Origin of the sequence: Bacillus sp. SH7-1, assembly GCF_008042405.1 — a bacterium.
Lineage (GTDB): Bacteria > Bacillota > Bacilli > Bacillales > Bacillaceae_G > Bacillus_A > Bacillus_A thuringiensis_N.
In genome coordinates this window covers 1-52414 of the sequence record NZ_QNUD01000001.1, presented here as the reverse complement: position 1 = coordinate 52414, position 52414 = coordinate 1, and the positions used below count along the sequence as shown (strand labels likewise).

Below are 52414 nucleotides of genomic sequence, written 5' to 3'. Positions count from 1 at the left end.
GGTTGTTCTTTTACTTCATACTTATATGCATTTCCTTCGGCATCATATGCCGCTAAATCTGTAAACGCATATTTCCATTCGCCCGCTGCGCTCACTTCTTTTGTATCAATTACTTTACCATTTTGTAGTAAGTCTACTTTGATCGTCGTTGGACGGCTTGTCGCATTTCCGTCTTTCCACGTCTTCGTTCCTTCTACTGTTGTTTGCGCTACTTTTGTATTCGTAATGTCATAACCTTTTACTTCTGATTTATATCCATCTACTGGTTGTTCTTTTACTTCATACTTATATGCACTCCATTCGCATCGTATGCTTCTAAATCTGCGAATATATATTTCCAACCTATTGCTGCTAATACGTCTTGTGTTTGGATTACATTTCCGTTTTGTAGTAAGTCTACTTTGATCATTGTTGGACGGCTTGTCGCATTTCCGTCTTTCCACACCTTTGTTCCTTCTACTGTCATTTTCGCTACTTTTGTATTTGTAATATTGTAGCCATTTACTTCTGATTTGTATCCCGCTACCGGTCGTTCTTTTACTGTATACGTATAGGCAACACCATTTGCATCATATTGCGCTAGGTCTACAAATGTATAATTCCAACCGTTCGCTGCTGTTACTTCTTTTGTTTGGATTACGTTCCCATTTTGTAGTAAATCTACTTGGATTGAGCTCGGACGATCTGTTGCATTGTTGTCATTCCATGTTTTCGTTCCTGAAACAGATGTTTTTGCATCTTTTGTATTTGTAATGTCATAACCGTTTACTTCTGTTTTATATCCATCCACCGGTTGTTCTTTTACTTCATACTTATATGCATTTCCTTCGGCATCATATGCTGCTAAGTCTTTGAATCCATATTTCCAGCCTGTTGCTTCACTTACTTCTTCCGTCGCAACTACTTGACCATTTTGTAGTAAGTCTACCTTGATTGTTGTCGGACGATTTGTTGCGTTTCCGTCCTTCCACGTTTTTGTTCCTTCTACCGTTGTTTGACCTACTTTTGTATTTGTAATGTCATAACCGTTTATTTCTGATTTGTATCCCGCTACTGGTCGTTCTTTTACTGTATACGTATAGGCAGCACCATTCACATCATATGATTCTACATTTGTAAATGTATATTTCCAATCATTTTCCGCTGTTACTTCTTTTGTTTGGATTACATTTCCGTTTTGTAGTAAATCTACTTGAATTGAGCTTGGACGATCTGTTGCATTACCGTCTTTCCACTTCTTCGTTCCTTCTACTGTCATCTTCGCTACTTTTGTATTTGTAATGTCATAACCTTTTACTTCTGATTTGTATCCCGCTACCGGTTGTTCTTTTACTGTATACGTATAAGCAACACCATTTGCATCGTATTGTGCTAAATCTGCAAATGTATACTTCCAACTGTTTGCTGCTGTTACTTCTTTTGTTTGAATTACGTTTCCATTTTGCAATAAGTCTACTTGGATTGAGCTTGGACGATCTGTTGCATTGTTATCATTCCAAGTTTTCGTTCCTGAAACAGATGTTTTTGCATCTTTTGTATTTGTAATGTTATAGCCATTTATTTCCGTTTTGTATCCCGCTACTGGCTTTTCTTTTACTGTATACGTATAAGCATTACCATCATTATCATATGCAGGTAAATCTGCAAACGTATAATTCCAGTTATTCGCTGCTGTTACATCTTGTGTTTTGATTGAATTTCCATTTTGCAGTAACTCTACTTGGATTGAGCTTGGGCGATCTGTTGCATTGTTGTCATTCCATGTTTTCGTTCCTGAAACAGATGTCATTTTCACCTTATTCGGAATAGTAAGCTTTACGCCTTTGTCAGCATTTGCATCAATCGTAAAAGGTACTTTTACTTGAGGATCGAAATCCAAATAGTTTGGACCTGCAATCTCCTGTACATAGTAATTACCTGGGTCTAAATCTTTGACCTCTACCATGCCTTGTCCATCTGTTTTATACGTACCACCAATTTGCTGACCTGATTCTGTATATAAGTTAAATGAAACATTTGGTACAAGTTTTGTCTCATCTCCGGCAATGTGCTTCACGATTCTTAGCGTTCCTTTAGGAGGTAAATCCCCTTGCGCACCGCCGCCCTGATCTATATTGTTAACTCTAGCACTACCCGATGTTGATATAGGATTTTCATTTGTAATCTTGTAATCAACCGCATATTGATTATCAAAATATGGTTGACTCTTTCCATCTGCAGTAATGGTAGATGTATAAGAGAAAGCAAAAGTAATACCACTTGCCTTTTCCTTATTCATCACAACTTTAAATTCGTTATCATTAATAAAAGTAACCGTACCATAACCTTGATTTTGGAATTCCTGTGGTGTCATTGGAGCTGCAAATCCTCCAATACGGAAACTATCCTGATTAAGTGTTTGTCCCGGTTGCAATGTATCTGTCAAAACAATATCTGAATCTACATTTTGCTTTGCTCCATTTATATTTAACCACCAATTTACTACACTAGTATCTTCAGGCTTAATACTTCCCCCTTTAGAGTGAAATGTTCCAGGGCTACTCCCCCCATTATTAATTTGACCAGCAATCGTTACTTTTTGAGCCTCTAAATTAGTACCTAGATTCGTATCGATTGTTTTCTTCTCTCCCGGTGCTACATCTTGAGTCGCTTCAACTTGAAAATAAAAATGTCCTTTAACATTTAGAAGTTTTTCAACTACATCACTAAATGTACATACCACGTTAGTTGTATTTATTTGACAAGTACCAAAATTTTGTCCTTGCTCGTTGTTTAATGGAATTGTTCCTTTGTATCCTTTCAATTCCGGTGGCAAAGCTAATGTTAATGTATCTCCTGTTTTCATATCCAATCCAGGTTTTTCACTAAAATTAACACGGATTCTCGTTGTTTCGCCAACACCTAGTTCCGTTTTATCAAATGCAAAACTATCTACTAGTCCTGTTTTATTTAACTCCTGTGCATTTGCTATTATGGATGTAAAACTCTGACCTATAGTAAATATAAAAATCATGAAAATCGAAAAAATCGAAGTTACTCTCTTGATCATGTCATTCTCCTATCAGTTATAATTAGATGGCTCTAATATGAATATGCAATGACAATGATTTTATAGGCTGATGATATTCCATTTCTTTTAATCGTTATACACTTAAAACTTGAAAACAAATTTCTATAAATAATTCTCTTGTTCTCTATTAAGTTTCAGTTTTTTAATATAACATTACTTTCACTAAGTTTATTATTTACAAGTTAAACAATTTTCGATATAATTGTAACTGGTGAAGTTGCGTTTTTCATCACTCCTATAAAATCCCGAGATTTTATATCATATCTACCATCTTATTTTGAGCATACATTTCTGATTAATAATGTTTTTAATTCAACGCTATTAGTTTATTGATATTACTTTTCATTGGTTTTTATATTCGCAATATCAGTATATTCAGTTTTTTAGCGCTCTATTTAATGATTCACAACATTATTTAACAGAATCTATTCCCCCTCCTATAGGCATTCTTTCATGCTCCCATCCGTAATATAGGGCTTTTTTAATGCCAAAGATAGTTTTAGTAATTTTTGTAATCGATTTTGTAATTAAAGAAACCAAACGTAAATTAATACCCCTCTTGAGATAAAATCCTTATTTTATACTCCCTCCTATATACACCAAAATATTGTCCTTAAATAATTGTTCTAAACCACTACCTAATTCTTGATTCATTTAGTAAAAATATAAACCACAAATAATTTTGTTTATTCATATGTCACTTGGAAATCATTTCTCAGATTTGTAATTAGATAGTCTTATAATTTTCAAAAAGATCACCAAAAACGTTCACCAATTTTGGTCTACTTATAAATCCGCATGAATAATAAACTCCATGGCTAAATCTGGTTATACCGAATCTTCAATGAAATTCTCAGTTTGTTGACTAGATTCATAATTATTTGTATGAACTCAAATTTATCATTGCTAGATTGAAAAAACAGTCTCAATTCTCTCTACAAATATTTGTAATAAGTATGTTATTAATTAAGATGTCATAAAAACAACAGAATACTTATCCTCTATTTTTTACCAAATAATTACATTTAATTCACCTCGCTATCTATTTATAATTTTCAATATTATATATAAAATAAAACAAAGAAATAGTAGTAAACTTAAATATTATTCATCCGTAAATTAGACTGAATCTTCAGTCTTTTTGTTCGAATGGGGGATATTTTCGGCTACTCTTTCTTTGTATTATGAGTTTAGCACTAAATATAAAGTATCACAAGACAAAAAATCACAAAATTCTCGCAAATTCGACATTTTTTCACAAACTAATATTTCCACTAACTAGTAGAGATCACCATATCTCTCCATCAACTTAAAAATTTTATGACGCACTTAAAATAAAATTGTACATTTTCACCTTGAGAATTCAATCTTTTTATATTTGGGTTGTTTTTTAGCTTGATGTTGATGGAAGGTGAATCCAATTAAACTAATTTCCCTCTTTCCTAGATTTAGGGAAATAACTTCTTGTCGAAAACTCTTCAACATAACCAGAAATACATAGTATCACATCAAAGAATATAAATCTATATTGATTTTTTTTTAATAATTTATATATAATTGTAATAAGTATAAAATGAAATTCGCTATCAATTAGGAGCGAGAATGATAAATATAAGAATGACAAAACATCCCTGCTTCGAAATGAATACAGTAATGCCAACTAAATATGACCAGGTTAAGTAATTTGAATCATAATTAGATTACATAATCGATTTTTGGTATGGGTAAGAAGCGTAGGTTTTCCTTTCCTCATAAATTAACTGTATAGCTTCCGTACTCCATTTTTCTATTTAATAGCTTAAATTGCATAACAATTGAGGGATGCTTCACTAAATTCTTAATATTTTTGGCGAATTTGTAACAGAACCTTTAGTTACAAGCAATATTTTTTAAATACAATATTTTATCATCTAAGGAGGAAACAGTATGAAAGGCTTAAAGTTTATTTATAAAACTCCCTTTATATTAACAATGAGTGTAGTGTTGATGGGATGTAACACAGCAAAACAAGAAGCCCCGCAAAAACAATCTACGAAGAAAAATACGCAGTGGTCATATGAGGGGAATACTGGTCCAGAGCACTGGGGAGAATTGAAACCAGAATACAAAATGTGTTTAAATGGGCAAGAACAATCTCCAATAGATATCAAAACAGAGCAAATAAAATCAACAGTTGATAATAATCCTTTGCAAATAAACTATCAACCAATATCATTTTCTATTAAAAATAATGGGCATAGTATTGAGGGAAAAGCAAATAGTCCTGATGATTATCTTATGCTAGGAGGAAATCGTTACACATTAAAACAATTCCATTTTCATACACCAAGTGAGCACCAATTTGAAGGAAAATATGCAGATATGGAATTACACCTAGTCCATCAAAATGATCAAGGTCAGTTAGCAGTAATAGGTATTATGATAAAAGAAGGACAAAAAAACGAAGGTTTTGCAGCAATGTGGGAAAATCTCCCGTACAGAAAAAATATAAAAGACGATGTGCAACATACCATTGATATAAAACAGATTCTTCCTTCAGATCATTCATCATTCCGTTACATGGGGTCTTTGACAACACCTCCTTGTACTGAAAATGTCCAATGGATTGTGTTGAAACAGACAATAGAGATGTCCAAAAAACAAATTGAAGCGTTCCATAAATTATTCCCAACGAATAGCCGACCAGTTCAACCAATTAATGGACGCGAAGTATCATAAAAATCAGTAATACAAACCAATGTCCTAATCTATATTACTGATTTTTGTATGTTTGTTATAAGAGACTCATAGCAAAGTTTATGGAAACCAGACAATTTAAATAACCATTGTCTGGCTCAATGAAATTATAATTTTTTTGCACCAGTATAGAAATAAGTTGTTGCCCCTTTAGGACAGCAGCTTTTTCATTATGCTACGTCCTCTTTTTGTTCCTTAAAGAAGAAAAAGATAACATACTAGATATATTTTATATATAAATCATTAGCGGAAATTTTAAAAACAATAAAAACCCTATAATTATTATATAATAATTATAGGATTAATATTTGATGAACATTATAATTCTTAGTACATGTCTTGCTAAAATACCTTAAAAAAATTTTATTTTTACAAAAGAAAACAACCTATATAAAAACAGGTTGTTTTCTTTTAAGGGTAAAACAAAGAAAGAATGGCAAAAAAGACACAAACTTATAAAGCACAAAAAGTAGATCGATTAGATAGAACTAAAAATTCTGATATCATAACAGTTAGGGTTTCTGTTTACTCTTTCTTTGTTGTTATCAATATAGCATCCAAAAGACATATATCAACAAAAGGTAACATAATTGTTACTTTATTCGGTATTTAATCATAATTCTTTACAAACCATATCATAGTAATGAAAAAAAAAGCGACGTACTTTTTCATTGCCTTCAGTATAAACAGTGATATTATTTTTGTCATTATACTACATCTTCTTTTTGTCCCTTTTGTAACGCATTATTTTTGTAACCGTAACTGAAGTAGACTACAAGTTTAATTACAAAACAAGTTTCAACGACAATCCATCTTTTTGCTGAACGTTGTAACGCAAAGAAAACAACCTGTATAAAAACAGATTGTTTTCTTATGTAGGGTAAAACAAAGAAAGAGTGGAAAAAAATGCACAAACTTCTTCGACACATGAAGTACATCGGTAGAGAAAACTAAAAATTCTGATTTCTTACTAGATAAGGGTTTTTATTTTCTCTTTCTTTGTTGTTATGAATATAACATTAAAATCGACATATATCAACAAAAAGTAACAAAGTTGTTACCTTTTCGGCATTTAATAGGGTTCAGCCGAGATACGTGAAAAAATAGGTCACGGTTTTACTTTTATTTCCAATCACGACCTGTTGAGCTTATAGAGAGATGGTTTCTTCTATTTGGCGAGAGTTTTTTATAAATAAATTACATAATTTCCAAAACGTATTATATATCTAGTCATATAGGAACTTAGCGTTTCTAAATCTTGGCGCGAAAAGCGATAACCTTCTCTTTTTAGTTGCCATAAAATCGTAATTTGCTGGGCACATAAAAAGAAAATAACAATTTCCTCTCATAGCAAAATTGTTATCTGTTAATAGTAATATAGAGGATTATTTCCGAACACTTATCGGAAATGCATAGCGTATAGTAGTTGATATACCTATATTTTTATGTAATTATGCATATCCAAATGCAGGGAAACGATATATAGGTGTTATTATGTTATATTACAAATGTTTTTTATTTAGATAACTTCACTTTAACTATAATTATTATGTGTTACTAATAAATATGAAGTTATTTTTTATATTTTACAGATGAAGTAATTTTATTAATATAATTATTTACATCTAAAAATACTTATATAAATTATAATGGATTTCTATGTTACTATTTTGTAACTTATATACTTAAGAGCTTAATGTTTTAATAAAAGTATAAATGGTATAACTACTAAGGAAGGAGAAGATGGCACGTATAAAAGTTCAGTACAGACTAAAGTAACATTATGTCATTCCGATTATCTTAATAACCGGAATATCAGAAGAATTTTAGGATCAGTAAGTGTTACATTTGTAAAAAATAGCAATCTTATTTTTCACAAAAATTCACCAGTATGCTAGACACTACAGTCGTGTGTACTTAGGTACTAAAGTTATTGCTTTACCAAATGTAGTGAAATCACATGTGTTATCAATCTCTTGCAATGATACATGTAACAAAGGTATCTATCAGAAATCGTTCTCAATTTTATTTGCAGAATATTAAAAGTTTAAAAAACATATTTAATAGGGGGCATAGAAATGAAATTGAAAGTTTTAGCAACAACAGGACTAGCTTTAACATTAGGACTAACAAGTATAGGAACTATTGTAACACCTACTTATGCAGCAGTAGCCGAAAATCCTAATCCTGATATTGAAAATAATAAGAGTATATATGATTCTAATAACCTGTTGAAGTTTGCAACATTTAGTACTACAGGTTTCGAAAAAACTTCAGAACAGAAAACTTTGAAAGCAATTGACTATGTAATAAATGATAATAGCGCTAATCCAGATGCCTCAACAAGAAAAGCACCTACTAAGACACATTCTACAACAGATTCACTAACAATAAATGCAAGTGCTGAGATTAGTGTCGGAGCGGAAATGTCAGCATCTGCTTCAATTCCAGGAATTGCATCTGTTACTTCAAAAATTACAACAGGACTTAAAGTAAGTACAGGGGTGAACAAGTTTTCATCCGAGACTAGAACATTGTCTTATGGAGGCGATGACATCGTAGCAAAACCATATCAGACTTTACGTGTTGACTATTATCTTGAGGAATTAAAGACTTCAGGCATCATGAATACTGGTACTAAGGTAACTGAAATTGGGGACAATTTGCAAATATGGTATTTAGGAGTGCTTGATGGGCCTGATTTCATTGAGAAGTATGAGCCAGGACATTTAACTGGTGAAGCGGTCTATAATGCATTTAAACGTATGGAAGAGAAAAATAAAAACACTCCTATGACAATCGGACAAAAAAACACTGGAGAATATTGGTTAAAGATACCTAAAGGCAAGTTGTCAGATTACTTTTTCATAGATGATGTAGCAAAAACTGTATCTACAGTTGGAGCACAGGTAAAGTTTGATGGAATAGCTGGAACAGGATTAACTTGGACAACATCAGTTATTAATCCTGCAACACAACAAAAAACTCCTATTGCCGAAGGACAAGTTCAACAACCATAATGAATTGGCCACGAATTGTGGCCTTTTTTATTATGATTGTTGTATCATGAAAAAATTCAAATGCTACAGTTGCATGAAACATAGACTATTACACAAATAGTGCTTTATCTGAAGGAATATAGTCGGAAAACGATAAAAAAATAGAAATATAAAGGAGACCAGATGCAATGAGTAATATAGTGGTTACTTTACAAAATGTGCATAAAAAAATTGGATCTAATGAAATTATTCGCGGTCTTTCATTTGAAGTAAGAAAAGGCGAAGTATATGGCTTTCTCGGTCCGAATGGAAGCGGGAAAACAACGACAATTCGCATGATGACAGGACTTATTTCTCTTACAAAAGGTGACATTGCGATTTGTGGTCATAGCATTCGAACAGATAGAGAAAAAGCTCTTTCATATATTGGAGCCATTGTAGAAAACCCGGAATTATATGAATATATGACGGGCATGCAAAACTTAAAACATTTCGCTAATATGGCAATAAATCCAATCAATGCCGAGAGGATTGCTGAAATTGTAAAGCTTGTCGATTTAAAGCAGGCTATTCATAAAAAGGTAAAAACATATTCACTCGGAATGAAACAACGTCTGGGGATTGCACAGGCATTGCTTCACAAGCCGAAAATTTTAATTTTAGATGAACCGACAAACGGTTTAGACCCAGCTGGCATTCGACAACTACGTGATTATTTGCAGCACTTAGCAAAAGATGAAGATATAGCAATTATTGTATCAAGTCATTTGTTAAGTGAAGTAGAATTGATGTGCGATCGTGTTGTCATTATTCAAAATGGCCAATTCGTACAGGAGTATAATTTACGAGAAGGAAAAGAACAGGGGGAATTTGTCGTTTCATTTGAAGTCTCTCAACCTGAAATTGCTTATAAAGTAATTAAGGGAGACCAGAAAGATGGAAAAATACTCGTTAGTACAACGAAAGAACAAATTCCTGCATTAGTAAAACAACTTGTATTAGCAGATATACGAGTATATGGAGTCACTGTACAAAACACATCCCTTGAAGATGAATTTTTAGCAATAACAGGAGGTACAAAATCATTATGATAAAGTTAATTCAAAATGAATTTTTGAAGTTGCATGCGCAGAAAACGATATATATATTAATGGGTGTACTAGTTTTACTCGAAGGTGTTATAGCGATTATTTTAAAGAGTTTGTTGTCCTCTAATATCCCACCTGGAGCAAACACTCCTTTAGGTTTTGCATCATTCCTTCTACCTACAATTATTATGTTTACAACAATATTTGGGATTACAATTGCGTCACGGACGATTACAGAAGAGTTTCAAAAAGGGACGATTAAACAATTGTTAATTCGTCCGAAAAAACGCGTCTCTATTTTATTTGCAAAATATATTACTGTGCTCTTATCAATGGTAATTATCATCATTATCTCAACAGTTACAGCTTCTTTAATTGGAGAAATAATGATGAGAGGTGGGAAAACAGAGCTTACGCCATCTATTTTTACAATAAAATTACTATATATGTTGCCAGCAACATTTTTCTATGCAACACTTTCCTTTTTCCTAGCAAACGTATTTCGTAAATCTGTACTATCTTTAATTATTTCAATGTTCCTTTTCTTTATAGAAGGCCCCATCCTATATCTTATTATGTTATACGCACAAGGTATTGCTAAATATATTGTACTATTCCATTTGAATTTAAATATGTATGATAGTCGTGAAATTATAAATGAAGGCGCTACACCATTATTTTCTAATTTTACGTTAACAACATCTTCTTTATTTGTCTTAGCATCTTTTGCAGTATTGCTTATCGCATCTAGTGTAATGTTTCAAAAACGAGATGTATTATAAACGTAAAATCTCAATTCAGGTGCAGCACCAATACTATAAATCTATAAATCCCCTTATATTCACCTTAAACTAAAAAGAACTTGTAGGAATTCCTACAAGTTCTTTTTGTTTTTTCGTTTAAATAACCTACAATAAACCTTAAAAAGAAACTAAATATCTTAATTTTATTATACTAGTAATTGAATTTGAAAAATATCTGAATCCTTTGGACCTAGAACACTCATTTTATCTTTAAACGTTTACCGATATTTAACTATAAAACTTCCGTTTAAGGGGTTACCTCAAATCCTTAAATTGATGGGCTTGTGGCGGGACCATACATCATTCAATATAGAGGCTAATGTTTTTTATTAGTTCTTAATCGATTTTTCCGGAAGAAAGTTCATTAAAATGTTCGTATACTTCTTCCTTGTTAGGGCAAAATAGCTTCAATTCCTTCCAATTTCAAATTCGAGTTATCAACTGAATTCCAAGCAAAACTGCTAATCCAAATAGGAGTCTACTATTCTCCGTGTTATTCTTTATATATTTCCATCAGACCCAAATAGACTAGTATATCTCCAATAGAGACACATTAACTTAAGTTATAATATTTTTTACATAAAAAGAAATGTTGTTTTTCATGTATACCTATTAAATGAATACTTTGTATTAAATTTGGATTATGAGCGATTGGATCAGGAAAACGTATGTGTCCAGCAACATCATCTTCGATTTTAAAAAGTATTTTTTCTAAATTCTTCGTTTCATTATCTAGCTCTTTAATTAATCTTTCGAATGAAATTTTCCCCTCTATTCCTTTAGGTGGCAGCAAAATAAAAGGTGCTTTCATTGGTTTGTTGTGTTTCTCTTTATATTCAGTATATATGTCCGTACTATGCGTTTTGTAAGGTAATTTTTTTCTTGTTGTAGCAATTGGTCTAGACAGTGGTAAATATAACTTATTTAATTGTCGAAATCGCCTGACCATTAAGTATAAATGATAATATGTTTCCCCAAAAGACCACTTATCTTTATAAGGCCGCTCCCATACTTTGTTTTTAAAATGCTGTATTTCATTAGAGAATTCTTCTCTTTGTTGATAAATTTTGTTAAAGTGATTAGTCATGTAAATGCTCTGCATGATTCCCCCTATATATGTTAGTTAAAGTTTCTATAATTTGCGAATAGCACACTAAATTAATATTATATTTAGTAAAGCTTTCTTCGCTTAACAAACACCAACTATAATTTTCAATAACCCCACGTACATAATGAAATAATTCACCTTCAATTTCTGTGTAATCCTTAATAAAATAATTACTCACTAAAGGTGAATGGATATTGTTTTTAATATCAAATAAACTAATCCCTTTACATTTCACATAACTTTCTTTAAAAGTCCATGAATCCGTAAAAAAATTGATTTGTTCTCTTTGTGATAAGGTTAATAAGTGTTTTAGTTCTTCTTGAGTAAAGAAGAATTGAGCTAACTCATGATTGCACCGCTTATATTCCTCAATATCAGCCCCTACGGCAGCATTATTACTGTAAGTACACATAACCCATTCATTACAATTTGAAATACTAAAGAAGCCTTTTGATAATAGAGGTTTCCCTCGCATATTATAGGTTATACTCAACGGATATTTCATTCTTTGTTTTTTGAGCAGCACATACTGTATAAGTAAATCGCTGTACATAATATGAAGCCTTTTTTTAGGGTGTGTAGTTTTTTTTAATCTCTGTATAGCTCGTTTGGTGAGAATTCTTTTTGATATAAGATTACTTTGGTTTTTATTTATCTTACAGAAGAAAATATCCATAATTAATTCTGAAATTTTGATAATAAAATTGAGGCATTATGCCCACCAAATGCAAATGAATTATTTAAAATTTTACCACCATTATAATTAGATACCTTTTCTAAAAGAAGATTAACTTCTATATCCTCTCCCACACTATCTCTTGATACATTAATAGTGGGAATTAATTTCCCTTTCTTAATCATCATACAACATAATGCTGTTTCAATTGCTCCAGCTGCTCCTAAAGCATGTCCATGAATAGATTTAGTCGAGGATACTAAAGGATTTTGATTAAATAGCTTCTTTATAGCCTTTGATTCAGTTAAGTCATTTAGTTTGGTAGATGTACCATGAGCATTTATATACTCTATCTCATTGGAACTGCATTTAGCATCAATCAATGCATTTTCCATACATCTTGTAACACCATTAAGGTCAGGCGCCAATAATGAGGTAGCATCTGATGAGCTTCCATAACCTTCTATTTCACAATAGATATGAACCCCACGCTCCTTTGCATGATTAAGTTCTTCAAGAATAAGAAAGGCCGCCCCTTCACTCATTACAAATCCTGATCTATCTTTTGAAAAAGGGACACTAGCTTTATCTAAGAATTTAGAGTTTGTCAAGGTTCTTAACTTTCTAAAAGGTTCTATAACTTGTGGAATAACACATGCTTCTGCTCCACCGGCTAATATTATTTTTTTGCTACCATTTTGAATTTTTTTAAATGCTTCTCCTATCGCTACTGTTCCTGAAGCACAGGCAATTGAGTAAGCAAGAGACTCACCTTTTATACCTAAATCAATACTAATATTTGCTGCTATCATATTAATTAGATTTCTTGGTATTACAAGCATTGTCATTTGATCTACACCTTTCAAAGCTGCAGTTCCAAACTCATCTGCGAGGGCACGAATGCCCCCAACAGAACTTCCAACAAACACAGAAACGTTTTCATTATTTTCATCATTAATTAATAAATCTGCATCTTTAACGGCTTCTCTTGATGCAATTACCGCCATTTGAGTACAACGATCCATATACCGCTTATCCTTTGTAGTAAGTGATTCATTAAAAATGTCATCTACTTCTCCAACAAAGTTTGTATTTTTATATTTAGAAGGATTAATACCGCTTTCAAGATTAACAATACTTTCCCAGGAACTCTCTCTGGTAATACCATTTGGTGAAACAATACCTATTCCTGTTACTACGACTCTATTCATAAACTCGTCTGCCTCCATTGTCATTTTAAATGCATTTCATTTTTGATCTTATTCTTATTAAGAAGAAGGTAAATACGGCAATTATCATTCCGTTACTTGCAAATATAATATTTAGGTTATCAGTAACTTTAACAAAGTTGACAAAGTCAAACATAATTTGATCTAAAAACACTCTTACACTTATTCTTGATAGAAGGTATGATCCAATAATTGTTAGGACCGCAATAGGAAAACTAAAGGCAAAATGCATTCTCATTAGTTCTTTTAATGAATAACCTTCTAATTTTAATGTCTTAATTGACTTGATACTATTTTGATAACTGAACTCAAGAAGTGAGTAAAGTAATGCAACTTGTAGAACTATAGCAAGCCCTAAAATAAGTGTGATCTGTTTGTTTATAACTTCTAAGATATTTTTTCCGGAAGTTATTATCTCGTTCCTAGTCAACGTAGCTTCTATCCCACTATCGTTAGCATTATCATATGGTTTTGATAGAGCTACTGCAGGTACTGAATATGTTTTTTGGTTGAATATTTCTCTGTTATTGGAAACTAAATATATAGTACTCACTGTAGTAACATTGTTGACTTTATTAATTTTAAATGAGTAATCTTTTTGATTAGTTACATCTTTTAGTAGTAACTTATCTCCTGCTTTTTTCCCATATTTATCAGAGAATGCTTGAGTAATTATTACATCTCCATCTTCCAGTTTGAGATTATAATTATAATACTTAGAATCAGAACCGATTACATAAACATTTTGTGTAATACCTTCTTCATCATATAAGTTATATAGTTTAAACTCTTCACCTTTGATATCATATTGATTAGGTGGATTTAAAAACAAAATTTCTTCAAAAGTATTCTCTGATGCTAAGTCATCGACATACTTAGTTACAGAGTCTTTCAATAAAAACGAAAAATTAATCAGTAAACCTACAAAGAAAATCAGTACTATAAACAAAGCCATTTCCTTTTTATTTCTATTTATCCGCTTTAACCGATACCGGTAAGTAAAAGGAATGAAATTCATAATTTTGCTACTTCTTTTTCTTATAGAGTTAACTTTATTTTTCTTCTTTTTAAATTTTATATAAAACTGATAAACTAAAACAAAGTTAATCACTAAAACAATAGCTAACGAGAAAACTAAACATTCTGTCAATAATGTGTAATCAATTTTTAGAATTGGATAATTATATATTTGGCTATTCATTTGCATAATCGTTTCAATCAAAAATATACCTATTGTACCACCGATTAACCATGCAATTAAAATTGTTAAGCTCGTTTCAGTTATATAATGTTTAAAAAGAACCCATTTGTTAAAGCCTAGCTTATTAAATGTCGCTAGGTTATTTGATTCTTTCTTGGATACTTCAAAATGATAAACACTTAAAAGAACCCCAACTATTAGATATAGTAAGCATGTTAAAAGCAACGCTAGATCCCTTGGCGCTTTTGCATCACCTATTACTTGTTGTATCCTCGTGTTGTTTTGAGAGTTATTAATATAAGTTGGTTTCACGATTTTCGAAACCTCTTGAATATCTAGATTGCTAGTATAAGCATAATATGAAGAGAACTTATTACCGAATAGCCTTTTAAAAGTTTCTTCATTTACAAATGCTATACCAAAAACTTCAGAATTAGCTTGCAACACTAGATTACTATTTTTGGTTGTAATATAATCAGGTGATATTGCAGTTCCAACTATTTTTAATTTTTCTCCATTAAAGGTCAATTCATCATTGAGTGCTAATTTATTTGCTTTTAAATAGTTATTGTCAATTAGAATCTCTTTATCGTTTTGAATATCACGACCACTGGTCACTTGATATTTATTAATTTTTTTTCTTGACTGGAATATTCGAACTGTACTGCCACCTTCCCTCACTTCCCCATTTTTTATTTGTTCGAAGGAAATATCCTCAAATTTCTCGTCAATATCGTCATTGGTTATTAATATACCGTCCTCTACGTTATATTCGCTGTTGAATTTTTCAACCGATTGTAGAACGCTACTAGTACCAACAAAAAAGCTTATAAAGATACCAGTTGTAGCAAAAATAACAAGAAATATAACTAGAAGCTTTAATTTATAAGTATTTAATCTCCTTATTGTACGTTTTCTAAATTTTTTCTTAATATATTGATTTACCATTCTAAATTCTCCGCTAATTCAATATCTTCATTTACTACATCATTAACCTTTTTCCCATCATGGATAGTGATAGTGCGATTAGAAATTTTTATAATTTGTTCATTATGGGTGATAAGAACAATTGTAGTTTGATGACTTTTTTGTAGCTTTTGCAACACTGTTAGGACCTCCTTAGATGAATTACCATCAAGCGCTCCTGTAGGTTCATCACAAAACAGTATTTTTGCTCTTTTCACTAAAGCCCTTAATATAGCAGCTTTTTGTTGTTGACCTCCTGAACATTGATTAGGGAATAAATTAATTGCTTTACGAATATCCCACTCATCAATAAGATTTTCAATTTCCTCAGTGACATCATGTTCTAAATAGATATTCTCATGTAAAGTTAGATCATCAATTAAGTTATATTCTTGAAAAACAAAAGCAATATCATTTTTTCTAAAAACATTTACTTCTTTTTTAGTGAGATTGCCTATACTTCTTTTGTTTACCTGAATATCGCCTGAAGTAACACTCTCTAGCCCAGATAAGCATTTGAGAAGCGTAGTTTTACCCGATCCTGATTTCCCAATAATTGTACATAGTTCACCCTTATTTATGCCTAAATCAATTCCTCTTAACACTTTTAATTCATTTTGTTTATTTGCATTAAAGACTTTTATAACATTAGTAGCTTTAATCATTTGTACCTCCACTTTTATGTTTAATTGTAATAAAATACGAATAATATGTATCATCTGCTGGTGCAATTTCACTCACTTCAAATCCACATGTATCTAATAGAGGAAGGAACAGATTCCACTGCTCCGCTTGAGCAAAATCAATAAGCATATTATTTAATACAACTTCAGCTTGGAGAATACTATTACAAATATCATATTTAAAGCGAGATATAAGATTCCAATCCTTATTATGCTTAGCAATAAGCTCTTGATAAACTTCAAAATTAGGATAATACTGACAAATTATTATAGAACCATCCCTATGCAAAATTTCTTTTAGTTTCTTGAAGAGGTCTTCTTTTTCGTCTTGAGTAAGATAAAATAGCATATAACTCATATTGATCATGTCAAACTTGCTATCAAAAGAAAGATTTATAATGTCTTCATTATGTATAACAACATTTGACTTATCTTTATATTTAGTTTGTAGTTTCTCAAACACTTTTTTTTGTCTTTCTACACCAACAATTTGTTTATCATCAGACCTCAAATGAACATCAATAAAATTACCATTTCCGCACCCAATGTCTAGAATTGACTTAAATTGTTTTTGAGAAATAAAAGCTGCATAGTTCTCTTTTGTGTATATATTAAACGCTAATTCTCCAAGATCCGTGTAGAAATCTTCTGAGAAGCTAGGGGCTATTTGTTTAAAAAAGTCCAATTCATTAATCTCTTGTAAATAGGTAAGGACCTCTTTAATATATATATAATCTAGTTTCTCCATTATTTTCCCTAATGTTGTATTATGTTCTTCATTAATTACACGCTCAATGAACTTGTAATCACTTTGTATTTTATTTACAATCTCACTATAATTTTCGTCTTCAAATTCAACTAAGCTGTTTCTGCTCTTTACTGCCACAAGGTATTCTTGATTTAATGTGTATACATTCTCTTTTTGTGAAATCATACCCAACTGAATACCTAGATCCATAAATGAATGAAATATATTATGATGCATATTTCCTCTTGTCATTGCTTGAACATTATCAAAGTTTTCATATACCTTCCTTAATACAATAAACCTTATATAGTTCTTAACTTTTGAAAACAAAAGTAATTGGAACAAAGGAGTATCTCTTATCCCTACAATCTTAGATAATCGAACTAAAATATTTATACGAATGGACTTTTCTGGTAACTTATAACGTTTGTTTGGAGAATATGATTGATACTTGCTCACTAACAAACTGTATTTCATTTAATAACCTCCTCTTCTTTTAAAATTAAATGATAGGAAGCAAAAAGCTCCCTATCTATATAAATTTCCACGTAATTTATAAAGGTATTAACACGGACTCATTATAAGTAGATAAACTTTGAATGTTTTCTTTAATTACTTTTAAAGTCATATCCAGGTCTTCTCTTGAATGGGCAGCTGAGATAAAAAATCTTATTCTAGCTTCACTCTCTTTTACTGCAGGGTAAATTATCGGCATCGCATTTATTCCATTTTCAAATAATATTTCCGAGAATTTAAGAGCTTCATCAGAATTTCCAATGATTAAAGGTACTACTGGCGTGTCATAACTTTTACCTGTATCAACTCCTAGTTTCTTTAATTCATTTAAGAAATAAGTATGGTTTTCTATTAATCTTATAAATAAACTTTCTTCACTTTCACAGAGTGTTAACGACGCTAATGCCGCAGCTGCATTAGCTGGTGTCATTCCTACACTGAAAATAAATCCAGGTGAATTGAATCTTAAATATTTTATAAAGGATTTGCTACCAGCAATATATCCCCCACAACTATTAAGGGATTTACTTAATGTTCCCATTAAAATATCTACTGATTTAGGGTTAACATCATAATAACTTGTTACACCTCTACCATTCTTACCAATAGTACCGATTGAATGCGCTTCATCCACCATGAGAATAGCATTATACTTTTCTTTTATTCTAATTAGTTCTGGTAATTTACAGATATCTCCATCCATGCTGTAAACACCTTCTACCACGATTAAAACCCTGCGGAATTTCGACCTTAGCTTTTTTAGCTCATCTTCTAGATGATCCATATCATTATGTTTAAACGGCTTTCGCTTGGCATTAGAAAGAATTGCACCTTGTATAATACTATTATGAGCCAATGCATCATGTAGAATTAAATCTTCTTGATTGACAATATTCCCTATGGTATTAACGTTAGTACTATGTCCTCCCACCTGAATTAGAGCATCTTCTGCACCTAAGAATTCAGCAATTTTTCTTTCAAGCTTTTGATGGATTTCAATTTCTCCGCTAAGTAATCTACTACCAGAAACACTCGTTCCATAACGATTTATCGCTTCAATTACGGCCTGGTTAATTATATTTGAACCATTAATACCGAGGTAATTATAAGTGGAATAATTTATCTTCTCTTCTCCATCAATAATAATTCTATTTGATGCTATTCCATGGTTTTTTCTAAAATAAGGAATGTATTCTCTGCTTTTAAGATATTTATGAAACTCTTTAACTTCAGTGAAATCATCCAGCAATGAAGCTGTATCTTGTTTCATTTCTATTCCTATTTCTTTATATACTAAAGATAAAATATCGTCTACAGTTGTATCCTCTTGTTGAAAAACTTCTTCCAAGTCGACTTCTTTCATCTCAGGAAAGTCATGTACTACTAATCTATGAAAATCCATAATCATCATTGAATCAAGACCAAGATTATTAACTAACGAATCAGTTACAGCAATGTCACTTTGATCATAACCTGTTATTTCAGCCAAATGGCTAATGATTTTATCGTATACTTTATTCATGGTAAACCCCCATTATTCTTTTATGTTGTAGCGAAATGATTTATTAAGAAGTTAGCAGCATTTACTGGACCATCAATATTTTCTAAAAGCTCCTGCATTTTTTCTGCCCTATTGTGCATCTCTTTATTTGTTAAAGAAAATTCTATTAGTTCACCAAGCTTTTTAGTTGTTATATCTTTTCGTTTAAGAGCTAATGCATTACCAAAGAGAACACATTCATTTATATTGACTTTTTGTTCTGCTTGCAATCCAAGCCCAAGGAATGGTTTTCCCGACAAACAAGCTGTTTGAACTGTACCTTCCCCGCCATGAATAATAGATAAATCTATTATGTTTCCCAATTTATGAGCAGGGAGCAAATCACAAAGGATTATATTCTTATTACTAGAAAAAACATTTCCACTAGGCCCAAGTATTTCCTTCATAGGGCATATAACTATTACAGGTAGCTTCTTTAAAACATGTAAGATTTTCATGACAATTTCTTTACTTCCAGAGCTCCCCATTGCAAAGTAAATAACTGGTTCATTAGTGGGAAGACTATCTACAAATGAAGGTATGGATGTATCCAGTTTTGCATAAACCGGGCCAATATATTTATAGTTAGCAGGAAGATCTTCCACACCACTAATTTCAGGAATGGTTGTAATTAAATTATAATCGGCATCTAGTGCATCTATGGTGTATTTTGGAAGTTCTACTCCTTCTTCTTTTGCCAATTTAGAGAAAGATTTTGGTTTATAAGTAATACCTAAAGCAACCTTTTTATAAAGATTCATAGTAAACTTTTTAGGTAAGAAAAGCTTATTAATTATAGAAGGTAATTCTAGGTGCCCTTTTAATAAAAAAGTTCTTGTATATGCTAGTGGTTTAATATATACAAGTGGTATTTGACAAGCTCTCGCCGAAATAAACATACTTAATGTGGTTCCGATAATGACAACCGCCGGACAGTAAGTATTTATAATTCTTTTCTCATTTTCAATTCGTTTCTTGAGATGTTCGTATGTAAAGGGATGTTTTATGCCCTTCATCTGATCGACTTTCATAAGTTGATTGATATCGTCTTCACTTAAAGCTGGTTCAAGGTGGATAAATTCAAAGTTAGCTTTTTCAATAAGATACGCATATTTTCTAGAGTAGCCTATAAATATGCAATGAAAGTATTCGGAACATTTCTTTGCTACTTCTATTGATCTGGTAGTTTCGGCCAAGTTAAAAGTTTCTGGTGCAAAAATAATATTTTTTTTAATTATTCTCATCCCCCTTGATCACATTAACAATATATATTTATAAACGTATGAAAAATACAGTCGATATGAAAGTTTTTACTTTTATTCTATTTTCATCTAGATAATCGTTAGTATGTTTTTTTCAGGCATATAGGTACCATAGCCTTAACTCTTATTTTTGGTTTTATTTGTTTGTATCGTTCTTTTGAACTGTATTTACTACACTTCTACAAGCTAAATTAGCGGATTATCTATTATTTCATAAAAGCAAAACTAACGATGATAACAGCAGCCATAATACCTAAAATGACACCTAGAACCATCTTTTGTTTGAAAATTCGCTTCACTATAAGCCTTTTAAATTATTCCTCCTAGTATTCGTTTAACCAACAGTTAGATAGATAACTAACAATGTGTTGTTGATAATAAACTCATGTTGTTTATAATGGAATTATATCGTTTTTTCCATAAAATTCAATTTACAGTTAAGGCATAAATGTTAGATAAAAAACAAAAAGATGAAATCTGTTGTCTATAATGACAATAACAAACGGGGAGGTATAAAGTGTTGAGAAAAGCGGATTTACGGATTATACGAACCAAAAAATTTATATATGATGCTTTTATCAAACTGATAGCAGAAAAGGGATACGATGCTATTACTATTCAAGATATCGCAGATGAGGCACTCATCAATCGGGCTACATTTTACTCGCATTACAGGGATAAACAAGATTTGTTAACAAAGATTAGTGAGGATGTACTAGAGGAATTAGCAAGTAAGATGGTCCTATATGCCCATGTGCAGGGAAATCAAATAGATTTTTCGAAACTCGAGGAAGTTTTACAATCGTTATTTGAGTGTATGGTAAAACATGCAGACTTTTATAAAACCATGTTTGGGCCTCATGGCATTCATGATTTTAATCTACAAATGCAGCAGACTATCATGAACAACCTTGAACGAAATTACATTGAGCTTAAAATTGGAGAACATGACTCAGATATTCCAAAGGATATGGTATTACGTTTCTTCACTTCCTGTGTTGTCGGGATGGCAATTTGGTGGCTTCAAAATGACATGAAATATTCACCGAAATATACCGCACAACAGCTAGTGAAGCTTATGACTAAAGGACCCTTTTGTGCAGTAGGTTTTACTTTTTTTAATGAGCGCTAGAAAGAGCAACTGTACTGGGCATTGCAAAGGGCTCTGGTGTAAAAATAGAATAAAAGATACTAAAGCGCATGAATTTCTAATGGAATCGTACCTTATGCTGTAAGTCCAAACAATTGATGGATGAATTCTTTCTCGTTTTGGACACGCTGGTCCCGTAAATCAACCTATTCTTTTTTATCATATGCATAGCTTCTACTCCAAAAAGAATAGATGTAACTGTGTCAAAACATTGGAATCCTAGCATAGATCGAATTCGCTTCTTTATAAAGAAATTATCTTGTTCTACTATGTTATTCAGGTACTTTTGTTGTCTAAGTCGCATACCACCAGGTATGCTTTTTTCAATTGTTCAATTGCTATAAGATAAGCCGGATTTTTATCGACTGTCATAACACGGGGGTTTGAAACATGAAAAGAAGCAAGACCTTCTTGAAAAAACATTTTGCAATCTTCAGGTCTCTTGTTTTGCTCAGGTAAAATCGATTGTATTTCCTTTCGAATCAACAGCACGATACAGGTACATCCATTGACCTTTTATTTTCATAAATGTTTCATCTTCCCTTCAGGAGTCACTTGTTTGTTTAAGGTGACGTCAAATTCAGGACCGTACTGATGAACCCAACGCATAATCGTTGTATGAGAAAGATAAACCCCGTTCCTCCATCATTTCCACTACATCGCGAAAACTGAGGTTGTACCGTAGGTACCATCTTATCTTTAACAAAACAATTAAGCTGATAATGCTTCCATTTGAATACATTTTCTTTTTCCATACCAATTACGCCCGACTTTAGACTAGTAGTATCAGTATGTCCAAAGTTTGTAGATTTATTGTAATTGTCCTAAATCTTTTGCACCATTGTCCTTTTCCTCCATGCAAGTAAGGAAAGAATTCATAGTTTTTTGACATGTCGCAAGTCAAACCAACTAGATCCAATATTCTTCTCGATACTTTTATGATAATAAAAGAGGGATTTGCATTAAAGAATATTTTATGCTATTTATAAATAATTGTAATTTTAAAACCTTGGTACATATAAAGTATATTAAAGTAGGTATATATCAAAGGATTAATTTTTTTATTTCACCAAGTAAAGTAATATTTTATCGGAATATTCTTACCTTTATCAGAGTTGGATGGTTTATAATGCAAATTAGGTGCTGCAGCTACCTAGATATTTATAAAGATGGAGGTTATATAAATGTCTTCAAAAAATGAACTGAATTTTAAGCTATTATTCGAATCACAGTTATCTTCTCCTGTATTTAAACAGGAAGCATATGATATCTATAAAGAATTGCGCGAATGTCACCCTGTTTATCCTTTATCTTCAGGAGAAAATAGTCAAAGTTGGTTGATTACAAGATATGAGGACGCAATTTCTTTATTGAAAGATGCTAAACTGATGAAAAATATTGAAAACGTATTCAATAACGAAGAAGACGTGGACGTCCCTATTTCCTTAGAGAATAGGGATCTTTTAAGAAATCATATGCTCAACTCAGATCCTCCTGATCACAATCGTCTACGATCACTTGCTCAAAAGGCATTTACCCCTAAGATGATCATACAACTTGAAGGCCAAATTCAATATATTGCTGATACTTTATTAAATAAAATAGAACATAATAATTCTATAAACCTTGTAAGTGATTATGCTTTCCCTTTACCTATTATGGTAATTAGTGAAATGTTGGGTGTTCCGCTTGAAGATCAGCATAAATTTAGAGTTTGGTCACAGGCAATTATTAGTACCCCACATACGTTAGAGGACATGCAGAAAAACAATCAAAAATTAGGAGAATTTGCTGAATATATACAGCATTTAGTTAATAAAAAGAGAGAACAACCTGCTGACGATTTAATTAGTGCACTAATAAAGGCTGAAAGTGAAGGAACGAAATTAAATGCATCTGAATTATATTCGACAATTACGTTACTTATTGTTGCTGGACATGAAACAACAGTAAATTTAATTACAAATATGACCTTGGCTTTGCTGGAGCACCCAGTTCAGTTACAAAAACTTCGTCAAAATCCCGATTTAATTGATTCAGCAATTGAAGAGGCATTACGGTTTTATAGCCCTGTTGAACTAACGACTTTACGTTGGACAGCAGAACCATTTACAATGCATGGACAAGATATACAATCAAAAGATAGAATTATTATATCCGTAGCATCTTCTAATCGTGATGAAAAGATCTTTCCAGATGCTGATGTATTTGATATTACAAGAAAAAACAATCGTCATATTGCATTTGGTCATGGGAGTCATTTTTGTCTTGGTGCACCACTCGCTCGTTTAGAAGCAAAAATTGCAATTTCTACACTGTTACACCGTTTGCCAGATATACAGATACAAGGTAAAAGAGAGCGAATAAAATGGCAAGAAAACTACCTGATGAGATCATTAGAAGAATTGCCTCTAAAGTTTTAAATCCTTTAGTTATTAATAAAGATTTTAGAGAATAGTATCCTGTCCTTTAGGCAGACAGTAACAAAGAATTCTCTCGTATGATGAATTCAGCACTACTGTTTTATTTAAAGGTAACAAATGATTACAAATAAAGTTTCATCATTTACTTATCGAAAATTAGATGTTTTAATTTTGGATGTAAGGTCCTTACATTCTATAAGATGCAAAAGAATAAAATTTCAGTTTTTTGCATCTATAATTTAAGCATAGTAAATATTTAATAAGTATGTATGTGTTGTAGATTTTTCGATAAGTGAAAAAACAAAATGTCCCATCTGTGGTATTATCTCAAACCAAACAAGTAAAACCCCTTCAATATACAATTAAATTTTATAAATTATAATAATATTGTAGGTTGAAGAAATAAAAAGCTAAAATGAATGGATTCACAACCTAGTTTTTATGTGGTTTGAAATTCATGGGATATAGTGATACCAAAAGAATATTTGGAAAGCACTATGAAAGAACCTTTATTTAAGTTCCTGTTATGGAAATATTAGGGTGATTTCTTAAAACTTGTCACGCTTAACGTTTAAATAATCCTGAAGCGCAAAAATATTACCAAAAACAGGTGCTGAAAATAGTATTTCAAATCTAGATTTTTCGAAGTAAAATGTGGTCTAAAAAGAGCTTTTTGTTAAAAGAAATTTGAATTCAAGGTGATAAACTTTAGGATGCTGAAAAAAGTGACACCAGGTGAATCGCATGAATTTCTGCAAAAACATAAGGTATGAGATGCAGTTTAAAGTTAAAACAGATATGACAATTTATATCCAATATCTTTGGCTCAGAGAGTGGGTATAAATTGGTTAGTTTTAGTGTTAAAGGTGTATTGGAAAGTGAAATAAGTTAGGGATTTTACAATAAATTTGGACAAATATCTCTTGAAGCGAAGAATAAACAGTATCTCAAAAATGTAATCTCGCTAATGATTCTGATCCCAAATATTCGTAGCAGTGTTATATCAAGTAAATATACCCTAGAACCTACTCTGATGGCTAAAAAATCTGTAAACAAACAGCGAATTTTAATTTATATCAATTCTGGAGAGTTGAAGATTCGGGATACAGCCACTACAACATCCTTTGCTTCTACAGGCTCACTTAAACAGGTAATATAAATTTAATTCATTCAGATATGTAAAACAATACAAAATGTAGACCCCCCTAATCTTTTAAAGCATTTATATAAAAAACCAGTAATATCAGTACTTGTACATGATATTACTGGTTTTTTGAGTTTAACATTTTGTAAGTTTTTTAAAACTCATTTTAAAAATATAGTTACACCTATCAAAAAGTTTACAATAGAAAATAAGAAAAGGGTTCTTTAATGAACCCTTTTCCTAATCCTATCTCATTATACTGGCATATTTGGTAAAAATTTTGCTATTAATACAATAATTGCAGCTAAAAATACGGCTTTAATAATAAATAAAACAATAATTGGAATAGTAGCCGTTACTTTACTCAGCCCAGCTGTAATTTGTAACCCTAACCAAATTAAAACTAAATTCCATACATAAAACACTTCAATTGTATTGCCAATTCCATATGCTAATGTACCTTCAGTAAACAATGAACCTAAACTAGTATATCGAGTTGCTCCGCTACCCAAAATTAAATTTAAAATAGTATTAATAAGTTCACCAATGATAAGAACAAAGTTTGTATATATAATAATAGTCAATAATGTTTTATAAGACGTATCGTTTCCAAAAAGCATCATAAACACTTTATAAATAACTGCTACAAATAACGCACTAACCATTGCTCCAGCGAAACTGGATCCAATACCAGAAATTATTTCTGATGTCATTGAACTCTTTCCGGCAAGTTCACCTAATTCTTTCTGCATTTTTATCACTTCAGGTGAGTTGTTCACAACATATGTTGTGAAACCTCCTACAAGTCCTTGTAATAATGCAACGAAGAAGAATATCCCCCACACCTTCTCACTCTTCTTCATTCTCTCAAACTGCAAACCAGGAGATGTAATCATTCCGAATAATGACGGTTTTTTCGTACCAACCTCTTGCGTATTAATATTTGCTTCCACTATAATGCCTCCCTCTATTTATATAACCCATTCTAGTGGGCGATACCCATCCTCCTGCCCACTAGAATGGAAATGTGTAGTAGAGAGAAACCTCTCCACTACGCTAGTAAATTACTCATAACGTAATGCTTCAATTGGATCTAATTTTGCAGCTTTATTCGCTGGAATTAATCCAAAAATAATACCAAGTGTCATTGAGAATAATACACCTCCAACAACGACTTCCCATGAAACAAGTGGTGGCCATTTCGCAAATGTTGAAACGATATATGCACCGCCATAACCCAGACCAATACCAATTAAACCACCTAAAAGCGTTAACATAACCGCTTCAATTAAAAACTGTAATAAAATTTTCCCCCTGGTTGCTCCAAGTGCTTTACGTACACCAATTTCACGCGTACGCTCTGTTACAGATACAAGCATGATGTTCATAACACCAATACCACCAACAACTAATGAAATACCAGCAATACCACCAATAATCATCGTCATAATATTTGTCATTTTTGAAATACCTTCTTGAATTTCTTTTAAATTCATCACTTCGTATTTACCAGTTGCATCACTTGGTTTACGACTGTTTAAGACATCCGCAGCTTTTTTGCCTGCTTGCTCTAAATTATCTACATTTTTTGCTTGAACAGAAATATTTTGAATTTCATCTTTTCCATACAGTGTTGGCCATAATGAAATTGGAATGAGTGCTTCTGATGATCCCATTCCCATAAACTCATTATCTGATTGATAGACACCAATAATTTGCATCGGTTGACCTTTCATTTCAATGATTTTGCCAATTGGATTCACATCTTTAAATACCTTCTCTTCCATTTGCTTATTAATCATGACAACGTTATTACCTTGATCCACATCTGATTCTTGCAGCGAACGTCCTTTGAGTACTTTCACTTTATTCACCGTGAAGTATTCATTGTCTAATCCGGTAATATTCACCATCTCTTTTTTATCTTCAATATCAAGAGACTCCATACCTGAATTTGTTGTTACGATATGTGCAATCTCTGGGATCTTCTTGAGTTCAAAAATATCTTCTTCTGTTATTTTTGGTGCTTCAGGCATCTCCATACCAAAAGGATCATTTATATCAGGACTATAATGAATAGGAACTGTTTGATTCCCTGATCCAACAAATTGTGATTTTAAGGCAGCTTCTCCGCCTTGGCCAATCGCTACTACAGTAATAATTGAACCTACACCGATAATAATACCGAGCATCGTAAGAGCTGAGCGCAGTTTATGAGCTAATATAGAAGATAGGGCAATTTTCATACTATCTAGTAAACTCATACTGCACACCTTCTATCTTCTGTAATTTTCCCATCTCGCAGTATAATGCGACGAGAAGAATAAGCTGCTACTTCTTCTTCATGCGTAACCATAACGATTGTTGTTCCTTCTGCGTTTAACTTCGTGAAAATATCCATAACTTGTTCACCAGACTTCGTATCAAGCGCACCTGTCGGTTCATCAGCCATAATGAACGTTGGATTATTCGCAATTGCTCTCGCAATCGCCACACGTTGTTTTTGTCCACCTGATAATTCATTCGGTAAATGATGAACTCTATCTGCTAACCCTACTTTAACAAGTGCCTCAAGCGCACGCTTGCGACGCTCCGCTTTTTTCACACCACCGTAAACGAGCGGAAGTTCAACATTTTCCACTGCGGAAAGACGTGGTAATAAATTAAAGTGCTGAAATACAAAGCCAATATATTCATTACGAATTAGAGCAAGCTTTGACTCGTCTGCTGTTAAGATATTCACATCATTCAGCATATATTCGCCTTCTGTTGGACGATCTAAACAACCAATAATATTCATAAGCGTTGATTTACCAGAACCAGACGGTCCCATAATGGAAACGAACTCACCGCCTTGAATCGTTAAACTAATACCGTGCAAAATCGGCACTGCCAATTTTCCTTGATAATACGTTTTAGCAATATTATTTAACGTAATCATTTCTCTTTCACTTCCATTCCGTCATACACATCGTCGGAAGGATTTTTAACCACCTTTTGCCCCACTGTTACGCCTTCTACAACCTCTGTCCAGTCTCCATCAGTAGAACCTTTTTTCACATTTTGTTTACGAAGCTTTCCTTTATCCTCAACATAAACAAATGCATCATCGCCTTTTTCTACAATGCTCTTAGTCGGAACAGCAACCATCGTCTTATTCTCTAAATTTACTTGCAGTGAAACGTGATAACCTGGAGATAAACCATCTTGACTATCAAGACTTGCTTTATATGTATATTGAGACATATTTTGAGTCGCTTCACCCATACCACCAGTTTGAGCCATCTCTGCACTTGTTGGGAATTCGCTTACCTCTGTAATCTTACCTGTCCACTTCTTCTTATTATTTGCTTTCGCAGTTACAGTGAATGTTTGATCTGGTTGAATTTGTGACTTCTGAAGCTCAGTTAACGTCCCTTGAACTTGAAACGGATCTTTAGAGGCCACTTGTAAGAAGGCTTTCCCTTGACCACCTAAAGCTTGAGATGAACCTTGCGCCGCATCTTTATCTAACTTTTGAACAACGCCCGCAAAATTACTATAAATCGTAAGCTCTTTCTGCTTTTTACTTAACTCTTCTTTCTGCAACTTCCCTTTTTCTTTCTCAAGATCAGTTGTCTTTTGCGCTATCTCTAACTCACTTACTTGCTCTTCCATCGGATCTGTTACTTCTTTCCCAGCTCCGCTATCTTTCGCTTTCTTAATTTCTTTCTTCAACGAATCAATTTTCTTCTTCCCTTGATCATAGCGCATATCTGCCATCTTCTGATCAAGCTCAGCTTGCTTCATTTGCAAATTAATTTCTTCATTATCATAAGAGAATAACTTCGTGCCTTTTTCTACCTCTTGCCCTTCTTTTACCGCAATATCTTTCACTTTTCCTTTAGTCGGATCCGCATAGAAACTTTCAATATTCCCAGGCTTCACCTGACCAGAAATTAACTTCGTATTATTCAGCTTACGCTCTGTCACCTTCTCAAAACTTACAGCATCTGTTTTCGCTGTTCCTTTCTTCTTACCTTGCATTACAAAAATATTAATAACTGCAACGATAACTATTAAAGCAATAACCCCGATGATGATCCATTTCTTTTTCTTATTTGATGTACATACTGTATTGGGTAACATAATGTATCTCCTTTCATGATGATATAATTTTATAATATATAATATAAATCTTTCCGAAGGTTACAGATGGTAACAAATCATACTTTTGGGATTTACATGTGAAGAACGTAATGTTTTAATGTTACTGTAAGATTCTCACATTCTGTAATGTGTAAAGCTTCTATAACTTAAGAATTATATCCGTTATAATTCTATCCATTCAACAAAATCAGAATATTCTTAAAAAACATCTGGTAAATATTTTTGTTAAATTGAGTAAAGACCATATATCAGTAAGAGTGGAACTGCGTTATATATTATAGTGCGAAATTATTAACATATTTGGTTCTGTTGCAAAGTTAGCTGAAATTTAAAAGATACTGCAAAACATATACACATTCAGAAATATAACAAAATCCGTGTTAGGGAAAAAATAAAAATTACATAGAATAATATATTTTTAAAAATCGAGGAGAATTTATAAATTTTTAATTCTAAAAGTAGGAGGTTACAAATAATGGTAAATTTATCTATTTGGTGGAAAAAATATTATGGGTTTATAATTATTCCATTTATAGTAATGACAGTTCTGTTTAACACCCTTTCAAAATATAGTAAAATTGCATATTTTTTATTTATCGCTTGGTTAATATTCAATTTAATTGATTTTTACAAAAAAGAGATTTTAAGCCACTCAAAAAAATAAAACTTCTATATATTCTTTGTGATTAGCTTTAGAAATCTAATATATAATCTTTAAAAATGAGGGTATGCATTAAAAGAGCTATCGGAATAGCTCTTCAGATTAATAAATTATAGTTTTTTATTATGGTAATGAGGTTATCTAATGATCTTTGTCCTCTTTATTATATAATTCACCCGCCCTATATACACTGAAAGACAAAACTATTACAGATAATTCTTTCCCCATTAAAACGTTAGCATTTTTCGAAATAGGATATCAATGATAATTGAAAATGGTATTCTCTACTTTCATTAAAGTATGTGAAATTATATAAATGACCGTCTAATATAAAAAAGCTTTAAGATAATACCATTGATTCAATCGATAGCGGCGTATACTATCTCAGTTACTGCCATAGAGCTACACCATCTCCTATAAGGAAAATTAATGATAGCCCATAGGCATGTCGGTTTCGGTACAAAAATACCAAGACCCTTGTATGTTTTATAGACTTTTCGCACCAGAACCTCATATTATTTTCAAACTATTTTTTAGGCACTAATACCTTGATGCTGTGTCATTTCACCTTTATGAGAAACATAACTATGTGCTATCATTCCTAGCATTATTACAAACATACCGCCCCAAGATAAAATAGTAGGAGTCGGAGAATGTAATAAAACTAACTCCCCGATAACAGCAAATAGTACTTCCATAGATTGCGTTGCTTCAACAGTAGCTAGTTTTTGCATATCCCCTCTTACCATATCAGTTGCTTTGAAAAATAAAATAGTTCCAATTACACCTGAACAAATAGCAACTAAAATAGATTGCATTGTTTGTTCTTTACTAGGCGCTCCTATTGTAAAAAAGCCATACACGGATAGCAAAAACCAAAATGGTAAGCTAGCTAATGTCATTCCGAGCACACGTTGATAAGTATCCAGACGGTCCCCACAAACCTCCATCATCTTACGATTACCTAATGGATAAGCAAAAGAAGCTATAATGACGGGAATAATACCTAACAAAATATCCCTTAGAGCAAGAGATTTCGCTTGCTCTATTTGCATAAGAACGATACCAAGAAGAATAATAAGTGACATACCCATCCCTTTTATTGGTATTTCTCCTCTTTTCTTAAGAAGCCCATCTGATGTTTGAATGGTTTGAGTAAAAAGAGGTGCTAATAAAGATCCTGATATAATAGTAATCTGCCAAGTCCCTGCAATTACCCATCCTGGTGCATGTTCAGCCGCAAAACATAATGGAGCGTAAAACAGGACAAATCCAATAAAACTCCATAAAACCCACGCTCCCGGATTTTCTCTCATAACTTGCAATAGCGGCCTTAGTTTTTTTCTACTCATAACAATAAGCAAAAGAAATAAAACCATGAAAATAAATCTTAGTGACGCACTCCATATCCAGTTACCACCTGATAATTCCATCGCTCGATTAATTATAAATGTGAACGAAAAAAAGAAAGCACCACAAATACCTAAAAAAACCGGACGCAAACTTCTTACCTCAATCTGCTTCATAAGTCAGTACCTTCCCAAGACTTAACCAATTTTGTTCCACTTTGATTGATCAACATATGTAATCTCCTCTTCTTTAAGATGCTTTAGCATTTCTAGAAACAATGTATAAAATCTCTTGGAGGAACTGCAAATGCAGCTCCTAAAATTAAAAGAGCATACGAATCGAGTATAGAGTGTTCAAAATGTAATTTCATCGTTCAGAACGGAGAAAAATGGATCATCAATTTGTGGAATTTTCCAAACGGGAGGCAACATATCAAATGTGAATTTGAAATAAAGGTAAAATGCTTTTAAGAAAGACGCGAAGTTTTGGATAAAGGTGTGACGTTTATACTAGTAACCTAAAATTAGCATCACGCTATAGCATTGATTAAGCGATGCAGAGATTAAAGAAAACTAAACAAATAACTTGAACAGAGTGAGCCCCCTTATAAGAAAATAAGGGGGCTCAGAACAGAAATATACAAGTCGTATTAAAGAACTCCAAAACGGAGGTACTATGTTAGTTTAACACGTATTAAAGAGATGGTAGATGCATTGTAATCGAATTGTTACCTCTCTATCCTTCCTTAAAATAATAAGCATGGTGCTATTGCATTGATTAAGCGATAGAAATGTGGCTTTAAAACAAAGTTTAATCGCTTATAAATTTAAAAAATCCTTTATATAAGGGTTCTTTTTTAATGAAATTCAAAAAAAACAAAGGATAGAGCTTCTCTGAGAAAAATTCTATGGATTTATAGAAAGACTGTGTTAGAACAAGTTATCTTTGTTACTATTTGTAACTTACATACTTAAAAACTTGATGTTTTAATAAAAGTGCAAATGGTTTGACCACTAAGGAAGAAGAAGATTCTACTATTGAACTACTCACCACGCTTCCTACTTTAGCTTGGTTTTGCAACTTCGGCAAGCGTGGGTCGATAGAGCGTTGAAAAGCTATCTGTACAAGTATATAGTAGCAAACATGTTGGCTTATGCCAGCCGACATTCATCTCCCACCTAGAATTGGTGTTTCACACCTTCATAGTCAACCTATTTTTTTACAAAATAATAAAAATATAGGTTGTAATAATCATCTTTTATATTTACGTTTTTGGGGGTAAAAAATGGAACAAATGAACAGGCATATAAATATGTCCCTTATTCAACTATTTCTTTTAGTACTTAACCAATTTTTATTTTCAGCAATGTTTCCATTATTACCTTGGTTTATTGAAGATGCTGTAGCAGGGTTTGGTGTCTTAATTACTTCGACTTTACTAATGTTTATTGGCATGAAAATGATGAACCTTAATGACAATAATAATTATTTAATAACAAAAATAAGGCAATCTATTCCCTTTATAACATCAATTTTCTCATGTTGTATTATGATCATGAAAATTACAGATTTATCTACTATAGTAGCTCTCGTATTTAATTTTGTAATGGTTATTATAACACTTGTATTTTTGTTACGAGATTTATCTAAACTAAATAATTGACCTAGCCAAAGAGCACTTTCTGAGGTGCTCCTACACTTACATATCAGATAGTGTTTTGGTTTAGTTTTGGCTCCAGAATAATCCAATCAAAATACCATGAACAAAGAACGGACTGGATACTGCACTCCACGATGCCATCCATTTAGCTTATTTCCAACAAAGTAAATTCTTGATTATCTTTTCGCCACAATTACTCATAGTTAACTCTTCAACAATCCATTTTCCACTTAAAGAGCACTGCTCGAAGGTACCCTTTTTGGTTTGTAGATTTTCAGCAGAAAGAAATTTTCAACGACCCTATTACCTCTCCTTGAACAAACTTTCGCATTCAATTCGACAAATCCTTACATTATTGTTACATTTCTTTTGATAACCCTATGTTATTATGTATCTGCAGGGTAAATTCCTTGAAACGAAATTTTCTAATTCCCACTAGATTTTTTGTCACAAGGATTTTTGTTTACCAAACCCTTGCATAGTAACTTCATCTGACGAAGCCTCCTTCCGTACTCACAGTTGGCTTCGTCTAAAATAACACTATTGTTCAATTTTTATCGTTAGGGAACTAGAAAACTAGAATATCACTCCGTATATGCTCACACCCTCCATCTCTTTACCCACATACTTATATACATCTGTTAAACTAACATAAAATCCCCGATGAGTCGGAGATTTTATGTTAGGATTTTTAGTTTTTTGCTGCACGTTAAGACTACATTTTTCTATTAAATAAGGTCTATGAGTCATATGTTAATTGAAAAATTCGACTGTCATAATTTCTCCATCAATAGGAAAGGTGAATGGTCGTTTATGAACTACTCACCACTTAACGTTCTAACGGGCTGTTTGAAGTGAGAGATTCCTGCGAACACTGATGTATCCACCAGTTATCTTAGTAAGTTCTGCCCGATCACATTTTAAACTATAATATTTACACAAGTACAACCGGTGTTGCTTATTCAAAAGGTAGCTTCTGAGACATGGGAAAATAATAAGCAACAAAAATATGTAAAATTTAATTCAGTACCTGCTAAATATGTGCAATTAGAGGTAGTAAACGGAATGAATGGATTTTCGTCAGCGGCAGAAATAAATATTCTGAGATATTTATTTCTGTTGATTTTAAAAATCATAAAAAAGAGATACGTTTCAATTAAAGCGTATCTCTTTTTTACGAACACAACATTCTTTAATCGTGTTATTTCATGCTATATAGTATTAGAAAACGGAATGAATGGTGTAATCCCCTTATGATTAAATTTCGTCTAGCGCCTAATAAGAATACTTATATCGGGTCCTAAAAAACAGGTTTTTTATTAACTAACTTTATGATAGTTTCCATGTTTCACCACCTGTCTAGCATACTCTATATTATGAAGTTTCATCGTTTCAGAAATATCTACAACAATTGTATTCTGTAAAACACTTATTACATAACCGGTTAACTGTATGGAAGGATTGTCGCGATAAGGAAATCGAACATAATTACCTTTGGTTATATCAATTGTAGAGTCCATGGAATATACCTCGTTTCTTAGTAAGAATTCATTGTTATTATAACGTATGGGACGGGTATATTATGTGAACTGTTACCTTTGTAACAAAAGGTAACAGCCCTAATTCATATATTGTACATAATCTCCTCTTATAGTCTGGTCTATTTTATGTTCGAATTAGGTTTTAAGGGCATGTCTTATGAGATTGTAAAACATGCTCCTTTTAGTTTATAAAATCTAAGTCTTTTGTGAGTTCTTCCAAAAGAGAATGAGTTAAATGACTTCGCAAATCTTCAGCAAATACTTGTAATCTATATTGAATTAAAAGATTCATAAAAAACGTTATTCTTTCTAATAATCTTGTTTAGAAAGAATAACGTTTTTTTATTAGATTCTTAGGTTGATGGACATGTATGGTGCTCGCTAGGTGGTAATACATATAAAAAATAACAGTAGCAAAAATAATAATAGAGTATTGGTTCAGGCTGTTAAGGGTGCAATTGATTAAATGAAGTTTTTGTGTAATTCCACAAAAAGGGGATGTATTTTTCTTCCTTCTTAACAATGAAAAAACGTTTTAAACACTCTATACTCTAATTACAATAAATCAAGGATTATTAGGAGTGAGAAAATCTAATTCTATGTCTGTCCTAAGCATATAATTCCACGAAGCTGCTGACCTCACTTAAGCCCAATCCCTTAAAAATTAACAATTAAAAGTTGGATTTATAGAACAACTTAAGACGCTATCAAGTACTTCATTTGACTCGTATATAAACAAAATATAAAAAATACGTATCGGAAATATTTACTAAAAGTAAAAAGCAATCATTATTGAAGCTGGAATTGAGGCACACTCAGGAATTATATATAGCTAGGTTTGAAAAAAATGAGTTTAAAAATTTATTTTCTGATAAAAACAACCCATTTATGAATAATTTATGTCAGAAAGTCAGGGTGTTACTGGTGATGGAATAGTTGAGTTTGCTAAATCTGTCCGTCCGAGGGGTATGGGAAAAACATCCATACGCTGCCCCCCACTATTTGTACGCAATGTACAAATGGGATAGGGCTACTGAATTTAAGCCTACGGAAGAACGATATGTAAATGCAGAACTCGGCTATTATATTACAATTTCTAAAAAGTTAATTGAAAAAATAACACTTCAAGAAGAATCGAAAACTACTCAATGTTTTCTTTATATTGATACAGATAAAACGTGGCTTGAAGTTTATACCTTTGATTATAAGGAATGGCCAAAGATCAAAAATTATGAAGCGGCAGTTAAAACAAGAGAGCATGTATATGCTATTTCAAAAAACTTTGACTACCAGAATCTTAAATCTTATATCAAATCCATGGCTGATTACCAACGAAAGTAAAGGAGCGATGACCATGACAACAATTTTAGTATTAGATGATGAAATAACAATTCGTAGTTTTATTACTTTAAATATGAAGCATGCTGGTTTCAATGTTCTAGAAACCAATACAGGTGAAAAAGCTCTTGAGCTTTTAGAACATCATAATGTTGATATTATAATACTTGATGTTATGTTACCGGGAATAGATGGTTTTCAAGTATGCAAAAAAATACGAAAATACAATGAAAAGATTGGTATTATTATGTTAACGTCACGTGTGCAAAGTAAAGATCAGGTTTACGGTTTGACAATTGGGGCAGATGATTATATAAAAAAACCATTTAGTATAATTGAATTAGTAGCACGTGTACAATCATTGCTAAGAAGAGTAAAAGAAACTAAAAAGGATATGGAATCGATTCGCTCAGGACCATTTCAATTAAATATTCTGCAAGAAAAATTATATAAGGATGAGATAGAAATTGACTTAACTCCAACAGAGTATATTATTTTACGATATTTAATGGAAAATTCCATAAAGCCAATTCCACGTGATGAACTCTTAAATAAAATATGGGGTATAAATTGTTTAAGTGACACAAAAGTAGTAGATGTGAATATCAGTCGCCTTCGTCAGAAGATCGAACTTAGTCCTTCTAACCCTCAGTTTCTCCTTACTGTATGGGGAAAAGGATATAGGTGGAATGGAGTAAAACAATGAGGGGAAAATATATCACCAGGTTACTACTACAAGTGATAAACAAAAACAGTTGGAAGCATTATATCAGGAATTGTTTTATTAGTAAGTAGAAGATTAGCTAACCTTTTTATTTATGATAAAACTTCAACTGCAACAATATAAAAACATATTAATTATTTATAATTTTATGTAAAGAGTCATTAGGAGGTGTAAAAAGATGAAACAAGCCAACTTAATTATAACCCTAACACTCATTCAACTATTCACTTTAGTAACTATCCTATTTATTTGCTCCACAAATGTACCATTTTTTCCTTGGTTTATTGAAAAAGGATTTGGATGGATTGGAATCTTTATTACTGCCCCTGTTCTATTAATTATAGGCACAATTATGACATATTATGATAAGAAAAAAACGTATTCTATCAAACGAATGAGACAAAGTATTCCTTTCATTACTGTAATTTTCTTCATGTATGTCTCCTTTTTCTCTTTGACAGATAGAATTGTAATAACGACTTTTATAGTTAATCTTGTATTAGTTATCATTACAATTATGTTTTTATCACAAGATATTTCTAAACTACATAGAAACAGAAAATATAGACTTAAAAGAATACGAATGAAACAAAGGCATTCTGATGTATATACCGATTAGCACAAAAAGACTTCATTTTGATTAATCTTTTTCAAAATGAAGTCTTTTTGTTTGACGTAAAATCAAGGATTATAAATTTTTCTGATTAAATTTCATGCTAAACTAATAGCATGCTTATGTTCCTTATTATAACAACCCTTGAGTTTAGTTAATTATGGAGTTAAATAACTTATCTTACAGCTAAGTCCTATTGATAGATATAACAAAAAGACGTTTTCACTACCCCCACTTTAAAAATAAAATGAATGGTAAATTATTTAGACGAGAATCAAATTACTTATCAATATGCTGAACAACAAGTGAAGCGTATTCTTTTGCTCCTGTTGGGTTTAAATGAATTCCATCTGGTTCGAAATATGATTGATTTCCAGCACTTGCTGCATACCAATCAACTAGCACCGTATTTGGAAATTTAGAAGTGACTTCTTTTAATTTCTCATTAACTACGGACTCCCACGGACGAGGTATTCTAGTATTAACTAATACAATTTCACGTTCATCACCTATTAACTGAATCAACGATTCTAGTTGCTCTGTCGTGAATGCCCCATTTGTCCCTAATCCAATAATGACATGATTTCCTAAAGTACCTTCCTTTTTCATTCCCTCTATTATATTAAATGCTTGAGACATCTGTCTTCCAATTTTTGCATCAATTGTAATATTAGGAAAAGCATCTTTTAAATAAGGGGAGACATCAATCATAATTGAATCACCAATGGCTGTAACAGTTGTAGGTTGTTTAATTTGATTAGAGGAATCTTTATTTTCATCCTCTAATGTTTTATCAATCGGTTTCTCTTCCTTAGTAACTGGATGAGCAGATTCCTCATTTTTTTTCACTTGTACCGCCTCTGTCCTAACTTGTTTAGAATTGCCTTTTACTTTGCCGGCTGTTGAGAAACCAAAGATAACTGTTATGGAAAGGAATATTGTACATGCTAAAGCAACTCTATTAACGAATGATAAGTCTCTTATTTTCAAGTCCGTTAAACGAAGATTCTTCAATGCACCTTGACGAATTGGATTTTCAATAAACTTCCACGAAAGATGTGCCATAAGTAGAATCAAAAAAACTTGAAAAATAGCTTTAGTAAGATGAGGTCCTTCTGTATTAGCTTGCGAGCTCGTCAATGTGATAATCGGATAATGCCAAAGGTATATTCCATAGGACCGAATACCAATCCAACGTAATGGTTTAAACCTTAAAAGTACACTAACTCTGCTAGTTGGATGAGCAAGGTTGGCTATTAATAAAGCAGTAACAACCGATAAAAATAACATTCCTCCACGATATAGGAATGAGTCATATTGATTTGTCTCCCAAAACATAATTAAAATAATGATTAAAGCAATTCCCCCAACTACATCTAAAACAAATCGAGCTGGTGGAACAATTTTATTAGAAAGTCTATTACTTGGCCAAAGTAGGGCGAGTACTGCCCCTATTAATAAGGAAAACGCTCTTGTATCGGTACCATAATAAACTCTACTTGGATCATTTCCTGGTTCATACAGTACAGCCATCGCAATTGCTGAAGCAATTGCTCCTAAAAAAATAAATAGTGTCATACGTGATCGTTTTTTTATGTAGTAGAATCCTAAACTAAGTATGAATGGCCAGACTACATAAAATTGTTCTTCAACAGCCAACGACCAAAAATGATTTAAAGGAGTAGGTTGGCCAAAGTTATCAAAATATGATAACTTATGATAAATATACCACCAGTTACTAATATATAATACTGCTGCTAACGAATCTCCTCGCATTTTTCCTAGTAAGGAGTTATGAAATAACGTCACCCATGCAAAAACAATAATGAGCATAACAAACATTCCTGGAAGTAATCTTCTTGCCCTACGTATCCAGAAATTTTTTAAATCAATTCTTTTATATTTCTCCCACTCAGTAGCAAGAAGATCGGTAATTAAATAACCCGAGAGTACAAAGAAAACTGTAACGCCCAGGAATCCTCCAGGTATCCACTTATAGTTGACATGATATAACACGACACCCAGTATAGCCAGCCCTCTTAAACTATCTAATCCGACCATATAACGGTTATTTTTCTTTAATGGTGTGAGCATATATAATCCTCCCTTAAACTTTGCTGATATGTTTGGTTATTTTTTCTCATAAGTGATTATCAACAGAAAACAAATGAAAACTCTATGAATATGGGGAAAAGTACATCTATACAACGAAACTTTTATATAGCAATTCCTTAATTTGTAATTTTGTTCTTTTTTACCAAGCCAAAAAGTCGAAAGAGCATTATAAAATGCTTTTTCGACTTTTACATTATATCATTTAGTTAAACTGGTACTTGAATACCCCCTTCTAATATTTCACAATTCAAATTTATCCTTTTTACAGATTTTCAATATAAGAAGCTCGGTGTAGAACTTTGATTTGTCTGTAGATAGAAGAATTTCGAGATACTTAAGTTCATAATTATTTCTCTGGCTTTTTCTCTTTTATTTTTATCTTCGCGCCTTTATAAAAACTTAATTTCTCCTTATTATACTCTGTAGTATATTGATTGAACTTTTCTTTTTCCTTTAGTGTTTCTTCATTTATTACATTGTAAGCTTTAACTTTCTCACTAATTTCTTTTAGTTTTGTTTCTTTTTCTTTTAGCTTTTCATAAAGTTCTTTTTCAATTATTAATGATTTTTTGTAACTTCCATTCATTTTTAGAAAAGCATCATAACGATTTTTATAAGCTTTTTCTACTGTTTTGGCTTGTTCTTGTAATTTTTTATCCTCGATTTTATTTATATCATTAAGAACTGATTTCACTTCTGTTTGTGCTTTTTTTAATACATCTGCTTCATTATCTAACTCTTTCTCACGTTCAGATACATTTGCAACAGCTTGTTCTACTTGGGGTAGTGCTTCCTCATTATTCTCTTGTCCTTTCTGTATAATTTGATTGTACAATTCTTGTCCCTTTGCTTCTAACTGCTCTAATTTTTTTACATTATCAGATAACGCTTTTTCTTGATCTGCTGCCTTTTCAAAAGCAACGTATAATTTCTCTTCTGGCTTTGCTCCTAAACATCCCCCTAGAAATCCAATTGATAGGATTCCTATTAGGATCGCTTTTCTATTAATCAATTTCAATCCCTCCTACAATGTCAAATACGTTTATCGTGCCAAAAATTTAATGGAAAATGTTCCTCTTCATGATACGCTTCAAGTTCATATCCTTTTTCTTTTAATCCTTTTATGATAGCTGGTACAGCAGCAACAGATTGCGGATGAATATCATGCATTAAAATAACTTCTTGTGGTTCTGTTGCACCTGCTAATACATTTTGAACAATTTGAGCTGAAGCTGAATCAATTGGCATCTTGTTATACTTCCAATCTAAAGAGTCAATTGTCCAATCCCAAACTGTAAAACCAGCTTCTACTGCTTTATTGCGAAGTTCTTCATTTAGTCCTGGCATGGAGCCATATGGTGGACGTGTTAATTTGGGAGATCCCTTCAGAATATTTGCTATTAAATTTTGATCTTCTTTCATTTCATTTACATACTCACCATCGGTATACAATTTCTTAAAGTTATGTGTCATACTGTGCATGCCCACATAATGGCCTTCTTCTTTCTCTCGTTTCACTAAATCCGGAAACTGCTTCACATTTTCACCAATTAAAAAAAATGTTGCTTCCGCACCATTTTGTCGTAGGATATCTAACAACTCAGCTGTATATTTACCAGGACCATCATCAAAAGTAAGATAGGCAACTTTTCTCTCTTGGCCATTAAAGCGCTTTGGTGCGTCTTTCTTTATTTCATTTTTTGTTTGTTCACTTGCTAATTGCACTGAATTCTCTTGCTTTGCTACAGCCCTTGCTGGTGAAGTAAGAGATTGATACATAAAATAGCAAACTACTACTGCAATAATTGCTATAATTGTAATAGATATACGTTGTATATTAGTAGTATGTCTCATAATAGGAACCCCTTTCGTTTTATATATTAATTTTATTATGTGATTTACATTTGATTTGCTATGACATTTATAAATAACAAATCGAAGTAATAATTCTTTCTTTTTTTATAGAAGAGATATAGTTTGTTGAGAATATATACAATATCCAAAGATATATTGAGGATGTTTTCCACGTTGATACGATTTACAGATAATCCTTTTGAAGTAGTTAGAGGAAAAGACGTTTATCCTCCATATACTTCATTAACGGATATGAAAACGATTCCTGAAACATTTTTATTAACTATTATATGGATTAAGGCTTTCTGAAAATACAAGAAGATTAGATAATAATTCTATCCAATCTTCTTGAGAGGTTAGTATTGTTTAACTATTTTACCGCTAATTTCTTAAATCAAATAATCTGGTTATTAACCAAGAAAAAGAAATATCTGTAGATTACAGATATTTCCCTATCCAAACAATTACAGCTTAATTCCCTCCATTTATAGGAAGATTTTCATAAATTCAATTGCAGCATACTAGTATGCTAATAACACTAGTTCGAAAAATAGGAATAACTTGTACTTATTCCTTCATATGTTTCTTAATTTGTAGAAAAATCCCCAAATGTGTTATCTAATTAAGCACCCGTTCATACATATGACAACAACATAGCTTTTTTTCATCTTATTTAATACATGAAAGGCTCATGTTAATTTGGTTTACTTTTTCGCAAGAGCTTCTTCTATAGAAACACAAACATAGCCGAGTTCTTTTGCAACCACTTCACATGTAACTTCACCGTTCAGCATGTTTACACCGAGTTTTAATGCATTGTTTTCTAAGATTGCTTCTTGCACACCCTTATTGGCGATTTGTAATGCATATGGAATTGTTACATTAGTTAAAGCGATGGTGGAAGTCCTTGGGACTGCTCCTGGCATATTCGCAACAGAGTAGTGAAGTACTCCATAATTTTCGAATGTCGGGTTATCGTGCGTTGTAATATGATCACAAGTTTCCACGGCTCCACCTTGATCAATGGCTACATCCACAATTACAGAACCGGGTTTCATTGCCCTTACCATTTCTTCTGTAACAAGCTTAGGTGCTTTGGCACCGGGAATCAAAACAGCACTAATTAACAAGTCAGCTTGTTTTACCGTTTCTGCGATGTTAAACGGGTTGGACATCAAGGTTTTGATTTGAGTACCAAAAATGTCATCCAGTTGGCGTAATCGGTCTGCATTCAAGTCAATAATTGTTACATCGGCACCTAGGCCAATTGCCATTTTCGCAGCATTTGTTCCTACAATGCCTCCACCAAGGATAGCAATTTTTCCGCGATTTACACCGGGAACACCTGCCAGAAGAATACCTTGTCCACCGTTTGATTTTTGTAGGAATTGTGCGCCAATTTGTACAGACATCCGCCCAGCTACCTCACTCATTGGTGTAAGAAGGGGAAGCGTATGATTCACTTCTACAGTTTCGTAAGCAATTGCAGTAACACCATTATCTTTAAGAGCTTGGGCTAAAGCTGGCTCTGCAGCCAAATGCAAGTAAGTGAATAGAATTAAATCTGGACGAAAGTATGTGTATTCACTGGCAAGGGGCTCTTTTACTTTCATAATCATTTCTGATTGTCTCCATACTTCTGCAGCACTATGAATAATTTCAGCACCGGCATATACATAATCTACATTGTTAAACCCGCTTTCAACACCGGCATTTGTTTCAATCAATACTTTATGTCCAGCCTTGACAAACGCAATAACTCCTGCAGGTGTAAGTGCAACACGGTTTTCATTATTTTTTATTTCCTTTGGTACTCCAATAATCATGAAATGATCTTCCCCTCTGTACTAATCTTTAGGTAACTTAGTTGTAGTCCAAGTATAGAGTATTAAAAATCTTTTTTCATTGTTAGGAAAAAAGAAAAATGCAGCATCCTTTTGTGGAATTCCACAAAAGGATGCTGCTACATGAATTTTTTTAGTTTGAGATCCAAGAACATAATCATTTTTTTGTTTGGATCTTTTAAATCAATCTCACTGATTTCACAAATACGTTTAAGTCTATAACTTAATGTATTAGGATGAATATTTAAAAATTTGGCCACTTCACCCACATTACTGTCTTTATTCAAAAAGGTCTCCAACGTCTCAACAAGGTTGCAATTATGCTTATAATCATAATCATACAGCTTTTGTAACGCTTGATTTTCATACTCTTCACACTTTCGTTTCTCAAGGAGAAGGTCAATCAATTGATAAATACCCATATTTTGATATCCGTGGATGTTTGCTGTGTCACAAGGGAATTTTTCCTTTATAGATAAAACAGTTAGAGCCTCTTTATAAGCTTTATCAACTTTTTGATAGTCACTATAAACACTACTAAACGCTGGTTTGATATGTTTAACTCCAAATCGTTTTTCCATTTTATGCACAAACATTTCAACGAAATTGTTGATTTCATAGGATGGTCGATTCACACAGTCCAATGAAGTAAGAAGAATTAATCGATTATGATCTATTGTGGTAAGTAAAACTTCTAAATGTTGGCTTGTTTTTAGCAAATAAGAAATCTGTCTTTCTTTTTTATTTATAATTTCTTGTTCAAACTGGAATACGATGATAGTAAATACAGATGCAGGAGTAATGTGCAGACGATGGAAATTTTCAATAATCATTTCATTTATTTGTATGTGATTGGTCAATAATTTCCAGAAAAATTCTTGTGTTTGTTCGACCTTTTTATTTTTACGAGCTTGAAGCTGTATTAATTTGCTTTTTACGGCCTCTGCAGCTTTTTTCAGCAAGGTGAAATTTTCCTCAGTTAAGAAATGTTCGTCTTCCATAACCCAGATGAATCCCAAAACATCTTCTTTGTTCCAAATAGAAATAGCAACCCTGTCACTAAGACCGACACCATTTATCCTCTTTACACGAATAGGTTCACGTTTTTTCAACAGTTCAGGGATAATGCCTTCTTTCCACAAACTGTTAATTACTTTTTCAGGCACACGTCTTCCCATAATAGTTGCAACTCTTGCGGAGTCTATTCTTTCATCATGAGTACTATATGCCAGAAGATGATGATTCACATCTTCAATTGTAACTGGGCATTGTAGGACCTCACTAATTGTGTCCGCAAACTCTTCTAAACTGTTAAAGTTGATTTTAGAGAAATCATTTTTCATATATGTCAAAACTCATCCATCCTATTTAAAATATAATTTTTATCTACTGTAAAATGTAAAAAAATAGTCATTGTGTAAACTAACAAACCTATAACACTTTTTATTAATAGTAAGGAATCGCTGTAACTCACTACACGTGGAAAAACCAAAGTTTAGTTGCAAACTTCGGTTTCGTTTGTATAGAGCACGAAGCGTTTCAATTCCTTTAATCGTACGAGAAGTATGACGCAGATTTTGAATGTCTGCGGATTTCAAATAACTTCGCTTTTTCCGAAGTTAAATATCTAATGTGTGTCCATATTTATTGATTATGTGATATAAATGACACCATTTTTGCTGAACTTTATATAGTTTTTTTCATCTAGCTTCTAGGATAGATGAAGGCTTTTCATTTTCTTCTTCCATAATGGTCATACCAATTACACATTTATTAAAACATTAAATCCTCAATGCGTAAATAGTAGATTTTTGTCGAATGTGTTCAGTGATTTAATTATTATAAATTCAAGAGAGCAGAAATATTATAGTTATAACTTGATGTATACAGCGAAATAATAACTACTTTAATCTATTAAAAACATGTAATTTAATTTAATTATTTCAAATATAATTTAATAAAGTGACGCTTGTCAATTCCCAAATATTATCCATTATTCCATTTGTTAGAGGATTAATATGGACTTTTGATGAAATAAGGAAATTATGGACATCTTTTTAGAAGATATTGCATTGCATATGTTTGGTTATATATTGATATTTATCTTTCAATTGATTAAGATGGCTTCCTGCCATCCCTTGTCCGAAGCCAATTCATCTCCCGCCTACTCTCTTCGCGTTCCTTGAGGAAAGAGCCTTCTTGGTGAAAATGATAAAAAACACTCGTTCTAATCAAGGACGAGTGTTTTCTTTTTAGATTATCTAACAGGGATAAACTTCCATGAGCTAGGTTTTTGTTTTTTTTCACCTAGTACAATCCAATTTTTCTTTGCATTTATATTTTCATAATTTAATGGATAGTCATCTGTAAAAATATTATATTCTGTAGGATTATCCAAGTTAATTTTAACTTTAAAATCAGCTAAACTATCAGATTTTTTAGCAAGGTGAATCCAACTAGAATAATTAGACCAATTTAAATATTGAAATTGATCGTAATTTGAATGCTTCATGCGAAGATATATACTCTCCCCGTGGTGTAGCTTTGCATCATTTTCTTTGTAGAATTCAAATTCCATAGGTGTACCAGATAAACCATTGTTTTCTTTATTTGCAAGTGTGACATAATCGTAACGATTTGCTATATACCATTCAAATGTTAAACCTTGATAAGGAGATTCACTTGGTACGATATAATAGTTTTTCCCTGCTTCTATGACGTTTCCTTCTATATCATAGATTAATGCAGTCTCTATACTTGGAGCTTTCACATTTTCAGTAAAAGTTTTAAACCAAAGATTTAAAAAACCTGCTGTATTACGCTGAGCTTCTCCTAAGCTCCGCTGCACAGCCGGGGTAACCATTTCTTGCCACAATTGTGCCTTACCACTATTATAATACTTAAATGTTTTATCATTAGTAATATTTTGGATTTCAGGTTTAGCTACTCGAGCTGCATAATCAATCCATTCTTCAGGTGTGGATAGAGAATTGTTATAATTCCCTCCAGTATTGACTGCAAATTGATTTTGAATGGTTGTAACATAATTTTCAAAGTAGCTATGATATTTTATAGCTCTCGTATCAATTGCGGTAAAATTTGCTGCATGCATAGGTTGGGTAGCATCTGTAAAGTAGTGCGTGGCTACTCCTAAATAATAGAAAGCTTTTTCATAGTCCTTATTTCGTAAATGTTCTCCAGATTCATAAAAGTATTTCTTACCTTGTGTAAGAGCCGTTGGATTTGTTTCTCCTCTATAATTTTCTTTAGTATCAGGATCATAAAAATGAGATTTCCATCCACCTTTAAAAACGCCGCCTATACCTGTTCCACCATCGTTAAACTCTGCATTATAATCTGCATCATATAATCCTTTAGAAAATAGATCTTTATATTGTGGATAATTTAAAAAGTCCACAGCCTGCTTATTTGCTTCAATATTAGATTCTGTTTTCATAATTTCAATAGCTTGTTTTGCAATCCATAAATGTGTACTTTTATCAGAATGATACGGAGCTTCTGCAGACCATCTTGCAGTAATAGGATCGTTCTCATTTAAATCAATTTGATCGAGATGAGCATAACTACTTTGAGGACATGCTCCTAAAATAGTTAAAGCCACTCCAGCTATACATAGTGTTGATACGATTTTTTTCATTTTTTATTCCTTCCTAAATATAAAGATTCTTATGCGGATATTCATCTTAATAACGACAGTTAAATAGCTCTAATAAAAGAGCGATTAGCAAAGGCTAACTGCTTAATTTCTCTCTTAAAAGAATACAACCACACATCGATTAAATTAAAAATTTTAAATTAACCTTAAACAATAATTTTCCTTCTCTACCTCTAGTTATATATAAAAGCGCGCCTTATTTAAACATGTTTTTTTATGTAATTTTACATATCCAAAAATAGGGGATTGAACGATTTTCCATTTATTACATTAATGAAAGATCGTTGTCTTTAGACAATTGGAATTCTGAAATTAACTTTTTGTGGTTTTAGTGCAAAAACACATCAAAAGGTACATTTTTGTTTTGAAGTGTCCCAAAAGTGTTTTTTGCACCTTTTGGCGTGTGTTCTTCAATAGTTTTTCGCATTCCCAAAAGGTGTACCTTTTGGAACAGTACAAACAAAACCGTTAAGTTATGACACCGATAATCCATAAATCAAAATCAAAATGAACCTTCCACCCGTTCTCACGCCCCTATATGTGTGTGAGGAATAAAAAATAAAACTTTTTCTATTATCACTTGTATTTCATTCAATCAGCCGGTCTATGTACATAGAAACATCCATAAATAAAAAAATTCACCTATACACACCCTATATAACCTCCCACTGCGCCTATAAAAACGGAGTGAACTTTACACTCCGAGGCTTTTATTATGTAGGAAGATTTTTAACAAAAACTATTAAAAATATAAAGCCCTATGAATACAATGCTCCTTACAACTAATATTCCAATGCAAGTACCTGTAAAACACTCTGTATTCATAAACCTGTACATAAAGAGGTCTGAAATTCATCAAAAGAACATTTATAAGATAGGAGGTCTTCCATGTCAGGATTTCAACGTAGCACGTCACACTTCAGATAATTATATAGTGAAAGGCTTTTTGCAAAAGGAAAACAAATAGACAAATACAAATCATAATCTTTGTGCGTACAATTTATGCACACAAAATACAAATAGAAAGAGATAAATTCTTATAGACACGTTACTTTCAGCAATCAGCCCTGTATATACCAACGCCCGATTTAATAACTACTTGCGCCTATGTTTGCAAAAGCGTTATTAGTTTTAAACAGAAAAAAAGTAAACTTTTTTTCGCAAATATAAAAGAAAGTACACGCTCCTTTTATATTAGAGATAGAGGGGCTAGTAACGTTATGATTTATTACGAAAGGAGGAACAAAAATGGAAATCAAAATGAAAATAAGCGATAAAGTAGCATTAGCTTTAATCCCTGTTGTCTCTGCTGGAATCGGCGGGTTATTTTACTGGCTTGTAGGGTAGGCTAACCCGCTATCGCTAAACTCGTACATAACAAAAGATGATAGAGGTCTAAATATCACCTCTATCACCTCTTCATAATCATGTGTAAGAAACTTGGATAAATACTTGTGATAAGAAGGGGCCAATAGGTTTTCATGGAAAAATAAGACTTATTATCCCTTCACATTGGTGGTAAATTTGGCGTTGGCGGATGTTTTTGGTGGTTTACTTGGTGTTGGGGTATCAGTTGTAAAAGTATAGTTTGATTTATTGAAGCAAAAAGGTCTTAAGCCAGTGGTAAGTTCGGTGGCGGCGGGCTTTTCTGGTGGTTTTCATGGTGTTGGGGCATCAGTTAAAAAACAATATAAATCCTACAAATTCAAACTAGAAAAATACAAACAATTAGCACTACAAAGCTAGTAATATCAACAAAAAGTACCTATTATGCATTTAATAAACAATCAATTTACATTTAAACATTTCAGTTAATATAAAGATATTTTTTATTGATTTGGATTATTTGTATTCTGGTTTTTCATGATATGATAAATTTCATCCGTACGGAGGTAGTTTTTTCCTACTTCCTACCGAAAAATAAGTTAATAGAAAGGAGATTATAAAATGGAAGAATTGGTATGGTCTTTTCTAAAAGGAATTTCTTTCAGTCTAGGAACAAAAGCAATAGAATTACTTAACATCAATCCAATTAATTCAAAGGAAAAAACCACTCCTTCAACGACTGCAATCGTAAAAAAGTGGCTAAGTAAAAAGATTAAATAAGTTACTGGTAAAACTAATTTCACAAAACAACTAATAAAAAACAAGGGTACTGCAATACTCTTGTTTTTTATTTGGTGTAATTATCTATTACACCGCAATTATAACATGTCATTTAATTAGTGCACCTGCTATCGTTAAACCTCAACAAAACAAAGGTTTCTGTCTTCAAAATGCATCCGTTTTACCTGTTATCGGAGAAACAGATGCATTCACTACTAATATTGATAAACAAAAAGCATAGTAAACGCCACGATCTTTGATGATTTTACATTTGGGGTCGCCCCACATCGCCATCCTTTCCTATAATTCTACAGAAAGAATAACGTCTTTTTTGCTTTATGGATAGTGCAAAACCTTAGCTTTATATAACCGTTTAATCATTACTTCTGTTATATATATTTACATAATCTTTGTCAGCTCAATTCCATTAAGCTTTTTGGAATGTATTAACTATAGGCAGCAACTCTTTTAAATCATTAATTACATGCTCATCTGTAACCGGATTCCCCCAAAACGTATCTTTCTTCCATATTGCATTCATTCCCACATCCCGAGCTCCTATTACATCATTATTTGGATGATCTCCTACGTACACACTCTCTTCCGGACTAACACCTAGTCTTGCTAAAGCTCTCAGAAAAATTTCAGCTTGAGGTTTTTTTATCCCTTCTTGTTCTGACACTAAAATGATATCCATGTACTTATCAATTCCTAGAGCGCGGATATTCAGTAGTTGGAATTCAGTAAATCCATTTGTAATCATTCCTAATAAAATCCCTCTACTTTTAAGCTCTTGTAATACATACTTCATGTTAGAAAAAGGAATACAGTTATGTTGAAAGTTATTTATGTAATCCTCTAATAATTGCTCCCAAGTTAAACTAGTAATAGAATGTTCTTGAAGTAACTGTTCATATACTTTGTCTTTCCAAACATATCCCTTATTATCTAACTCAATAAATCGGTTTACATATTGTTCTTCAGGTACATGTTTTAGTTCATTAATATATCTCGTGTATTGATCTTTAATAAAAAGTTTAAGGGAACTATCTCTATCCAACAAAGTTCCATCTAAATCGAAAATAACTGCTTTCACCATTCTTTCTCCCCCTTTTATTAAAGAGTACTAAAAAAGGGCTATATACCCTATCTATAAAAGTGTTGTGTACATAACGCATCAGTAGTAGTAAAAAAACTAAGAAATTGTAAAGAGATTTCTTTTTACATTGTTACTTCAGCTTAATTACTAACATGTGATTAGCATTCTTCTGAAACTCATAAGATACTTTTACTTCTTCAATCGAACGAACATGTTCTTTTAAGTGATTCATCAATTGAGATAATTGATCATATTTCTTTCCATATAAATCTGTTAAAGGAAAAATACGAATTTCACCTTTTGTTACACGTATCAACTCTTTTAAACTATTTAAGTGGAATTGATAATCTAAACGATCAGAATACATGAACAGCAAATGTGCACAAACTGTCATATCAAATTGTTTATTTTCAAATGGTAAAACAGGCAAAGTAACAGCCTGATAATGTTGCGGATTTTCTCTCATATCCTGAACACAATCTTTTAAAGCACGGCTTCTTTCTTCTTTTAATGCATCAATAGACGAAAAATACTCCCATACATAGTTTCCTGATGCTTTTTCCATATGTTCTATAGTATGTTCAATGTCTTCTAATCCTTTTTGTTCCAAGTCAACTACCTCATGATAATAAGCAATATCACAAGACGTAGAATCAATACCTAATTTATTGGCATGTGCAGTAAAAGAACATGCTCCGCCTGCACAATCTAAAACTTTCATATTATCTAAATTTTCAGGAGATAAATCAAACATTTTAATGTATTCCTCAAATGTTCTACCAATAAATACAATACGATTAATATCTAACTTTAAATTTTTTTCAATTATACTCACCGTATCTTACCCCTTTTTTATCCAAATATTTCAAACACTCTTCTATTTTATCTTTTTTATATAAATTTCGCGATATAAATCGATTGTCTTCAGGTAACATAACCATCTTATCAGTATTCAACAATGGATAAAATTTTCATTCTGGGGGAAGTTGTATTTTCTTAGCTTGATAGCGATGTGGCGGTACCCCTTTAATTGATGGAAAATTTCTGTTCATGATCAATCAGAAGAACAAAAAGAACTTGTAGAAATCACTACAAGTTCTTTTTTAGATAATGTAAAACAGTTAAAACAAACTATCTCATAATTTGAATCGGAGCAAACACTCTAACCACGGGTTGATTTTATTATATACCGAATCTTAAAATATGCGCTTTTGATATTTGAAAATTATGTGAATTTGAAAAAGAGGAATAAATAACTGTCTAAAGAACCTGAAAAATAACAATTGAATATTTTGAACAAAACACTTTAAATCGATATACATTTTATAATAAATTAGTGAAAATATAGGTATAGGTAAATAGAGAAGAATGGTGCGTTCTTAATGAAGAAATTTATTTAGGAAAAGTAAACAAACAATTATTTAAAGAATATGATGGACCATTCTTTCAAACTGATATTTTATTCTTTACAGTATCAAAAAGAGTACTTTATCAAAGGATAGATACCACAGTAATATTCAATTTATGTTTACTTTATTAAATTCCACTTTTATTGTGTAGTTGCTATGTAACAGAGAAAAACGCCTTTAAATTTGAAGGCGTTTTTCTAGAGATAATTCATTATTTTGTAAATCTACCATATCCAAGGAAATGCTCTCTATTATATTGGCTATTTACATTACCTTTTGTTACACCTGTTCTTTCGTCCGCAGCATGAATAAACTCGCCATTACCTAAGTAAATTCCCATATGTGATGGACCAGCCTTATATGTGTTTTGCAAGAATACTAAATCACCTGGCTGAGGATTACTTATTTTAGTAACCATTCCCCAGTATCCCGCAACGCTTGTTCTTCCAATATTGTATCCATTGTTTTTGAATACATAATAGATAAAACCACTGCAGTCAAAGGAATTTGGACCAGTGTTTCCAAATACATATGGTTTGCCTAATTGTTTTAATGCTAAATCAATGATACCTGAAGATTCCGACTCGGACCATTTACCATCCGCAGCAAATGTATAAGTCTTTCCATCTATAGTAGCTTGTCCAGTTACCATGGAGCCTCCTTGATTAGCATCCAGGTAGTACCAAGCATCTCCTTCTTGGAACCAACCTGTTTTCATAGATCCACCGTTATTGGCATCTAGGTAGTACCATCTATCATTATCTTTCAGCCAACCTGTCTTCATTACACCAATTTTATTTGGGTCTGGATCAGTATCTAAATAATAGTACTTTCCTTCTACGTTTACCCAGCCTGTTTTCATAGATCCACCGTTATTGGCATCCAGGTAGTACCATCTATCATTATCTTTCAACCAACCTGTCTTCATCACAC

The 52414-nt window shown here is 32.2% G+C and carries 39 protein-coding genes and 3 pseudogenes; 13 read left to right on the top strand and 29 right to left on the bottom strand.

The window, feature by feature from the left end; genetic code table 11:
* Both DN390_RS31550 and DN390_RS30970 read right to left on the bottom strand, forming a co-directional pair.
* The coding region (locus DN390_RS31550; RefSeq protein ID WP_218944375.1) for a Cna B-type domain-containing protein at positions 1 to 341 on the bottom strand (341 nt) is incomplete at its 3' end.
* Complete coding sequence (locus DN390_RS30970) at positions 275 to 3049, bottom strand: Cna B-type domain-containing protein (protein WP_147806337.1); 2775 nt, start codon at positions 3047 to 3049, stop codon at positions 275 to 277. The genes DN390_RS30970 and DN390_RS31550, both read right to left, overlap by 67 nt.
* A 1947-nt stretch (positions 3050 to 4996) precedes the next feature.
* Between DN390_RS30970 and DN390_RS00195 the strand changes: the two genes are divergently transcribed.
* Positions 4997 to 5788 carry a carbonic anhydrase gene (locus tag DN390_RS00195; RefSeq protein WP_147806336.1) on the top strand — a complete coding sequence of 264 codons (792 nt, stop codon included), beginning with the start codon at positions 4997 to 4999 and terminating at the stop codon, positions 5786 to 5788.
* 1166 nt (positions 5789 to 6954) lie between these two features.
* Here DN390_RS00195 and DN390_RS31745 read toward each other — a convergent pair.
* Positions 6955 to 7142: pseudogene (locus DN390_RS31745) on the bottom strand (hypothetical protein); the annotation flags it as partial.
* 742 nt (positions 7143 to 7884) lie between these two features.
* Here DN390_RS31745 and DN390_RS00185 point away from each other — a divergent pair.
* The 3 genes from DN390_RS00185 to DN390_RS00175 all read left to right on the top strand — a co-directional run bounded on the left by DN390_RS00185 (position 7885) and on the right by DN390_RS00175 (position 10675).
* Positions 7885 to 8826 (top strand): hypothetical protein, encoded by a 942-nt coding sequence (locus tag DN390_RS00185; RefSeq protein WP_147806334.1) that lies wholly within the window; start codon positions 7885 to 7887, stop codon positions 8824 to 8826.
* A gap of 167 nt (positions 8827 to 8993) precedes the next feature.
* Entirely contained in the window at positions 8994 to 9896 is a 903-nt protein-coding gene (locus DN390_RS00180) for an ABC transporter ATP-binding protein (protein ID WP_147806333.1), read from the top strand.
* Positions 9893 to 10675 carry an ABC transporter permease gene (locus DN390_RS00175; protein WP_147806332.1) on the top strand — a complete coding sequence of 261 codons (783 nt, stop codon included), beginning with the start codon at positions 9893 to 9895 and terminating at the stop codon, positions 10673 to 10675. The genes DN390_RS00180 and DN390_RS00175 overlap by 4 nt, the downstream gene beginning before the upstream one ends.
* 574 nt (positions 10676 to 11249) lie before the next feature.
* Here the strand turns inward: DN390_RS00175 and DN390_RS00170 are convergent.
* The 8 genes from DN390_RS00170 to DN390_RS00135 form a co-directional block, all read right to left on the bottom strand.
* Positions 11250 to 11783 (bottom strand): DinB family protein, encoded by a 534-nt coding sequence (locus DN390_RS00170; RefSeq protein ID WP_147806331.1) that lies wholly within the window; start codon positions 11781 to 11783, stop codon positions 11250 to 11252.
* Positions 11776 to 12357 (bottom strand): 4'-phosphopantetheinyl transferase family protein, encoded by a 582-nt coding sequence (locus DN390_RS00165; RefSeq protein ID WP_255443875.1) that lies wholly within the window; start codon positions 12355 to 12357, stop codon positions 11776 to 11778. Before DN390_RS00165 ends, DN390_RS00170 begins: the two co-directional genes overlap by 8 nt.
* Before the next feature lie 125 nt (positions 12358 to 12482).
* The gene (locus DN390_RS00160) at positions 12483 to 13691 is read right to left on the bottom strand and encodes a beta-ketoacyl-[acyl-carrier-protein] synthase family protein (protein WP_147806329.1); all 1209 of its coding nucleotides are present in this window, start codon (positions 13689 to 13691) and stop codon (positions 12483 to 12485) included.
* A gap of 25 nt (positions 13692 to 13716) precedes the next feature.
* Positions 13717 to 15858 (bottom strand): ABC transporter permease, encoded by a 2142-nt coding sequence (locus tag DN390_RS00155; RefSeq protein ID WP_147806328.1) that lies wholly within the window; start codon positions 15856 to 15858, stop codon positions 13717 to 13719.
* Positions 15852 to 16541, bottom strand: coding sequence for an ABC transporter ATP-binding protein (locus DN390_RS00150; protein WP_147806327.1), 690 nt, complete (start codon positions 16539 to 16541; stop codon positions 15852 to 15854). The genes DN390_RS00155 and DN390_RS00150 overlap by 7 nt, the downstream gene beginning before the upstream one ends.
* Entirely contained in the window at positions 16534 to 17784 is a 1251-nt protein-coding gene (locus tag DN390_RS00145; RefSeq protein WP_147806326.1) for a class I SAM-dependent methyltransferase, read from the bottom strand. Before DN390_RS00145 ends, DN390_RS00150 begins: the two co-directional genes overlap by 8 nt.
* Before the next feature lie 76 nt (positions 17785 to 17860).
* Positions 17861 to 19345, bottom strand: a complete 1485-nt coding sequence (locus tag DN390_RS00140; RefSeq protein WP_147806325.1) for an aminotransferase class I/II-fold pyridoxal phosphate-dependent enzyme — start codon at positions 19343 to 19345, stop codon at positions 17861 to 17863.
* Between the two features lie 20 nt (positions 19346 to 19365).
* Positions 19366 to 20607, bottom strand: coding sequence for a glycosyltransferase (locus DN390_RS00135; RefSeq protein ID WP_147806324.1), 1242 nt, complete (start codon positions 20605 to 20607; stop codon positions 19366 to 19368).
* 535 nt (positions 20608 to 21142) lie between these two features.
* Here DN390_RS00135 and DN390_RS00130 point away from each other — a divergent pair.
* The gene (locus DN390_RS00130) at positions 21143 to 21757 is read left to right on the top strand and encodes a TetR/AcrR family transcriptional regulator (RefSeq protein ID WP_147806323.1); all 615 of its coding nucleotides are present in this window, start codon (positions 21143 to 21145) and stop codon (positions 21755 to 21757) included.
* 92 nt (positions 21758 to 21849) lie between these two features.
* On the opposite strand, the pseudogene DN390_RS00125 reads toward DN390_RS00130, so the two are convergent.
* Positions 21850 to 22530, bottom strand: a pseudogene (locus DN390_RS00125) (IS6 family transposase).
* A gap of 429 nt (positions 22531 to 22959) precedes the next feature.
* Here DN390_RS00125 and DN390_RS00120 point away from each other — a divergent pair.
* On the top strand, positions 22960 to 24198 hold the full coding sequence (locus DN390_RS00120; protein WP_147806322.1) for a cytochrome P450 family protein: 1239 nt from the start codon (positions 22960 to 22962) through the stop codon (positions 24196 to 24198).
* A gap of 1398 nt (positions 24199 to 25596) precedes the next feature.
* Here the strand turns inward: DN390_RS00120 and yknW are convergent.
* The 4 genes from yknW to DN390_RS00100 all read right to left on the bottom strand — a co-directional run bounded on the left by yknW (position 25597) and on the right by DN390_RS00100 (position 29470).
* Positions 25597 to 26295 carry a YknW family membrane protein gene (gene yknW / locus DN390_RS00115; protein ID WP_147806321.1) on the bottom strand — a complete coding sequence of 233 codons (699 nt, stop codon included), beginning with the start codon at positions 26293 to 26295 and terminating at the stop codon, positions 25597 to 25599.
* Between the two features lie 111 nt (positions 26296 to 26406).
* Positions 26407 to 27606 carry an ABC transporter permease gene (locus DN390_RS00110; RefSeq protein WP_147806320.1) on the bottom strand — a complete coding sequence of 400 codons (1200 nt, stop codon included), beginning with the start codon at positions 27604 to 27606 and terminating at the stop codon, positions 26407 to 26409.
* The gene (locus tag DN390_RS00105) at positions 27603 to 28283 is read right to left on the bottom strand and encodes an ABC transporter ATP-binding protein (RefSeq protein WP_147806319.1); all 681 of its coding nucleotides are present in this window, start codon (positions 28281 to 28283) and stop codon (positions 27603 to 27605) included. The genes DN390_RS00110 and DN390_RS00105 overlap by 4 nt, the downstream gene beginning before the upstream one ends.
* The gene (locus tag DN390_RS00100) at positions 28280 to 29470 is read right to left on the bottom strand and encodes an efflux RND transporter periplasmic adaptor subunit (protein WP_147806318.1); all 1191 of its coding nucleotides are present in this window, start codon (positions 29468 to 29470) and stop codon (positions 28280 to 28282) included. The genes DN390_RS00105 and DN390_RS00100 overlap by 4 nt, the downstream gene beginning before the upstream one ends.
* Positions 29471 to 29966: 496 nt before the next feature.
* On the opposite strand from DN390_RS00100, the gene DN390_RS00095 reads away from it, so the two are divergent.
* Positions 29967 to 30155: a hypothetical protein gene (locus DN390_RS00095; protein WP_147806317.1), complete on the top strand. Its 189-nt coding sequence runs from the start codon at positions 29967 to 29969 to the stop codon at positions 30153 to 30155.
* Positions 30156 to 30685: 530 nt separating this feature from the next.
* Here DN390_RS00095 and DN390_RS00090 read toward each other — a convergent pair.
* Both DN390_RS00090 and DN390_RS00085 read right to left on the bottom strand, forming a co-directional pair.
* On the bottom strand, positions 30686 to 31678 hold the full coding sequence (locus tag DN390_RS00090) for a DMT family transporter (protein ID WP_147806316.1): 993 nt from the start codon (positions 31676 to 31678) through the stop codon (positions 30686 to 30688).
* A gap of 775 nt (positions 31679 to 32453) precedes the next feature.
* Positions 32454 to 32669 (bottom strand): hypothetical protein, encoded by a 216-nt coding sequence (locus DN390_RS00085; protein WP_147806315.1) that lies wholly within the window; start codon positions 32667 to 32669, stop codon positions 32454 to 32456.
* 118 nt (positions 32670 to 32787) lie between these two features.
* Between DN390_RS00085 and DN390_RS00080 the strand changes: the two genes are divergently transcribed.
* On the top strand, positions 32788 to 33165 hold the full coding sequence (locus DN390_RS00080; protein ID WP_147806314.1) for a hypothetical protein: 378 nt from the start codon (positions 32788 to 32790) through the stop codon (positions 33163 to 33165).
* Between the two features lie 1316 nt (positions 33166 to 34481).
* Here the strand turns inward: DN390_RS00080 and DN390_RS00070 are convergent.
* On the bottom strand, positions 34482 to 34682 hold the full coding sequence (locus DN390_RS00070) for a DUF2187 family protein (protein ID WP_147806313.1): 201 nt from the start codon (positions 34680 to 34682) through the stop codon (positions 34482 to 34484).
* A gap of 957 nt (positions 34683 to 35639) precedes the next feature.
* Between DN390_RS00070 and DN390_RS00065 the strand changes: the two genes are divergently transcribed.
* From DN390_RS00065 to DN390_RS00055, 3 genes are all read left to right on the top strand, one after another.
* Complete coding sequence (locus DN390_RS00065; RefSeq protein WP_255443873.1) at positions 35640 to 36044, top strand: hypothetical protein; 405 nt, start codon at positions 35640 to 35642, stop codon at positions 36042 to 36044.
* Between the two features lie 13 nt (positions 36045 to 36057).
* Positions 36058 to 36747 carry a response regulator transcription factor gene (locus DN390_RS00060; RefSeq protein WP_147806312.1) on the top strand — a complete coding sequence of 230 codons (690 nt, stop codon included), beginning with the start codon at positions 36058 to 36060 and terminating at the stop codon, positions 36745 to 36747.
* A gap of 196 nt (positions 36748 to 36943) precedes the next feature.
* Positions 36944 to 37384 carry a hypothetical protein gene (locus tag DN390_RS00055; RefSeq protein WP_147806311.1) on the top strand — a complete coding sequence of 147 codons (441 nt, stop codon included), beginning with the start codon at positions 36944 to 36946 and terminating at the stop codon, positions 37382 to 37384.
* A gap of 273 nt (positions 37385 to 37657) precedes the next feature.
* On the opposite strand, the gene DN390_RS00050 is transcribed toward DN390_RS00055, so the two are convergent.
* The 3 genes from DN390_RS00050 to DN390_RS00040 all read right to left on the bottom strand — a co-directional run bounded on the left by DN390_RS00050 (position 37658) and on the right by DN390_RS00040 (position 41347).
* Complete coding sequence (locus tag DN390_RS00050) at positions 37658 to 39472, bottom strand: acyltransferase family protein (protein WP_147806310.1); 1815 nt, start codon at positions 39470 to 39472, stop codon at positions 37658 to 37660.
* A gap of 367 nt (positions 39473 to 39839) precedes the next feature.
* Positions 39840 to 40505, bottom strand: coding sequence for a YkyA family protein (locus DN390_RS00045; RefSeq protein ID WP_147806309.1), 666 nt, complete (start codon positions 40503 to 40505; stop codon positions 39840 to 39842).
* A 20-nt stretch (positions 40506 to 40525) separates the two neighbouring features.
* On the bottom strand, positions 40526 to 41347 hold the full coding sequence (locus DN390_RS00040) for a peptidoglycan-N-acetylglucosamine deacetylase (protein WP_147806308.1): 822 nt from the start codon (positions 41345 to 41347) through the stop codon (positions 40526 to 40528).
* A 174-nt stretch (positions 41348 to 41521) separates the two neighbouring features.
* On the opposite strand from DN390_RS00040, the gene DN390_RS31015 reads away from it, so the two are divergent.
* Positions 41522 to 41656: a hypothetical protein gene (locus DN390_RS31015; RefSeq protein WP_255443872.1), complete on the top strand. Its 135-nt coding sequence runs from the start codon at positions 41522 to 41524 to the stop codon at positions 41654 to 41656.
* Positions 41657 to 42051: 395 nt separating this feature from the next.
* Here DN390_RS31015 and ald read toward each other — a convergent pair whose 3' ends face one another.
* From ald to DN390_RS00025, 4 genes and pseudogenes are all read right to left on the bottom strand, one after another.
* Complete coding sequence (gene ald, locus DN390_RS00035; protein WP_147806307.1) at positions 42052 to 43173, bottom strand: alanine dehydrogenase; 1122 nt, start codon at positions 43171 to 43173, stop codon at positions 42052 to 42054.
* Positions 43174 to 43310: 137 nt separating this feature from the next.
* The gene (locus DN390_RS00030; protein ID WP_147806339.1) at positions 43311 to 44534 is read right to left on the bottom strand and encodes a PucR family transcriptional regulator; all 1224 of its coding nucleotides are present in this window, start codon (positions 44532 to 44534) and stop codon (positions 43311 to 43313) included.
* Positions 44535 to 44642: 108 nt separating this feature from the next.
* Positions 44643 to 44941 (bottom strand): annotated as a pseudogene (locus DN390_RS31740) (hypothetical protein); the annotation flags it as partial.
* A gap of 507 nt (positions 44942 to 45448) precedes the next feature.
* The gene (locus tag DN390_RS00025; RefSeq protein WP_147806306.1) at positions 45449 to 46849 is read right to left on the bottom strand and encodes a zinc dependent phospholipase C family protein; all 1401 of its coding nucleotides are present in this window, start codon (positions 46847 to 46849) and stop codon (positions 45449 to 45451) included.
* 1965 nt (positions 46850 to 48814) lie between these two features.
* Between DN390_RS00025 and DN390_RS30505 the strand changes: the two genes are divergently transcribed.
* The gene (locus DN390_RS30505) at positions 48815 to 48973 is read left to right on the top strand and encodes a hypothetical protein (RefSeq protein ID WP_179955719.1); all 159 of its coding nucleotides are present in this window, start codon (positions 48815 to 48817) and stop codon (positions 48971 to 48973) included.
* Positions 48974 to 49400: 427 nt separating this feature from the next.
* Here the strand turns inward: DN390_RS30505 and DN390_RS00020 are convergent, their stop codons facing one another.
* The 3 genes from DN390_RS00020 to DN390_RS31005 form a co-directional block, all read right to left on the bottom strand.
* Positions 49401 to 50072: an HAD family hydrolase gene (locus tag DN390_RS00020; RefSeq protein ID WP_147806305.1), complete on the bottom strand. Its 672-nt coding sequence runs from the start codon at positions 50070 to 50072 to the stop codon at positions 49401 to 49403.
* Positions 50073 to 50202: 130 nt separating this feature from the next.
* The gene (locus DN390_RS00015; RefSeq protein ID WP_147806304.1) at positions 50203 to 50907 is read right to left on the bottom strand and encodes an SAM-dependent methyltransferase; all 705 of its coding nucleotides are present in this window, start codon (positions 50905 to 50907) and stop codon (positions 50203 to 50205) included.
* 785 nt (positions 50908 to 51692) lie between these two features.
* Positions 51693 to 52414: C40 family peptidase (locus DN390_RS31005; RefSeq protein ID WP_255443871.1), on the bottom strand; the 722-nt coding region annotated here is incomplete at its 5' end.

Coding starts and splice junctions, on each gene's coding strand:
- DN390_RS30970 (WP_147806337.1), bottom strand. CDS start 3,049: ATGATCAAGAGAGTAACTTCGATTTTTTCGATTTTCATGATTTTTATA.
- DN390_RS00195 (WP_147806336.1), top strand. CDS start 4,997: ATGAAAGGCTTAAAGTTTATTTATAAAACTCCCTTTATATTAACAATG.
- DN390_RS00185 (WP_147806334.1), top strand. CDS start 7,885: ATGAAATTGAAAGTTTTAGCAACAACAGGACTAGCTTTAACATTAGGA.
- DN390_RS00180 (WP_147806333.1), top strand. CDS start 8,994: ATGAGTAATATAGTGGTTACTTTACAAAATGTGCATAAAAAAATTGGA.
- DN390_RS00175 (WP_147806332.1), top strand. CDS start 9,893: ATGATAAAGTTAATTCAAAATGAATTTTTGAAGTTGCATGCGCAGAAA.
- DN390_RS00170 (WP_147806331.1), bottom strand. CDS start 11,783: ATGACTAATCACTTTAACAAAATTTATCAACAAAGAGAAGAATTCTCT.
- DN390_RS00165 (WP_255443875.1), bottom strand. CDS start 12,357: ATGTACAGCGATTTACTTATACAGTATGTGCTGCTCAAAAAACAAAGA.
- DN390_RS00160 (WP_147806329.1), bottom strand. CDS start 13,691: ATGAATAGAGTCGTAGTAACAGGAATAGGTATTGTTTCACCAAATGGT.
- DN390_RS00155 (WP_147806328.1), bottom strand. CDS start 15,858: ATGGTAAATCAATATATTAAGAAAAAATTTAGAAAACGTACAATAAGG.
- DN390_RS00150 (WP_147806327.1), bottom strand. CDS start 16,541: ATGATTAAAGCTACTAATGTTATAAAAGTCTTTAATGCAAATAAACAA.
- DN390_RS00145 (WP_147806326.1), bottom strand. CDS start 17,784: ATGAAATACAGTTTGTTAGTGAGCAAGTATCAATCATATTCTCCAAAC.
- DN390_RS00140 (WP_147806325.1), bottom strand. CDS start 19,345: ATGAATAAAGTATACGATAAAATCATTAGCCATTTGGCTGAAATAACA.
- DN390_RS00135 (WP_147806324.1), bottom strand. CDS start 20,607: ATGAGAATAATTAAAAAAAATATTATTTTTGCACCAGAAACTTTTAAC.
- DN390_RS00120 (WP_147806322.1), top strand. CDS start 22,960: ATGTCTTCAAAAAATGAACTGAATTTTAAGCTATTATTCGAATCACAG.
- DN390_RS00110 (WP_147806320.1), bottom strand. CDS start 27,606: ATGAGTTTACTAGATAGTATGAAAATTGCCCTATCTTCTATATTAGCT.
- DN390_RS00105 (WP_147806319.1), bottom strand. CDS start 28,283: ATGATTACGTTAAATAATATTGCTAAAACGTATTATCAAGGAAAATTG.
- DN390_RS00100 (WP_147806318.1), bottom strand. CDS start 29,470: ATGTTACCCAATACAGTATGTACATCAAATAAGAAAAAGAAATGGATC.
- DN390_RS00095 (WP_147806317.1), top strand. CDS start 29,967: ATGGTAAATTTATCTATTTGGTGGAAAAAATATTATGGGTTTATAATT.
- DN390_RS00090 (WP_147806316.1), bottom strand. CDS start 31,678: ATGAAGCAGATTGAGGTAAGAAGTTTGCGTCCGGTTTTTTTAGGTATT.
- DN390_RS00085 (WP_147806315.1), bottom strand. CDS start 32,669: ATGTCGGCTGGCATAAGCCAACATGTTTGCTACTATATACTTGTACAG.
- DN390_RS00080 (WP_147806314.1), top strand. CDS start 32,788: ATGGAACAAATGAACAGGCATATAAATATGTCCCTTATTCAACTATTT.
- DN390_RS00070 (WP_147806313.1), bottom strand. CDS start 34,682: ATGGACTCTACAATTGATATAACCAAAGGTAATTATGTTCGATTTCCT.
- DN390_RS00060 (WP_147806312.1), top strand. CDS start 36,058: ATGACAACAATTTTAGTATTAGATGATGAAATAACAATTCGTAGTTTT.
- DN390_RS00055 (WP_147806311.1), top strand. CDS start 36,944: ATGAAACAAGCCAACTTAATTATAACCCTAACACTCATTCAACTATTC.
- DN390_RS00050 (WP_147806310.1), bottom strand. CDS start 39,472: ATGCTCACACCATTAAAGAAAAATAACCGTTATATGGTCGGATTAGAT.
- DN390_RS00040 (WP_147806308.1), bottom strand. CDS start 41,347: ATGAGACATACTACTAATATACAACGTATATCTATTACAATTATAGCA.
- ald (WP_147806307.1), bottom strand. CDS start 43,173: ATGATTATTGGAGTACCAAAGGAAATAAAAAATAATGAAAACCGTGTT.
- DN390_RS00030 (WP_147806339.1), bottom strand. CDS start 44,534: ATGAAAAATGATTTCTCTAAAATCAACTTTAACAGTTTAGAAGAGTTT.
- DN390_RS00025 (WP_147806306.1), bottom strand. CDS start 46,849: ATGAAAAAAATCGTATCAACACTATGTATAGCTGGAGTGGCTTTAACT.
- DN390_RS30505 (WP_179955719.1), top strand. CDS start 48,815: ATGGAAGAATTGGTATGGTCTTTTCTAAAAGGAATTTCTTTCAGTCTA.
- DN390_RS00020 (WP_147806305.1), bottom strand. CDS start 50,072: ATGGTGAAAGCAGTTATTTTCGATTTAGATGGAACTTTGTTGGATAGA.